This is a genomic window from Ensifer sp. Root954, assembly GCF_001429005.1.
In the GTDB taxonomy this organism is placed as follows: domain Bacteria; phylum Pseudomonadota; class Alphaproteobacteria; order Rhizobiales; family Rhizobiaceae; genus Ensifer; species Ensifer adhaerens.
On the sequence record NZ_LMJM01000003.1, the window covers coordinates 1,114 to 58,784 of the forward strand.

Sequence of the window (57,671 nt, forward strand, 5' to 3'; positions counted from 1 at the left end):
CACCGTCACAAGTATTTTCATGGCAAACCTTTCTCCCGCGCTCGGTCTCGGCCGAACGCCCTTTCGTCAGTGCCTCGGTCGATCAGGCAACAATGCCCAGAATGCAAACAGCGGTTTTTCACCCGACCGCATGGCGTGTTTGACGCCAGGCGGATTGTAGAAGGAACCTCCGATCCCGGGTGAGAACCATTCGGAATCGCCATGCTGAAACTCGCCTTCCGACAGGACGAGGTACGTCTCTTCCGGGGCGTGGTCGTGGTCGGGATAACGCACATACGGCGCCATCAGCGTCGCGCCGAGCCAGAGGTCCCTCCGGTCCTCCAGGCCGCCCGGTCCGGCGATCATCGCATTGGCGTGGCTCATCAAGAAATTTTCGCTGGCCGTATGGTCGTAGACCGCGCGCCACTTCCATTCGAGCATCGGCTCAAGGTCCGAGAAGCGTCTGATTAGCGTATCCAGGGACGATCGGCCGGTTTCTGCAGCCAGCACACTGTCGAGATGTTGGCTGCAGACCGGGAGGCGCTTGCCGATGTCCAGACGTTGCGGTTGCGGCGCTTCAAGCTGGGCAAAAATCTGCATGAGTGACTGGCGCGCCCTCAGATCCTGTGAAAACTGGTTGAACGTGACAAAGGCCGCGTCCAGAAACGCTTGCAAGGCGTCAAACCGCGCCATTCTCAGATGTCCTTGGCAAGACGCAGCGCATCGTAGATGGCCGCATGTGTATTGCGGGCCGCAACGGCATCGCCGATCCGGAAGAGTTGATAGGCGCCCTCCGGGTTGCGTTCGACGGACTGCGGCGTGCCGGCAATAAGCTCGTCGTAGGAGACTTCGCCAAGGTTCCGCGAGCCAGGCTTCAATTCGAAATAGAGGTCGTCCAGCGGGATGGTTCCGTGGTTGACGACGATCTGGTCGAAGGCCTGCTGCTTGGCAACGCCGCCATAGTCACTGCCAACATGGGCGATGATCTGGTTGCCACTCTTTTCAACCGACTCCAGCCGGTACGTGACTGTGAAGGTGACGTCGAGTTTCTGCAGCGAGCGCATGTAAGGAACGAGGTTCATCGCCATGACTTCGGGCGCGAAGGAGCGGTCCGGTGTCATGATTTCCACCTTGGCACCGCCCTTGGCGAGGAACTCGGCAGCCTGGAGGCCCGCATGGTCGCCGGCGTCGTCGAAGATGAGCACGTTGGTTCCAGGCTTCACATCACCGGAGATGATGTCCCAGGAGGAAACGACGAGTTCGTTGCCCTTCGACAGCACCTCTGTGTGCGGCAATCCACCGGTAGCGATAATGACGACATCGGGCTTTTCGGTGAGTACCGTCTCAGCCTCGGCCCAGGTATTGAACCGGAAGGTGACGCCGAGCTTTTCGCACTGGCTCATGCGCCAGTCGATAATGCCGATCATTTCCCGCCGGCGCTCGCTCTGGGCCGTCAGGCGGATTTGACCGCCCGGATTGTTCGCGGCCTCCAAAACAACGACCTCATGACCCCGTTCCGCCGAGACGCGAGCAGCCTCAAGGCCGGCCGGACCGGCACCGACGATGACGACCTTCTTGCGAACGGCAGCCTTCGGGATCCGATGCGGCATCGTTTCTTCGCGACCGGTCGCCGCATTGTGAATGCAGAAAGCCATGCCACCTTGATAGATGCGGTCGAGACAGTAGTTGGCGCCGACGCAGGGGCGAATATCATCCTCGCGCTTTTCCATGATCTTCCGCACGATATGCGGGTCGGTCATGTGGGCGCGGGTCATGCCGATCATGTCGACCTTGCCGGCAGCGATTGCATGACGGGCCGTCGCCACGTCCTGGATCTTGGCGGCATGGAAGGTTGGAAACTTGGTTGCCGCGCGCACATCGCCGGCAAAATCCAGATGTGGTGCGCTCGCCATCCCCTGAATCGGGATGACATCTGTGAGGCCCGGATCCGTATCGATATGACCGCGGATGACATTCAGATAATCGATGAGGCCGCTTTCCTTGAGACGACGGGAAATCTCCAGGCCTTCGGCCTTTCCTGTCCCGCCGGGAAGACATTCGTCTGCCGTATAGCGAACGCCAAGGATAAAGTCGTTGCCGACCCTTTCGCGCATGGCCCTGAAGACGTCGAAACAAAAGCGCAGGCGGTTATCGAGCGAACCTCCATAAGGACCGTCGAGTTCGTTGGTGAGCGGCGAGGTGAACTGGTCAATAAGATGCCCGTAGGCTTCCAGCTCGACACCATCCATACCGCCCGCCTTCATCCGTTCGGCGGCGTCCGCAAAGTCCTTGATAATGCGCTCGATGTCCCAGTCTTCGAGCTTCTTGGGAAAGGCTCGGTGCGCTGCCTCGCGATGATGTGAGGGTGCAACGACCGGGAGCCAATCGCCCTTGTCCCAGCGGGTACGCCTGCCGAGGTGCGTGAGCTGGATCATGATCGCAGCCCCCTCTTCATGCACGGCGTCGGTCATTTGCCGGATCCAAGGCACGATCTCGTCCTTGTATGCGAGCAGGTTGTTGAAGACCGGAGGGCTGTCCTTGGACACTGCCGCCGAGCCGGCGGTCATCGTCAGCGCCACCCCGCCCTTGGCCCGCTCAACGGTATAGGCGCGGTAGCGGTCCTTCGGCATGCCGTCTTCGGGATAGGCAGGCTCGTGAGACGTAACAATGATGCGGTTGCGCAGGGTCAAATGCTTCAACTGAAACGGCTGAAGCAGGGGATCGTTCGACATGCGACGGGCTCCGGTTTATGGGAATTTATCGCAACGGTAAGCGGAAATGTACATAGGTGTCAATAATCAAAAACACCGTGGTTCAGATATTCGACACATATGTACATTTTGCTTGAAACGGCCGTTTGGATTTGTTAGGAGGCAATCATGGAACAGGCGATGACTGACACTGGCTGGCGCGGTTCTCAGGAGGGATGGCTCGAGGCCGCCTATGACTCCCTGCTCGAGTCGGGCGTGGACTCGGTGAAGATCCTGCCGTTGGCCAAACGGCTCAATCTTTCCCGGACCAGCTTCTATTGGTTCTTCAAGGACCGGGAGGAACTGCTGAGTGCCCTCGTCGCGCGCTGGAGGGAGAAGAATACCGGCAATCTGGTCAAACAGTCCGAAGCCTATGCGGAGTCCTTGGCCGAGGCGATGCTGAACGTTTTCGACTGCTGGGTGAACAAGGAACTGTTCGACTCCCAGTTCGAGTTCGCCGTTCGCAGCTGGGCGCTGCAATCGCCCGAGATACAGGCCGAAGTCCATGAGGCCGATCAGGCGAGAATGGAGGCGCTGGGCCGCATGTTCATGCGGTTCGGATATGACGCGGGACCGGCGGACGTTCGCGCACGAACGACCTACCTGGTCCAGATTGGATACATCTCGATGCAGTCCAAGGAAGATCTTGCGCTCCGCATGAAGCGCATTCCGGAATACATCGCGATTTACACCGGACAAACACCACAGCAGAGGGAGCTCGATCGCTTCTTCGCCCGGCATGGCTACAAACCAGAGTGAGAGAAGCATGGAAACGGGCGGGCCTTTGAGGGTTGGCGTAATTGGTGGTGCGGGATGGCTGGGCGGAGCAATCGCCGACGCCATTCTCGACGCCGGCATCGTCGAGCCTCAGAACCTGTCGCTCTCCTATCGCAGCGAGCGCCCCGACCGTTTCAACCGCTCCTTCTGGACATCGGACAATCAGGCACTTGCCGACCGCTCGGACGTCATCGTTCTCTCCGTCCGTCCGGCCGACTGGCTCAGCCTGAACGTTGTTGCCGAGGGCAAGCTTGTCATCTCCGTCATGGCGGGCATCCGCCTCAGCGCCCTTGTTGAGCATCATCGGACGGACCGCGTGGTCCGTACCCTGCCAAATGCGGCGGCCGAAGTCCGCAAGTCCTATACGCCGTGGGTCGCAGCCGCCGGGCTGCAGAACGACGATCGAGACATCATAAGGGCGATCTTCGATGCTTGCGGTTCTCAGGATGAAGTGCATTCAGAAGCGGAAATCGACTATCTGACCGGCCTCACCGGATCCGGGCCTGCCTTTCCGGCGCTGCTCGCCGAAGCGATGATGGCAGACGCCGTCTCGCAAGGACTGGCTCCCGAGATCGCCAAGCGTGCAGTCAATACCCTTATCACGGGTGCCGGTCGGCTGCTTGAGCAGCGTGACGACTGTCCGACCGACATTGTCCAGACCTTCCTCGACTATCGCGGCACCACCGCGGCCGCGATCGAGGAGATGCGCGCGGCCGGATTCGATACCGCCGTCTCACGCGGATTGAGGGCTGCGTTCAGGAAATCGGTTCGCATGGGAGAAGCCTCCTAGCGTCGTTGAGACGGGGTCCGCGGCGCCCCGCCTCAGAAGAAAAGCCGCCAAAAGAGGGAACGATAATGAAAAGCTTGCTAGCATCGACATGCCTGTTCCTTGGGACCGTCGCCGGTTCGTCGCTCGCCAGCGCGGCAGACTGCGGCAGCGTCACCATCGCCAGCATGAACTGGCAAAGTGCCGAGGTCATTTCCAATCTCGACAAGATCATCCTCAATGAAGGTTACGGCTGCAGCGCCGAAATCACCATCGGCGATACCGTACCGACGATCACCTCCATGGCGGAAAAAGGCGAGCCGGATATCGCGCCCGAGGCCTGGATCGATCTGCTTCCCGACGTGGTCAAGAAGGGAACCGAAGAAGGCCGTATCGTAAAGGTCGGGTCTCCGCTGCCCGATGGCGGCGTTCAGGGCTGGTGGATCCCGAAGTATTTCGCCGATGCCCATCCAGACATCAAGAGTATTCCCGATCTCCTGAAGCATCCCGACCTCATCAAGGATCCTGAAGACCCGAGCAAGGGCGCGATCTTCAATGGTCCACAGGGTTGGGGTGGAACGGTCGTGACCGCACAGCTCTACAAGGCCTTCGAAGCAGAGAAGGCCGGCTGGACGCTGGTCGACACCGGCTCGGCAGCAGGCCTCGACGGCTCGATTGCCAAGGCCTATGAGCGCAAGGAAGGCTGGGTCGGCTATTACTGGGCACCGACCGCCCTGCTTGGCAAATACGAGATGGTGCAGCTTGAGGCAGGCGTCCCCTATGACGCAGCCGAGTGGAAGCGTTGCATTACGGTTGCCGAATGCACTGACCCGAAGCCGAGCGCCTGGCCGGTCGATACGATCGTGACACTTGTCGCCAAGCCCTTTTCCGAAAAAGCTGGCCCCGAGGTCATGGAGTACCTCAACAAGCGCTCCTGGAGCAACGAGACAATCGCCAAGTTGATGGCCTGGATGACCGACAACCAGGCGAGCGGCGAGGAAGGTGCAAAGCACTTCCTCGAAGAAAACCCGGATATCTGGAAGAAGTGGGTCTCCCCAGAGGCCGCCGCCAAGATCGAGGCTGCGCTGTAGTCAGCACGGCCGAAAACCCGGTGCGGTGTGCCTTCAGCATATCGCACCGTTCTCGCCGACATAACAACAAGAACGCATCGGCTCTTTCGAGAAGGGGAACCGAATGGACTGGTTTTATCAATTTCCCAGCATGGACGACAACGCGCTTCGAAACCTCAAGAAAGTCATCGACGAAACGTTTCGCGGCTTTACCCGAAACTACGGTGATCTGATCGAGGGCTTCTTCGCGCCGCTCCAGCATTTTCTAATCGCTTCTGAACGGTTCATGACCAAGACGCCCTGGCCGATCATCACGCTCCTCATCCTCGCCATCGCCTGGTCAGCGACCAGAAGCATTCGCATCGCCGCCGGCTGTCTCGTGACGCTGTTGCTCATCGGCTACTTCGACATGTGGGACGATACGATGCGGACGATCTCGATGATCTTCGTCTGCACGATCCTGTCGATCGCGATCGGCCTGCCGATCGGCATTCTCATGTCGCGCTCCGACAGGGTCCAGCGGGTCGTCAACCCGGTGCTCGACGTCATGCAGACCATGCCAAGCTTCGTCTACCTGATCCCCGTCGTCATGCTGCTCGGCATTGGCAAGGTGCCGGGCCTGATCGCCGTCGTCATCTACGCGATCCCGCCGATGATCCGGCTCACCAATCTCGGCATTCGCCTGGTCGACAAGGACGTACTGGAGGCGGCCGATGCCTTCGGCGCCGACAACCGGCAGAAGCTCTTCAAGGTGCAGCTCCCGCTTGCGCTTCCGACCATCATGGCAGGGATCAACCAGACGATCATGATGGCGCTTGCCATGGTCGTCATCGCCTCGATGATCGGTGTTCAGGGTCTTGGCCAACCCGTACTGAAGGCGATCGCCAACCAGTACTTCACGCTCGGTATCTTCAATGGTCTTGCGATCGTCGGCATCGCCATCATGTTCGACCGGGTCAGCCAGGCCTATGGCGAACGATTGCAGAAGCACCGGGAGGTGGTCCATGGCTGAGCACGCTTTCGGCGGCATCGCAATCCGCCATCTCTATAAGATCTTCGGACCGAATGCCCGGGCTCATGTCGAGGCGGTTAGGAACGGCCTCACCAAGACCGAACTGAACGAGCGTCACGGGCACGTGCTCGGCCTTCGCGACATCAACATCGAGATGCCGTCGGGCTCGATCCAGGTGATCATGGGGCTTTCCGGCTCGGGCAAGTCGACGCTCATCCGGCATATCAACCGGCTGATCGATCCGACGGCCGGCGAAGTTCTCGTCGACGGCGTCGATGTGGTGAAGATGCCAGAGGCGGAACTGCGCGAGTTCCGCCGCCACCAGACCGCCATGGTGTTCCAGAAGTTCGCGCTGCTTCCGCATCGAAGCGTGCTCGACAACACGATCTTCGGCCTTGAAATCCAGGGCGTAGCGCGCGCACAAAGCATCGATACTTCCATGCGCTGGCTGGAACGGGTTGGACTTAAGGGCTTCGAGCACAAGTATCCCAATCAGCTCTCCGGCGGCATGCAGCAGCGCGTCGGGCTCGCCCGCGCGCTTGCCAACGACGCACCGGTGCTTTTGATGGATGAGGCCTATTCAGCCCTCGATCCTCTCATCCGCACGGACATGCAGACGGTGCTTCTGGACCTGCAGAAGGAGATTAAAAAGACGATCGTCTTCATCACCCACGACCTCGACGAAGCGCTGAGGCTCGGTGACCAGATTGCCATTTTGCGCGACGGCGAGGTCATCCAGCAGGGCACGAGCCAGGATATCGTGCTGAGGCCTGCCGACGACTATGTCGCCAATTTCGTCAAGGAGGTGAACCGGGGCCGCGTTGTCCATGTGGAGGCGATCATGGCACCGCTTAGCGCAACTGCAGCCGACAGTGGGCAACGGATTGCCGCCGATCTCACAATCGAAGAAGCGGTCCGTACGCTCGCCTCTGCACCCGAAGGTGATATCACCGTCGTCGATCCGTCCGGAATGCCTCTCGGCACTGTCACCTTCCGCCAGCTCGCGGGCGCCATGGTCAATGCGCACGAGACGAACGATCGCGCAATGGCAATCGCGGCCAACGCGGCGTAAGCGCGGATCGGCCGGCGAATGCCATTCCTCCGGGCGGCCGGTCCTCCGCCCGGAAAAGCGCCAAGGGTGGCTCCTCCCTCATTCCATTCCAGTCCCGATCCCCTCCCCGCCAGGAGTTGCGCCATGTCCAAGAAATTTCCTCGGCTGTTTTCCCCTCTCAAACTGCGGTCCCACACGCTGAAGAACAGGATCGTGTTCGGCGCGCACTCGGCGAACATGGCGGTCGAGGGTCTGCCGACCGAACGACATACCGCCTATTACCGGGAACGAGCGATCGGCGGCGCCGCGATGATCGTCGTCGAACCCATGCCCGTCCATGCCGCAGCCGTTTTAACTCGCGGCAATTTTCGCCACTCCGATGACAGTGTCATCCCCCATTTCAAGAAGGTGGTCGAGGCGATCAAAGGGCATGGAGCCATAGCGATCCAGCAGCTCTATCACGTCGGAGCGCATGGGGATTCCGACAATTCGTTCCATCCGCATTGGTCGCCTTCGGGCGGGCCGAGCTATCATGACAGCGACGGCTCGCATCCGATGACCGAAGCGGAAATCCTGGAAACGATCGATGGCTTCGTTGCGGCGGCACGTCGCTGTCGGGACGCCGGCTTTGACGGCGTCGAAGTATGGGCTGCCTATCTCGGTTTGGTCGACCAATTCTGGACGCCATGGTGCAATCGGCGCGACGATCAGTGGGGCGGTTCGCTTGAAAACCGCACGCGGATGTCTCGGGAAATCCTGACGCGGATCAGGGACGTCTGCGGGCCGGATTTCATTGTCGGCCTTGCCGTCAGTGACGAACCGGACGTGAAGGTTGCGCTTCAACGCGACGAGCTTGCCGAAATCATCCGCCTGCACGACGAACTGGGCCTTATCGATTATGTCACCTGCGGCTCTGGCGGCTACCTCGATTTCTACAAGCTGATGCCGACGTTCCTCTATCCGGAGAAACTTGGCGCCGATCTCGCTTCAGTCCTGCGGAGTGTCGTCAAGAACGCGCTTGTGATCGCCGAAAGCCACATCCGCACCCCCGAAAACGCCGAATCGGTGCTCAGCCAGGGAGCAGCCGACCTCGTTTCGATCGTGCGCGGGCAGATCGCTGATCCGCATCTTGCAACGAAGGCGGCCGAAGATCGCCCGGAGGACATTCGCGGCTGCATCTCGTGCAATCAGATGTGCTGGGGACGCCGGTCGCGCGACTACTGGATCAGCTGTCTGATCAACCCGTCCGTCGGCCGCGAGGCCGAATGGAACGGCGACCGCTTTTTGAAGACCAGCGATCCCCAGCGCGTGCTGGTCATCGGTGGCGGCCCAGCCGGACTGGAGGCCGCCCGGGTGGCCGCCGAGCGTGGCCACGAAGTCGCGCTCGCCGAGGCGTCGAACCGGCTCGGCGGTAACTTCCTGCTCGCAGGCATGCAGCCACGAAGGGCCCAGATCCTCGATCTCATCGCCTGGTATGAGCGCCAGCTCGAAAAACTCGGTGTAGAGGTTCGCCTCAACTCCTATGTCGAGGCCGAGGACATCGATCCTTCCGAGTTCGGGCGTGTCATCGTCGCCACCGGCTCCTATTCGCCGGAGACGGTGTTCCAGAAAGCGCTGCCGGCGGTCGAGGCGATGCCGGGCCTGGCGAAGGGTAACGTCTTCACAGTCGAAGCCGTCATGGCGCGGCAGGCAAGGCCGGGCAAGCGCGTTCTGCTTTTGGATGAAGGCGGCGGCTGGCGCGGCTGCGGCACCGCCTGGAAGCTCGCCGAGGAGGGCCACGAGGTGGCGCTCCTGACGCCCGACCCGTTCGTCGGCAAGGAGCTGCAGCGAACCGCAGCCGACGTTCCGATGCGGCAGGCGCTCAGGAAACTCGGCGTCACATGGATCGTCGAAGCCAGCGTCATCGAATGGCACGGCAACGGCGCGACCATCGTCGACCACACCACGGGAGAGTGTCGCTTCATCGACGCGGATGCCTTGGTGACGGCCACCACGAATGCCCCGGCCGACTGGCTGATGCCGGGGCTCGCCGAACGCGGTATCGCTACGCGCCAGATCGGCGATTGCGCCGCACCGCGGCAGGCACCCTATGCGTTTTATGAGGGTAGGAAAGCGGGACTGGAGATCTGAGATGGAAGAGGTCGAACTCAACCAGAGGCAAGCAGAAGATCTGGCGATGAGAGCTTGCCTTGGTGCCGGCGCCAATCCGGCGAGCGCCCGATCGCTCGTGGACGCAACAGTGTCGGCCGCCCGCTTCGGCCCGAGCGCGGTCGGGTTTCCGCACCTCGTCGATTATCTGAACAGTTTTCGCGAGGGGCGCATCAATTGCGATCCCACGCCGGCCGCCACGCGCCCCTTCCCCGCTCACATCACCTGCGATGCCGACCGAGGCATCGCGCAGCTCGGTTTCGACCTTGCCTTCCGCGATTTCGTGGATGCTGCCCGCAACTTCGGGATCGCGCTCTTCACCCAAAAGAACAGCTATACAACGGGCGAGCTCGGTTACTACGTGCGCAGGCTCGCGCTGGAAGGCCTGGGCGGTCTTGCGGCGACCAACGCGAATGCCATGGTCGTAGCGAAGGCAGGAGGACCGGCTGTCTACAGCACGAACCCCATCGCCTTCGGATTTCCGCTCGGCGCCAACGCGCCGCCACTCATCGTCGACCAATCGTCAAGCGCGACTGCCTACGTCAACATTGCCGCCGCCGCCGCCGAGGGGCGAGAAATCCCGGAAGGATGGGCGGTCGACAACGAAGGCGCCGATACCCGGGACGCCGAAAAGGCACTCTTAGGCGCGCTGCTACCCTTCGGTGGCCGCAAGGGTGCGAACGTCGCGCTCCTCGTCGAAATGCTGTCGGCCGGTCTTTCCGGCGGTTCCTGGTCTCTGGACACGCCAAGCTTCAGAACGGGTGAAACCTCTCCCGCTGTCGGGCTGACGGTGTTTGCGATGATGCCGGGCCCGGAAGGGAGCGACCACATCGCCCGCGCACACGACCAAATCCGGCGGCTGGAGAAGCTCGGCGTTCACGTCCCGGGCGTCAGCGGCAGGCCACCTGGCTCGCCGGAGCAACCATTGCGCATGTCCCGCGCTGTCTTCGACGCCATCGATCGTTTCGCGTCGAATGAGCATTAATCGTCCGGCGGGCTACCGTAAGAACACCGGAGGCCCGGATATGTTACACACCAAGAGATATCGCCATCCCTTCCGGGGCGGCATACATCGCCATGTTCTTGCGCGATAGATCGAGGTGTGCGCGGATCAACGCCTCCGCCCGGTCAGGATCGTGGTTCGCTATTGCATCGATGATTTCGTCGTGCTGGCGCGACGCCTCGTGCAGCTCCTCCAACATGCGCGCGTTGCTCGGCCTGTAGAAAATCTTGCCGATACGCGCATGATCGATCAGCAGCCGGCGAAGGCTCGGAAGCACGTACGCATTGTTCGCGATCTCGCCGACCCGAAGGTGAAATTTGTCATTGTAGAAGACGCGCCCGTCGACGTCATTGCTGTGAACCGCGTCGCGAAAGCTGTCCTGTATCTCACGCAGGCCCGCGATATCTGCCTTCGACGCATGTTCGGCGGCCAGCCGCGTGGCCGCGACATAGATCATCGGGGCGATCAAAAAGAAATCACGAAGGGATTGGTAGCTCATTGAGGTCACGCGAGCCGGCCGGTTCGCCTCAAGTTCGATGAACCCTTCCCCCGCGAGCTGCCGCATCGCTTCGCGCACCGGAGGGCGGGACAGTCCAAATTCCTCGCTCAACGCCACTTCGTCCAGAACCGATCCCGGCGCTATCTGCATTGTCAGGATACGGTGGCGCAAGGTGTGGTTCAGCGCAGCCTTTCGATCCGGGCCAACGCCTGCTTCAGGTGAGCTTTGATTGTGCGCCATGATAAACTCCTTTTGAGCGTATCTTGTCTACAAAAGGTAGACCGGTCAACGTATTTCGATTTTCGGCGACTCTGCCCTGTGACCACATGGCTCCTTTTGCCCGCTCTTCAGAAGATGCGCAAGGTCCGGCCGGCTGCCCGCGCGCTCCAATCCTTATCGCATGTTCGGTTATCACCGCTCGCTCCGCAAGCGGCGCCGCCGCGGCTTCACGTGTCTATTGACAGTAGATCAAATGTCTATCTATTGTATTATGCAGACGAAACGAGACAGCCGACAGGAGCGTCGAGCCAGGTCGAGCGCTGCGTATGATCTTCGAATTGATGGGAGCAGACGAATGACGGAACTTCTGACCAGGGCGCAGTACGAGAAAATCGCGTCGAAACTGACCCTCCCTTCAAAGGCTATCATCGACGGCCGCTCGGTCGAGGCGAGATCTGGACGCACGTTTGCGACGACCAATCCTGCCACAGGAGAGAAACTCGCGGACTTGCCCGCCTGCGGCCCCGAGGACGTCGACGCAGCCGTCGCAAGTGCGCGGCAGTCGTTCGCCGACGGCGGCTGGGCGAAGCAGCACCCAGCCGCCCGCAAGCAGGTACTTCTTCGCCTTGCCCAGCTCATCGAGGACAATCTAGTCGAGCTCTCCGTCATGGAGAGCCTGGACAGCGGCAAGACGATCCTCGATTGCCAGACTGTCGACGTGCCCGAGACCGTCAACTGCCTGCGCTGGCATGCGGAAGCGATCGACAAGATCTACGATCAGGTCTCGCCGGCCTCGAACGACCACATCGCGCTTGTCGTTCGCGAGCCCGTGGGTGTTGTCGGGCTGGTTCTGCCGTGGAACTTCCCACTCCTCATGCTCGCCTGGAAGATCGGTCCAGCGCTTGCCGCCGGCTGCAGCCTGGTGGTCAAACCGGCGGCCGAGACGTCGCTGACGGCGCTTCGGGTGGCTGAACTGGCGCTCGAGGCCGGCATTCCGGCCGGCGTCTTCAACGTGGTGACAGGCTCCGGCTCGCAGGTCGGCGAGCCGATCGGCCGGCACATGGATGTCGATGCCGTATCGTTCACGGGTTCGACCGAAACCGGCCGCCGCTTCCTCAAATATTCCTCCGAGTCCAACCTCAAGGAAGTCGTCCTCGAGATGGGCGGAAAGAACCCCTCTATCGTCATGGACGACGCCGACGACCTGGACGCGGTGGCCGCTCATATCGTCAACGGCGCCTACTGGAACATGGGCGAGAATTGTTCGGCCATTTCTCGACTGATCGTCCACTCTGCCATCAAGGGTAAGCTGCTCGACAAGATCGTCTCCGAGGTGAAGAACTGGCACGTCGGTGATCCGCTGGATCCCGACAACCGTGTCGGCCCCCTCGTCTCCGAGGCGCACTACCGGAAAGTTGCAAGCTACCTCGGCGATGGAGTGAAGGTTCTTCACGGCGGCGAAACCAGCAAGGGCCGCTTCGTTCACCCGACCATCGTCGAGGTCGAAAGTAACGCCGCCCGGCATGCGAAGGAAGAAATCTTTGGACCGATACTGACGGTCATCACGGTCGACAACCTGAAAGAGGCGGTCGCGATCGCCAACGAGACGGAGTACGGCCTGACGGCCTCCGTCTTCACCGGAAACGGCAAGCGCGCCATGCGCGCCGCCCGCGCTCTTCGTGCCGGCACCGTCACGGTCAACTCCTTCGGCGAGGGCGATATCACCACACCGTTCGGCGGCTACAGGCAGTCCGGTTTCGGCGGGCGCGACAATTCCGTCCACGCCCATGACCAATACACCCAGCTCAAGACCATCTGGCTCGATCTCAATGACGACGAAACCGCGGACCTCTGATCATGACCAGCTTTCCGTTTCCAGGACTGAACCTCGCAATCGCAACGCCCTTCGACGCGGAAGGCCGCATCGACTACGCCAAGCTCGAGCAGAATATCGAGCGCTACCTCGCGCTCGGCGTGCCCGGCTTTGTGTTGAGTTCAGGCACCGGCATGCATGTGTATCTAACTAAGGAGGAATCGAAGGAACTCGTGCGGCGCGGCTCAAGGATCATCAACGGCCGAGCCAAAGTGATCGCCCAAACCTCGGCTCTGCTGACGGCCGACGTGGTCGAGCGGACGACGTTCGCGGCCGATTGCGGCGTCGACGGCGTCATGGTCCTGCCGCCCTTCTTTGAAGGGCCGACGGACGATGAAGGCATCATTGACTTCTACACAGAGGTGGCAGCCGCCGGCCTTCCGGTCATCGGCTACAACGTCCCGCACGCCGTCGGCGTGACCGTGACGCCTGAACTTCTCAAGGAGCTTTGCGCGATCCCGAACTTCTGCGCTGTCAAGGACTCGAGCGGCGATCTCGGCAAGCAGGCATCGCTCATTCGTACCGGCCTTCCGGTCATGAACGGCGCCGACCACCTGGTCCCCTTCGCGCTCTGGTCAGGAGCGAGCGGTCTCATCTGGGGTGGCGCCAACTTTGCGCCGCGCACCGCCCTCGCGCTGGTCGCAGCCGCAACCGCCGGCGAATGGGCCAAGGCGCGCCAGATTTGGTCCCTGCTTGAACCGGCGATGTCGCTCATCTGGGAAGGCGACTACGTGCAGTCGGTTTATGCCGCCGCCGAACTCACCGGCTTTGGTGCCGGAGCGCCACGCAAGCCGCTCCGTACGCTGCCTGATCACCGAACGGAAACCATCCGCGCTGCTCTCGGCAGCCTGATCGAACGGGAAGCCTGAGCCGTGAGCACCCCCTCGAAAAAGGTCTTTGTCGCATCGAGGCTCCCGAAGAATACGGGCGTTTCCGGGTGGGTGGCCATGCTCCCTCCCCCTCAGGCAAAACCTCGGCTTGAGGGACACACCACTGCCGACGTCGTCATCATCGGCGGCGGGTTCGCGGGTCTCTCCGCTGCACGCAGGATCATGGAGCTCGACCCGACACTTCATGTCGCGGTCCTTGAGGCCGGCACTATCGGAGAGGCCGCGGCGGGTCGAAATTCAGGCTTCATCATCGACTTGCCGCATGAGGTCTCTTCTGAAGATTACGGCGGGGATTCGGCTGCCAAAAGTCGCGGGGCCATCGAAATCAGCCGGACCGCCATCGCTCTTGCCGATGCAGTTGCACAGGAACAAGGCTGGGGGGCAGAAATCTTCGATCGGTGTGGACGCTACAGCGTCGCCATCAGCGATGAGGGAGACCAGCATCTGGTCGACTATGCCAAGGGGCTCGTGAAACTCGACGAAAAGTATCAGCTGCTCAATGCGCGCGAAATCGCCGAAGTGACGGGCACGAACACCTATACGTCAGCGCTCTTTACCCCGGGAACCATCATGGTGCAGCCGGCGGCCTATATTCGCGGCGTAGCTGATAGCCTGCGCGAACCCGCAAGGATCTATGAAAATACCCCCGCCATACTGTTGGAAAACACCGGCCACGGGTGGCACGTCAAGACACCTCAAGGATCGCTCAGCGCAGGCCGGATCATCCTTGCGAACAATGGCCATGCGGCGAGCTTTGGCTTCTTTAAGAGCCAGCTTCTCCACGTGTTCACCTTTGCCTCGATGACGCGGGAGTTCGACCCAGGCCGGTTGCAGGGTCAGCGCAAATGGGCCGCGACGCCGGCACTTCCGATGGGCACAACTGTCCGGCGCATTCAAGGCCGGGGTGGCGACCGCATCCTTGTTCGCTCGCGCTATACCTATCACCACAACATTGAAGCGGGCGCAGGAACTCTGAGGCGCGCGGGCGCCAAGCATGATCAGAAGTACCATGCACGATTTCCCTCTTTGACAGACATACCGATGGAGTTTCGATGGGGGGGAGCAATGGCGCTGACATGGAATTCGGTACCCGCTTTCGGCGAGATCGAACCCGGTATGTTTGCGGCGTGCGGATGCAACGGTGTCGGCGCAACGAAGGCCACGGCGAACGGCATCGCTGCAGCGGAATTGCTGCTTGGCGTCAAGTCACGTCTGGCCGAAATCTTCTCGCGCTTTGACGCGCCAAAAGCGCTGCCACGTCAGCCTTTCCGAACGATCGGGGCCAAAGCCAATCTCGCATTTCGAGAGTGGCGCGCCGGCGGTGAATAAAGCGGTCTTCGCCGCCGGTTGAGGGCTTCAGTCGGCCCTAGGATAACGGAAGTCGGTGGTCGCGGCCCTCCGGCTTTGAGGAAACACGCCGCCAAAAAAGGGAACGGAAGAGATGAAAAAGCTGCTTGCATCGACCTGCTTGATGTTCGGCCTGCTAGGGGGAGCGTCAGCGTCGCATGCCGCCGAGTGCGGAAGCGTAACCATCGCCAGCATGAACTGGCAGAGCGCCGAGGTACTGTCGAACCTCGACAAATTCATCCTCAATGAGGGGTATGGTTGCAGTGCCGAGATCACCATCGGTGACACCGTGCCGACGATCACCTCCATGGCCGAAAAAGGGCAACCGGACATCGCTCCTGAAGCCTGGATTGACCTGCTTCCCGATGTCGTGAAGAGAGGCACGGATGAAGGTCGGATCATCAAGGTCGGATCGCCCTTACCCGATGGCGGCGTCCAAGGCTGGTGGATCCCGAAGTACTTCGCCGACGCCCATCCGGACATCAAGACCATTCCCGATCTTTTGAAACATCCGGATCTCTTTCCCGATCCCGAAGACGCAAGCAAGGGCGCGGTCTTCAACGGTCCGCAGGGCTGGGGCGGCACCGTGGTGACGGCTCAATTCTACAAGGGGTTTGAAGCGCAGAAGGCCGGCTGGGACCTGATCGACACCGGCTCGGCGGCCGGGCTCGATGGTTCGATCGCGAAGGCCTACGAGCGCAAGGAAGGCTGGGTCGGTTACTACTGGGCACCGACCGCGCTGCTTGGCAAGTACGAGATGGTGAAACTCGATTATGGCGTGCCGCACGATGCCGCCGAATGGAAGCGATGCAACACCGTGGCGGAATGCCCGGACCCGAAGCCGAATGCCTGGCCCATCGATACGATCGTCACACTGGTTGCCAAGCCGTTCTCGGAAAAAGTTGGCCCTGAGGTCATGGACTACCTGCAGAAGCGATCCTGGAGCAACGAAACCGTCAACAAGCTGATGGCGTGGATGACGGACAATCAGGCAAGCGGTGAGGAAGGCGCCAAGCACTTCCTCGAAGAAAACGAAGCCATCTGGTCGAAGTGGGTCTCCCCGGAAGCGGCCGAAAAGATCAAATCGGCCCTCTAGTCAGTGTGCGGGCGGCGCCTTTTGGCCGCCGCCCGCAGTCATTTGAAAGACGGAATTGGCTGTTGGAGGAGGAGAGCGCCGTGGAATGGCTCTACAAATTTCCGCATATGGACGATGACGCTCTTCGCGCGTTGAAGAAAGCGATCGACGAAGGTTTTCGCGCGTTCACGCGCGCCTATGGCGATGCCATAGAGGGCTTCTTTTCGCCTCTCCAAAGCTTTCTGATCGCCGCGGAGCGCTTTATGACGCTGACGCCCTGGCCGATCATTCTCATCATCATCCTGTCAATCGCGTGGGGGGCGAGCCGAAACCTCAAGGTCGTGTTTGGTTGTCTCGTGACCCTGCTGGCCATCGGCTACTTCGACATGTGGGACGACACGATGAAGACGGTCTCGATGATCTTCGTCTGCACCGTGCTGTCGATCGCCATCGGCATTCCGATCGGCATCGTCATGTCCCGTTCGGATCGGTTTCAGAACATCGTCAATCCGATCCTCGACGTGATGCAGACCATGCCGAGTTTCGTCTATTTGATCCCGGTCGTCATGCTGCTTGGCATCGGCAAGGTGCCGGGGCTGATTGCCGTCGTCATCTACGCCATCCCGCCAATGATCCGGCTCACCAATCTCGGCATCCGCCTCGTCGACAAGGATGTGCTGGAGGCTGCCGACGCCTTCGGGTCATCGGGATGGCAAAAGCTCAAGAACGTGCAACTGCCGCTCGCCTTGCCGACGATCATGGCCGGCATCAACCAGACGATCATGATGGCGCTCGCCATGGTGGTCATCGCCTCGATGATCGGCGTTCAGGGCCTCGGCCAGCCGGTGCTGAAGGCGATTGCCAACCAGTACTTCACGCTTGGCATCTTCAACGGCCTTGCGATCGTCGGCATTGCTATCATTTTCGATCGGGTCAGTCAGGCCTATGGCGAGAGACTGCAGAAGCATCGGGAGATCGTCCATGGCTGACACCAAGTTCGGCGGCATCAAGATCCGCCACCTCTACAAGATCTTCGGACCGAACGCCGCGACCCATGTCGATGCGGTAAAAAGAGGCCTGACGAAGACAGAACTCAACGAGCGCCACGGACATGTCCTTGGGCTTCGCGATATCAACATCGAAATCCCCTCCGGCTGCATCCAGGTGATTATGGGCCTGTCGGGTTCGGGCAAATCGACACTCATTCGGCACATCAACCGCTTGATCGATCCGACGGCCGGCGAAGTGCTCGTTGACGGCGCCGACGTCGTCAAGATGAACGAAGCCGAACTGCGCGAATTCCGACGCCACCAGACCGCTATGGTGTTCCAGAAGTTTGCGTTGCTCCCCCATCGCAACGTTCTCGACAATACGCTCTATGGCCTTGAGGTTCATGGCCTCGAGCGCGCGAAAGGTGTCGACATCGCCATGCGATGGATCGAGCGTGTGGGGCTCAAGGGCTTTGAAAGCAAATATCCCAATCAGCTCTCCGGCGGCATGCAGCAACGTGTTGGTCTCGCGCGTGCTCTTGCCAACGATGCGCCGGTCCTGCTGATGGACGAGGCCTATTCGGCCCTCGACCCTTTGATCCGCATGGACATGCAGACGGTTCTTCTCGATCTGCAAAAGGAGATCAAGAAAACCATCGTCTTCATAACCCATGACCTCGACGAAGCACTACGATTGGGCGATCAGATCGCCGTCCTGCGCGACGGCGAGGTCATCCAGCAGGGCACCAGTCAGGATATCGTTCTTAGACCCGCTGACGAATACATCGCCAACTTCGTCAAGGAGGTGAACCGTGGCCGGGTCGTTCACGTCGAAGCCGTCATGGCGCCGGTCGATGCAGATCACGCAGTCAATGGCGCGACGCTGAGTGCGGGAAGCACAATTGAAGCCGCCCTCAAGATCCTGGCACACAAGGATGCCAAGGATCTGGTGGTGGTCGATGCTGCCGGGATGCCTGTCGGTGTCGTCGACCTGAAACGGCTGGCCGCGGCGGTCGTAACACCGCACTGAGTGGCGGGAGACCCACCTCATCGAAAACAAAGGAAACCGGGCCAGGCCTCGCCCGCGGCAGAAGCCGCGCGTCCAAACGCCAGCCCTATAGATGGAGTTACGTCATGAAGTTCGAAGGTATTTACACCCCCGCCATCACGCCGATCGGACAGGACGGGCAAATCGACCGAAAGGGTTTTGCAGCTGTGCTCGAAACTCTCATCGAGGCTCGGGTTCACGGCATCATAATCGGCGGGTCGACCGGCGAATACTATGCCCAGAGCGCCCAGGAACGTTTCGACCTCGCCGCCCTCGCCAAGCACGTAATCGGCTCAAGGTTACCGCTCATCGTTGGGACGGGGGCCACGAGAACGGAAGATTCCGTGGCGTTCGCCAAAGCAGCCAAAGAGATCGGCGCTGACGCCATTCTCGTATCATCACCGCCTTACGCATTGCCGACGGAGGAGGAGAACGCGATCCACGCCTTGACGGTGGACCAGGCAGTTAACCTCCCGATCATGCTCTATAACTATCCGGCACGCATGGGCGTGATGATGGGGAACGAGTATTTCTCGCGCGTGTGCGCATCCAGAAACGTCGTGGCCATCAAGGAAAGTTCCGGCGACATGGCCAATCTTCACCTGTTGGCCCGAAAGTATCCTCAAATCGCGCTTTCCTGCGGCTGGGACGATCAGGCGCTCGAGTTCTTCGCCTGGGGCGCCAGGAGCTGGGTCTGCGCCGGCTCCAACTTTCTGCCGAAGGAACACGTCGCCCTCTATGAGGCCTGCGTGGTCGAGAAGAACTTCGACAAGGGGCGAGCGATCATGACGGCGATGTTGCCGCTCATGGATTTTCTTGAATGCGGGAAATTCGTGCAGTCGATCAAGCACGGCTGCGAACTGGCCGGCCTGCCGGCTGGGCCGGTCAGAGCGCCACTCGGCCCGCTCGGCGCTGAAGAAAAACAAGCGCTCGAAACGATCATCGCCACCTTGAAGCATACCATCGCCCAAATCAGCTCGGGAACCAGCCATGCATGAGCGGATGGTCGCAGCCAAGCGCGGGGTTACCACGGCGGGCCTTCAATGGCGCACCGTTGGCTTCGAAGCGAGCAAATTGCGCCTGATGAACGAGACGATCCGATGATTACGCACGCCGTCAAACGTTTGCCCGTGGAAAACGGCATCTCCGGCTGGGAAGCAATCAGTCAACGTTCGTTTCCGGTCCGCTGTCTCGACGGTAACGTGAACGCGGACTGGCTGATCATCGGCGCCGGCTTTGCCGGGCTGTCTGCGGCGCGCCGCCTGCTGGAAATGCATCCCGACGACAAGATCGTCATTCTCGAGGCGAGTGAAGTTGGCAAGGGCACCTCGGGCCGGAACTCCGGCTACATGATCGACGTTCCGCACAACCTGTCATCGAGCGAATATTCGAGCGGGGCCGCTGACATCACGCGCCGAGAAATGGCCCAGAACCGTTACGCCATCGAATTTGCCAAGCGAGCGGCGAAAGCCTACGGAATGTCGCAGGAGACCTTTGATCCCGCCGGCAAGATCAATGCGGCCGCGACGGCGCGCGGCATGAAGCTCAATAGGAGTTTCGGCCAGTCGCTCGGCCAGGCGGGCGAAAAGCACGCGTACCTCGACGCTTCCGACATGCGGGAGATAACCGGGTCGAACTACTACCTCGGTGGCCTCTATACCCCCGGCGCGGTCCTGATCCAGCCGGCGGAATACGTGCGCCAGTTCGCTGCCGGCCTGTCGCACCATGTCGATTTCTTCGAGCGGTCTCCCGTGACATCACTTAGGCGCGACAACGGAATCTGGACGGCGGTGGCGGCACGCGGATCAGTAAGCGCTCCCAAGGTCATTCTGGGGGTCAACGGCCATGTGGAAGATTTCGGGCATTTCGGCAGGCGACTGGTACACATCTTCGCCTACGCCTCGATGACCGCGCCATTTCCAGCTGACGATATCGGGCACAAGGCTTCCGGTCGGGATCGTTGGGCTTTGCTCCCGGCAGATGCGATGGGAGCCACTGTGCGCAAAATCACGACCGATGGTCAGTCGCGCATCGTTATCCGCACCAAATACACCTACGATACCACGGTCGCCCTGTCGCAAAACCGCATCTCGAAAATGGCGCAAGCGCACCGACGCTCGCTGGATGCGAGGTTTCCTGGCCTCAAGGAGGTACCGTTCGAACACAGTTGGGCAGGCCGTCTTTGCCTCAGCCTCAACCATGTGCCGGCGTTTGGCGAGATCGACGATGGGCTCTTTTCCGCCTGCTGCGAAAATGGGCTTGGTACCGTCAAGAGCACCCTTGCCGGCATGATGGCCGCTGATCTTGCGACAGGGACGGGATCACGGGAGCTCGAAGAATACATGGACCACCGGGGCCCAACCCGGCTCCCGCCCGAGCCATTTGCCTGGCTCGGAATAAATTCAGTGATCCGTTTGCAGGAATTGCGCGCTGGACGCGAGGGATGAGAAAGCCGCTGAGGGCACGCGTTTGAGGGATGGCAGGATGAAATTTCAAAGCGTGCCTCTCCACAAGGTCAAACCAGCCAGAATACCGGCAGCGAGGTAGGTATGCGATGACGACCATGAAATCCCCTGCACCGGCAACCGACCGCCTCAAGATCGGCTTCGTGCTCGCCCGGTCGTTCACGCTCTCGGCCTTCGCTCTCTTCGTCGACACGCTCCGGCTTGCAAGCGACGAACTCGACAAATCCGGCCGCGTCCGTGCCGACTGGCAGGTGCTTGGCAACACACGGCATCTCATCACCTCAAGCTGCGGTGTGCAGGTAGCTCCGACATCAGGCCTCATTGACCCAGCGCAGTTCAACTACATCGTCGTGGTCGGCGGTTTGCTAAACGGCGCGCAACCGATCGACGACGACACGATCGGATTTATCAAGAAAGCGGCTGCGCAAAAGGTACCCTTGATCGGCGTGTGTACCGGCACCTTCATCTTGGCTGAAGCCGGCCTGATGATGGGGCACAATGTTTGCGTCAGTTGGCTTCACTATCAAAAATTTCGCGAACGTTTCCCAGATATCAAGGCTCGTTCAGATCGCCTTTTCAACCTGGACCGAACGCGCGGATCATGTGCCGGCGGCAGCAGCGCGGCCGACATGGCCGCCCATATCGTGCGCGTCCACATCAGCAAGGAGGCCGAGCGGAATGCGCTCGAAGTCCTGCAAATCGACAAGGCACGGACGCATCTCCATGTTCAGCCGCGAAGGCCGCTCGCGATCGAGAGCAACGATCCCCGATTGAACGCTGCCCTCATAATCATGGAACAACATACCGAATATACGATCTCGATCCCTGAGCTGGCAGCCTCCGTCGGACTATCTCGGCGCCAGCTTGAGCGCCTGTTCATGGAAGAGACAAAGATGTCGCCTGCCCTCGCCTACAGGAAGTTTCGACTGGAGCGCGCCAAACATCTTCTCACCCAGACGAATGCGTCGCTGATCGAGATCGCGCTGGAAGTTGGCTTCGAGAGCGCCGGGCACTTCTCCAGAATATTCGCGAAGGCCTACGGACAAACACCGAGCCGTCTCAGAACGCAGCAAACGACGTAGGCCATCAAGGGCGCCCTCTCAGCAATCCTCGTGCCGCGCCATCGTCGCAACGCACCAAGGCTCGCTGACCTAAAGTGATGTCAATCCGGCGCTTGACCATCGAGATCAAGAAGGGAGTGCAGATCGGCGCTCCAACCCAGGAACTTCGGATGGCAATTCCGAGCTCTTGAATGGGAACGGAGTGCAACTCCTGTCATTAGGAGAAGCGGCCCAAGCCGCCCCGGGGGGCCTTTGCGGGCGTTCCCGGGGAGGTCACCATCGGTGGACTTCGCCACAAACCGAGTTGGCCTCGATCCCGACGAGGTCTCTTGCTACTCGCCTGCGACCGAATGTCGGGAGAGCTCCGCCAGCTTAACCTGCACAAGTAGTGAAAGCTCGTCGTAGACATTCCATTCGTCGACGATTTTGCCTTCCTTGTAGTGGTAGTGGGTCATCCCCATCACCTGCAGGCGAGCGCCGGTGGGCTCGCCCAATTCCTGCAGGATGCCATAGCCGAGATGGTGGCCTTCCATCAGCCATCGAACGGCAACCTTGACGCCACCTTCTTCGCACGGATTGGAGCAGATATGTTGCGCCGTAAAGGAAGCATCGGGTATCGAGCCGATGAGCCCAAGGTGCTGATGGGTCACGGCGGCGACACCATAGAGCTCCTTCATCAGCGGGCCGTGGTACTGGCAAGTCGGGGCGTAGACATCCCTAATTCGACCGAACATGCGGCCGTTGAACATCTCGTGCAGCCAGCGCAGCGTGTGAGCCTCGATGTCGTTGTGGGCGATCGAGACATCGGCCTCAGCTTCTGGCGGATACTGGCCGAGCAACCGGCGGTTCTCGCCGATGTCCAGCGACAGCAGTCCCTTTTCGAACGACGCCTTCGCCAGCTTTTCGGCAAAAGCGTGCGGGTCGAGGCCGAGCTGCTTGATGATCGCCATCGTATCTGCCACCACCCATTCGCGGTAGATCTTGTTGCGATGGATCATGCAGTCGGCAATCGTGCGTGAAACGAAGGTGCGCCCGGTCGGGGCACCATAATGTCCGTACTGCGTGTGACGGCCCGAACCCGTGACCAAGTGCGAAGTGTAGAAGCCGTCGACGTCGTTGCCGCGCCAGAGCACCTGCGTCGCCATGCCCCGTCGTTCAGGCAGTGAGACCAGTCGCTGGATCGTGTCGCGCACCACGTCCTCGCGATTGTAGATCGTGCCGAGCGTGCCGTAGAGCACGCAGTTGTGGGTGTAGTGCGTATAAATCAGGCCGATATCGCGTTCATCCCAGATCCGGTGCGTGCAGCGAACGATGTAGTCGACGATGTCGGTGTAGATCTCGTCAAAACCGTCCAACGACTGCCCGCGCGGCCGCCCGGTCGGGGCAAGCTCGGGATAGTCACGGCGCTCCACCTGGAGCACTTGTTCCACCGCCTCCTTGCGCTGGTTCTGCACCGCAACCTTGGCCGCCTTCGTATCGTCCTCGCTCATGATGTTTCCTTCCATTCGATCTTATGAGGTTTAGGATTGGGGACCCGAGTGAGCCGTCAGCCAGCGTCCGACGTGGCGCGCGACAGCTTTGGAATTTTCAAGCGGTGCGAAATGGCCGGCGTCCTCGATGAGGTGAAGCACCGCATCTGGAATGCCGTCGGCGATTTCCTGCTGCGCCTCGAGCGGACAAACCTGTTCGCACGCGCCGGCAAGCACAAGTGTGGCTTGAGTGATGGAAGCCAGTCGCGGCCGGCTGTCACGCCTATTTATTGCGACCTCCGTCTGGGCGTGGAGGCGTTCGACACCGCAATCCCGGGCCATCGCAACGATCGTTTCACGCAGCATAGCCGTCTCAAGGTTGATCGGCGCAACCAATCGCGGCCATGCGTTTTGGATGTAGCTTTCCATGCCAAGGTTTCGCGCCTGCTCCACAGCCTGGTAGCGGACCGCGGCATTCGCCGGAGGATCAGGGCGAGCCGTCGTATCTATCAGCACCAGCGTGGCGATGCGCTCAGGCTGCTGAGCCACCATCTCGAGAGCACAAATACCCCCGAGCGAAAAGCCGGCCAAGTGAAAGAACGGCGGCGCAGCTTCAAGCACGGACTCGGCGAGGCCGGGCATCGTTCGTGCCCCGCTCATGTCCCCGATCAAAAACGGATAGCCGCAAAGTCCTTCGATAAGCGGCGCAAAGACCCTTTCGTCGCAGGCCGTACCGGGCAGCAACAGGAGCGGCACGCGCGGATCATTCGTCATCAGGAGAGCCGTCCTCTTGCTTCGTCCGAAGGCTTCGTCACGTCGTCTCCAGGGTCTCCACACCCACCGCAAACAGCGGCAAAGGAGATTGTGAAGTCGTTCTGGAAAAAAGACTGGCAGATTTTGAATACGTATGCAATAGCAATTGTGCTCGATCATTCGAACGCCTCGGGGCGTCTTTTGGCGGCGGAATCCTCCGATTCCGGCGATGGGGAAACTGCGCCCAAAGCCGGTGATCGAAGACAGAAAACAGCTCATTGGAGACACAGGCCATGACCATCAAGGCACCGATGCAGGGCGTCCAGTATGTCAAAGCACCAGAACGGGATTCAATCGGCGACAGTGCGTCCGTGGAAGGGCTGGTCGCACAAATCATCGCGGATGTGCGCAAACGCGGCGATGCCGCCGTGCAGGACTATTCCAAGAAATTCGACTCGGTCGACCTCGCCGTCTTTGAGGTAACCCCGCAGGAGCGCGAGGAGGCGCTGACCGAACTCGATCCGCAAACGCGCGCCGACACCGAATTCGCCATCGAAAACGTGCGCAAATTCGCCGAGGCCCAGCTTGCCACCATCTTGCCGTTGGAAATCGAATTGCGCCCGGGTTTGCACCTTGGCCATAGGGTGATCCCAATCGAGCGGGTCGGCTGCTATGTCCCCGGCGGACGGTATCCACTACTCTCGGCCCCGGTCATGACGATCGTGCCGGCTAAGGTCGCCGGTTGCGACGAGGTCATCGCCTGCCTCCCGCCGAACGCGCACAAGGCGATGATCGCCGGCTGCCACCTTTCGGGCGCTGACCGCATCTTCCGCATCGGTGGCGCTCAAGCGATCGCCGCCATGGCCTATGGCACGCAGACCGTTCCGGCGGTGAACAAGATCGTCGGTCCCGGCAACGCCTTCGTCAACGAGGCCAAGCGTCAGGTCTTCGGCCCGGTCGGCATCGACCAGCTAGCCGGACCGTCCGAGATTTTCATCGTTGCGGACAGTAGCGGTGATGCGGTGATGATTGCCACCGACCTGCTCGCACAGGCAGAACACGACGTGCGGACGCGTGTCGGCCTAATCACGACCGACCGGACGCTCGCAGAAGCGACGCTCAAGGAGGTCGAGCGTCAACTGCAAGACCTTTCAACCGCCGGTGTTGCCGGGCAGGCCTGGCGCGATTATGGCGAAATCGTCGTCTGCAGCGACGAGGCGGCCATGATCGCCTATTCGGATCATATCGCTGCCGAGCATCTGCAGGTTCACACGACCGATCCGCAGGACATGGCAACGAAGCTGCGCAATTACGGTTCGCTCTTCATCGGTGAACTGGCAAGCGTCGTCTACTCCGACAAGTGCTGCGGCACCAACCACACCCTGCCGACGATGGGGGCGGGGCGCTACACCGGCGGGCTCTGGGTCGGCGCCTATGTCAAGGTCGCCACCCATCAGTGGCTGGATGAGCGCGGTGTGCAAGCCGTGGCTCCACCTGCCGCACGCCAAAGCGCGAGCGAGAGCCTGGAGGGCCATCGTCGCGCAGCACAGCTTCGCCTCGACCGGCTGCAAGTGCCTTCGGCCTGACTTTCATGGCTGCCCGTCGCCGGGCAGCCATTCACTCCTTCAGGGCCGTGGCGGCTTGGAAGCGGCAAAATCGCTGGCCAGCTCGTACGCGTGGCCAATCTGGCAAAGGGCCGCCTCGTCCCCTGCTCTCCCGACGAGTTGAAGGCCGAGCGGAAGGCCACCTGAAAATCCACAGGGAACAGAAAGCGCCGGGTGGCCGGTGACGTTGAAAGCAATCGTACGCATAGGTGTCCACCGTGCTGCCTCGCCGACAAAGTCAACAAAGGGGATCGCCGGCGTCAGGGTCGTTGCGGTCAGGATCGCATCGAACTGCGAGAACACCCTGCGATCGAGTGTTGCGCGCAGGCGCAGGGCCGCCTCACGCGCACGGATGAGATCGTCAGGGGTCAGGCAAAGGCCCGAAACGATATTCTGGAAAACCTTGCGGCTATAGCGCTCACCCGAAGCCTTGAGCTGTTGGCGATGCCCCTCGAATGCCTCGGCATGGATGATCACGGCTCCCACGGCCTCGAAATCAGCGGCCTCCGGCAGTGCCACCTCCTCGATCCTGGCTCCGAGAAGCGAGAGTACGGATGCGGCGGCATCGACGGCTTCAAGTACCGCAGGCAGGGTTTCTGCGTCATGGGCAAACCAGTCGCGCGCGTAACCGATACGCAAACCGGACAAGGATTGTCCGAGCCTGGAGGCGGCAGCCGGCCTTGCGTTCGCGTAGGCCGCATCGGCAATTGCGTCGTGGGTGATTGCGGCTTCAGCCACCGACGCACTGATGACGCCCACGTGATCGAGACTGGGCGACAGCGGGAAGACGCCGCGCGTGGAGATGCTTGCAAAACTTGGCTTCAGTCCGACGGCCCCGCAATAGGATGCAGGGCTGCGCACGGAGCCACCCGTATCCGAGCCGATGGTCGTTCGCACCAGCCCACCCGCCACCGCCGCCGCAGAACCCGAGGACGACCCGCCGGTCGTGCAATTGACGTTCCAGGGATTGGCGGCGGGGGGAAATGAGCGGTCGAACACCGGACCGACCATGGCGAATTCATAGGTTTCAAGCTTGCCAAGCAGCACCGCTCCAGCAGCCTTCAAGCGAAGGACCACGTCCGCGTCCTCAGTCGGCCTATGGCCCGCATAAACATCCGAGCCATAGGCCGTTGGCATCTGAGCGGTGTCGACAAGATCCTTGACTGCGATCGGAATACCGTGCAGCGGCCCGAGATCATTGCCGCGCCGGAGCGCGTCGTCTGCGCGCGCGGCCTCTGCGAGTGCGCCATCGGTATCGACATACACGAAGGCACGATAGGCGCGATCCCGTTCGGCCATACGCTCGAGATGCCCTCGTGTCAGATCAAGGCATGAAAGGCTGCCGTCGCGAAGTCGCGCGGCAGCTTCCTGGATGGACAGGTCGGCCAGATGCCCGCTCATGACCGCTTGGGCTCCGCCAGGTCGTCGTTGTTTGCCGCGATGGTGTCGAGACGGCGGGCGGCATCGGCAAGATATTGCGCGCCTACGACGATCGCGTCCTCCCGCTCGATAGCCACCTCGATGCCACAGGCACGTGCTCGTGCCCGGACCTTCTCAGGCATAGGCGTAATCTTGGAATCGGCCATGGCGTGCTCCAGTCAGGTACGCGCAGCCTCGAACGACGCCCAGGCTTCTTCAAATTTGGCAAGATCGAACCCCTCCTGTCTAGCAGGCTCCAGGATCAACCGCTCGGTTGTTTGCAGCTTCGCTATCGAAGCGGCCAGCACGGGGATCACCTCAGGCGGTACGACGACTGCGCCATGGCGATCCGCGTGCACAAGGTCGCCCGGCATCACGGGCATGCCGAAGATCGTGACGGGAACGTCGATCGCCTCGACATGCACGAAGGCGTGGCTTGGGCCGACCGAGCCCGCAATCATCGGAAAGTCCGCCGGCACATCACCAAGATCGCGCATGACACCGTTGGTCAACACGCCCTTGAGACCGAGCCCGCGATGCACGGTCGCGTTGATTTCGCCCCAGAAGGCCCCGACGCAGTGAGGGAAATCCAGATCCTCGATCACGGCGATCGCGGGAGCGCCTCCACCCGCCATATGGCGGTAGTAATCACGGCGCCGCGTCCGGATCACGGCAGGATCCTCGGTCGACGGCACCGCGGCGGCGATCTTCGCCGTGCGCGCATAACCGACCAATGGCGGCGCCGACGGCGCCGAAGCGATGACAGTGCCGCGGGTATAGGCGTTGAAGCCACGCTTCCCCTGCGCCACCTCGATGGCGTTGCAGACAGTGGGCGTGTCGACCTTCAGCAAGAGGGCGAGCAATGCGTCGTTCAAATCTTGTCCTCCGAGGCGTCGGGTCTCAACGGCATTCCGGTTGAGACCTCGCTCAATCATGGTGGCGGCGGCGGCGCGCTTGCCGCCGCGCTAGGCGGCATCAATTGCGCCAGGTGAGACCAGCTTTTTCGCCAGTGGAGACGACACGGTAGAGGCTGGCCTCTCCCGTCATCGAAGGCACCAGGTTATGCTTCAGGCCCGGCGGCACGGCGCAGGTATCGCCGGGCGCAAGCACCGCTTCTCCACCTTCCCAAGCGAGCTTCCAATGGCCGCGCATGACCATCAGGACTTCATGGCGCTCGTTGACATAGGCTTCTTCGCCAATGGAGCCGCGGGTCAGAAGCTCGACCTCGAAGCCCGGCTTGTCACGCAGCAACGCTTTTTCGCCGATCACTTTTGCCGGCGCCTTCTGCGCCAGCGCCATCAGGTCCCAGTAACGGGCGACGTAGTCACGTACGACCTCGGTCACCGGTGTTTCCGGGAAGGCTTTCAGCTCCTCGTCCGTCAAAAGCGGCATCGGATTGATGCCCGCGGGCAGCGACTGACCCTTCTTGCTGTCGTAGAGCTTGCCGTTTTCGCCGAGAACGAGGCCGTGTTCCCTCGCGTCCTCGATGACCTGCGGTGCCCAGATCACGCCGCCTCCGGCATCGTCGCCGCCGAGGATTGCCATGATCATTCCGTAGTCCGTGCCGATGTTCTCGAAGCCACGGAAGATGCCTGTCGGTATGTTGAAGATGTCACCCTCTTCGAGAACAACCTCCCCGGCCTTGCCATGCCGGCCCCAGAAGAAGCGCCACCGGCCCTTGAGCACGAAGAAGACCTCGGCGGTGCGGTGCGAGTGCAACGAGTTGCGGCATTTCGGCGGCTGGCCGGCAGCACCGATGTTGAAGCCAGGCGTATCCTTGATGTGGACGTGCTGGTCTGCGCTTTCGGATACGCCGCCTCCGATGATCGTGAAATTTTCCTTTTGGTTCGAGCCCGGCGTGTGGGCATCGATGAACGCGGTCCTGCAGGGTTTCAGATCGCCGTAGCGAACGATCCTTTTTTCCATTTCCGTCTGGGAGATCTGCATTTTCGTGCCTTTCATACGTATGCAAAATGAATTGCGGTTATGGCTTCGCCGCTCCCGATGGGAACGTCGTGGCTAGCGTGTCTCTTCTGTCGGAGCTGCTTTGCGGGTTGATCCCCGCTGAACGAGGGCGCCGTCGAGGACAACGCGACGAGCGGCCCCCTCGCCTTGCCTGATACTGTGCATGAGCGTGGCCACCGTCTCGGCAACCATGTCGTCGACGTTCTGGCGGATCGTCGTCAGATTGTAGGAAGGCCAGCGCGCAGGCGGTACATCATCGAAACCGACGACCGAGACGTCGTCTGGGATGCGCAGGTTGAGTTCGAAGCGCAGCACGTCCATGACCGCAAAAGCCATGTGGTCGTTGCAAACGAAGACAGCGTCGGGGCGATCCGGCCCGCCGAACATCCGCCTTCCGGCGTCCTGCGCCTCGTCATATCGGAAGTTGCCGACCTCGCGGGCAAACAGCGTCAGGCCTGCGGCCTCCAGCCCATCGCGAAACCCCTGCTCGCGGTCGCGCTGAGTGGAAGCACCTTCGAACCCGGCGATGTAACCGCATCGCCTGTGGCCGAGCGACACGAGCAGCTCAGCAAGCTGGCGTCCCCCGGCGCGGTTGTCGGAGGTAACCGCAGATAGCCGCACGTCGTCCTGGAGACGGTTGAAGAGAACGATCGGTACGCCCGATGCATGGCAGCGTGCAGCAAGTTCCGACGACATGTTTGCCGAAGCAAGCACGATGCCGTCCACCTGATAGTCGAGGATCTCTTGCGTGATCTGGTCGACATTCTCCGACGCGATCGACGATATGAAGACCAGCACATGATAGCCCTGGTCCTGCAACGCCTTTGACAGGCGCTCGACCACTTCCGGATAGAAGTAGTTTTCGAGATAGGCGACGACGAGCCCGATGATGCGACTACGCCCGGTGATCAGCGAGCGGGCAAGCACGTTCGGCCGGTAGCCGAGCTGTTCGGCAGCTTCACGGATCTTCTCCGCCGTCTTCTTGGAGACCGACGTTCCCGGCGTAAAGTAGCGCGAGACCGCCGATTGGCTCACGCCCGCGAGGCGCGCAACATCGTTCGAAGTGATCTTCTCGTTTGCCATCAGTCCGCCGTCCAACCCCCGTCAACCATCAGCGCGGTTCCCGTCACCATCGCCGAGGCATCGCCGGCAAGATAGGTGACAGCGGCCATAATGTCTTCCACGCGACCGATACGACCAAGCTTGATTTTATCCGTTATCCACTGGACCCGCTCTGGTTGCGAGAACGTCTGCTCGGTCAGCGGCGTGCGGATGAAGGTCGGGCAGATCGTATTGACACGGATGCCTTTCGCCCCCCATTCGATCGCCATCGACTTGGTAAACCCTTCGACCGCATGTTTTGTGGCGCTGTAGACGGCACGGTCGACGCCACCCACATGGGCCATCTGGGACGAAACGTTGATGAGCGAGCCGGGTTGCCCTGACTTGATCAGGCCAGCGGCAACCGCGCGGGTCAGGAAATAAGCACCACGCACGTTGAGGGCGAAGACAGCGTCGAAATCCTCAAGGGTCGTGTCGAGGGCGGGTGCGTGCCGGGCGAGGCCGGCGCTGTTGACCAGGATCTGGAATGGCTCCCGGCAAGACAACGCAGCCTCTGTCGCAGTAACATCGGCGACATCGAGGACCATCGCCTCGGCAGACAAACCCTCGGCGCGGATCGCGTCGACCGCGTCTGCAAGCTTGTCTGCGGAGCGCGCCGAAAGCACCACATGCGCGCCCGCTTCCGCCAAGGCGACGGCGCAGCCAAAACCAATGCCCGAGGAGGCGCCGGCAACCAGTGCGCGTTTGCCATCAAGGCGGAAGGAGGGCGTGCGCGGGAGGGTCATCACTCGGCCGCCTCACCGTAAGGGACGTTCAAGCCACCGTAGCGCCGCACCCTGACATTGGCCTGTTCGGCATGGCCGACGAAACCTTCCAAAAGGCACAGACGCGAGCAATAGGCGCCGATCTCGGCCGCCGCCTTGTCGGTCAGCACCTTTTGATAGGAATGGGTCTTCAGGAATTTGCCCACCCAGAGCCCTCCCGTGTAGCGGCCTGCCTTCTTCGTCGGGAGCGTATGGTTCGTGCCGATCACCTTGTCACCATTGGCGACATTGGTGCGCGGACCGAGGAACAAGGCGCCGTAGGAGCGCATGTTCTCCAGGAACCAGTCGTCGCGGTCGGTCATGACCTGGACATGCTCGGACGCGATGTCGTTGGCCACATCCAGCATTTCGTCATAGGTGTCGCAGACGATGACCTCGCCGTAGTCGCGCCAGGAGGCTGTGGCGGTTTCGGTGGTCGGGATGATCGCCAGCAGACGGTCAATCTGCGCAAGCGTTTGCTGAGCGAGCCTGTGTGAGTTGGTGACCAGAACGGCCGGCGAATTATAGCCGTGCTCGGCCTGGCCGATCAGGTCTGTCGCGCACATTTCAGCGTCTACCGTCTCGTCGGCGATCACCATCGTTTCGGTGGGACCGGCGAAGAGGTCGATGCCGACACGACCGTAGAGCTGGCGCTTGGCTTCTGCGACGAAGGCGTTACCGGGCCCGACCAGCATATCGACCGGCTTGATCGTTTCGGTGCCGAGCGCCATCGCGCCGACGGCTTGCATCCCGCCGAGCACATAGATCTCATGGGCACCCGCCTTGTGCATCGCGGCGACGATCGCCGGATGCGGTTCACCCTTTTGCGGTGGCGCCGAGGCGACGATGCGCGGCACACCGGCGACAGACGCCGTCAACACCGACATGTGAGCGGAGGCGACCATCGGAAACTTGCCGCCTGGCACATAGCAGCCGACGGATTGGACGGGGATATTCTTGTGCCCGAGAACGACGCCGGGAATCGTCTCGATTTCTATATCGGTCATCGAGGCGCGCTGGGCTTCGGCAAAACGGCGGATCTGCGTCTGGGCAAAATCGATGTCTGCCATATCGCGCGCCGAGACCTTGGAAATCGCCGCATCGATCTCGGACTGGCTGAGCCTGAAGGACGGTGGCGAAAACTTGTCGAACTTTTGCGAAAGCTCGCGCACTGCCGCATCGCCGCGCGCCTCGATATCCTTCAGCGTGGTTTCGACGATCGCCCGAACCTTCGCATCGTCTTCGGATCGCGCCGCCTCGGGTTTGCCGCGCTTGAGATAGGTGACGGTCATGATGTTCCTTCCCTTAAAGCCTATTGGCAGGCAAAGTCGCCGCCGATCATGCGTTTTCAGTTGCCGGGTGTCCGGGCGATCCGGCCACCAGTCCTGGCATCGAACAGATGACAGATCGAAGCCGGGATCGATGCGTGGACGACGTTGCCGATTTCGGCACGGTACTCCTTGCCGGATTTGATGGAGACGAGCTGATCGCCAATCTTGAAGCTCGCCATGGTCGCTTCGCCGAGGAGTTCCATCGAATAGATTTCCGCGCCGAGTTCACCGCCTTCGGAAACAAGCGTGGCGTCTTCGGCCCGAAACCCAAGCGTTACCGGCCCCCTCACATTGGATTGCAGGCCACCGATCGTCATGCCCGGGCCGCTGAAGACACCATTTTCGATGTCGCCGGAAACAAGGTTCATGGCGGGTGAACCGATGAAGGAGGCAACGAAAGTGTTGGCTGGATTGTCGTAGATTTCGGTTGGCGTTCCGACCTGCTGAATGATGCCCTTATTCATCACCACGACGCGATCGGCGAGCGTCATCGCCTCGATCTGATCGTGGGTCACATAGATCGTCGTGACCTTGAGCGTGTGCTGCAGGTTCTTGATCTGGGCGCGGGTCGACACGCGAAGCTTCGCATCGAGGTTGGACAGCGGCTCGTCCATCAGGAAGACGGAGGGCTGACGCACGATCGCACGGCCGAGCGCGACGCGCTGGCGCTGGCCGCCCGACAGGGCCGCGGGACGGCGATCGAGAAAATCGACGAGCTCCACCATGCGTGCCGCCTGCATGACCTTGTCGTGATGCAGCTCCTTCGGGACTTTCCGCACGCGAAGCGGAAAACGGATGTTTTCGTAGACCGTCATGTTGGGATAAAGGCCGTAGCTCTGGAACACCATCGAGATGTCGCGGTCCTTTGGCTCCAGCCTGTTGACCATGCGGTCGCCAAGCCAGATCTCGCCTTCGCTGATGTCCTCGAGACCGGCAATCATGCGCATGGTCGTCGTCTTGCCGCAGCCCGACGGCCCGAGCAGGACGAGAAACTCCTGGTCTGCGATGTCGAGGTTGAAGTTGTCTACCCCGATGAAATTGTGCCAACGCTTCGACACGTTCTTCAGACGGATTTCAGCCATTACGATTATCCCTTGACTGCGCCGGCGGTAAGCCCGCTGACGATCTGGCGTTGGAAGAACATGACCAGCACGAAAAGCGGTGCGGTCGCTGAGACGACGGCGGCGACGGCAAACATGACGTTGCCCTCCTGCTGGATGGTGCCGAGGAAGCTCGCGATCTTCGGCACCATGGTCTGGTTCTCTTGAGTTAGCAGCATCGCGGTTACAGCAAAGTCGTTGTAGGCGAGCAGGAACGAAAACAGGCCGGTAGTGATGACGCCCGGCCACATCACCGGTATCACCACCATGCGGAAAGCCTGGAACCGCGAGCAGCCGTCGACCATCGCGCTTTCGTCCAGATCCTTCGGGATCGACAGGAAGAACGAATGGAGCATCCACAAGGTGAACGGCTGATTGATCGCGACCAGAACGATGATCGCGGTCGGCATGTAGCCCCAGATGTTCAACTGGAAGAACGGCAGCAGATAGCCCGAAACCAGGGTGATGTGCGGCATGGCACGGAACACCAGCGCAAGCATGAGCAGCCAGAAGGTGTAGCGGTGACCGGAGCGCGCCAGCGCGTAACCACCGAGCGTGCCGAAGGTCAGCGAGACGACGACTACCGAAACCGTGACGATCATCGTGTTGGCGACAGAGGAGAAGAAGTCGCGCAGGACCCAGGCGCCGTAATAGCCGTCACCGGTGAAGGCCGACCCGGTCTGCGCGATAGTGCGCGTTCCCTCGATGGCAAACCACCAGCTTTCCCGCGAGAAGAAGTCCTGCTCGACCTTGAACGACCCCCAGACAGTCCAGATGAACGGGAAGGCGGCCATGAAGACCCACAACAGGACAAAGCCGGTCGACAGGAGCGTGAGCGCGAGCGGAAGTCTGCGTTTTGTCTCAATCATCGTGGACGCCCCTCATCGACGGTTGAATTCGCGCCAGGTGCGAACCAGCACCGGCGACAGCAGGATGACGACGCCGGCAATGGTCAGCATCGAGGTGGCGGCCGCGGAGCCGAAGAGCTGATCGACCTGGCCGCGCAGGTCATTGAAGATCGACCAGGAGAGCGAGGTCGCGTTGGCCTCGGCGCTGAACCCGACGATGGGCTCGAAGACGCGGAAATTGTCCATGAGCTGCACCAGCCCGACGAAGGTGGCGAGCGGCATCAGATGCGGGATGACGACGAAACGGATCCTCTCCCAGCGGTTGGCGCCGTCGATCATGGCGGACTCGATGGTGTCATGCGGCACCGTCTGAAGTCCCGCATAAAAGACGACGAACGAAAACGGCGCATTGTGCCAGATGCCGTAGACCAGAAGCGTGATCCAGGTGAGCACGGCCGATGATTTCAGCGACAGGGTTGGATCGTTGAAGATCGACTGAAGCGTCGCCCCGAGGATCCCTTGCGAAGACGCCATCCAGTAGACGATGAGCGCCCCGACGAGGGGTGTTACGATCATGGGCAGCAGCGAGAAGAAGATGACCGGCCCCTTGTAGAACGGGGGGATGGCGTTCACACCGAGCGCAATGCAGAACCCGAGTACCATCGCGAGCGGAGTGACCACGAAGGTGTAGGTCAGCGTGAAGGCCAGCGCTCTATAGAATGGCAGGTTGTAGATGCGCGAGACGGCGTCGGTAAAACCTGCATTTTCGGACAGGATCGCACCGACTTCGCTGATGGCCAGATGATTGCGATCGAGATAGGTCCCGAAGCCGTTGAAACGGCCGAGCGGCTCATCATGGCGCAGCTTGGTCGTCGCCTCCGCATCGACCCGCATTTCCTTGGTGCAACCACCAAAGGGCACGCAGGTCTCGACCTCCGTCACGACCCGTTCATGCTGGACGTAGAGCGACTGCACCGCGACCGAAATGATCGGCAAGGCGATGAAGAGCAGCATCGCCAACAGCGACGGCATGATGAAGGCAAAGAAAGCCCTGTGGGGCATGCCCCCTCCTCCTTGCTTGAGATTGGATGTTCCGTTCGCCTCGCCAGAGGCAGAGACATTGAATATCGATCGATGAGAGCGCCGGACCACCGGCGCTCTCATTGTGCTCAGTTCAGGAAGCCGCCCTCTTTGGCAGCCGCGACGTAAGATGCCTCGACATCCTTCAGCGCCTCCTCGGCGCTTTCCCGTCCCTGCATGAATTCCGCCAGCTCCGAACCGAGAGCAGAATGCAACAGACCCATGTAAGGCAGCATCGGATAGGGCTTTGCACCTCCATTGGCCGTATCGAGCACACCGACGGCAACCGGGCCGGGCTGATAGCCCTTGGTCAGCCAGGTCGCGAGATCCGGGTTCTCCTGGCCGACCTGCGGGCGGATGCCGTAGACCATGGCCCGGAAGGACGCCTCGGCGTCCTCGTCGGAAATGTTCTTGGCGATGGTAAAGCCGTCCCACCACAACGCAGCTGCAGGTGTCGTGCCGCCGCCAACGGCGGGTGCAGCGGCAAGAACCGTGTTGCCAGCAACCTCTGCAGGCGCCTTTTTCGGGTCGATCGCACTGGCAGCAAGCGAACCCCAGCCGTTGACGATGGCAGCCTTGCCGGCGACGTAGACCTTGATGACCTCGTCGGCATTGTAGGTCATGTAGTCAGGGTTCATATATTCGGTCATCGCCTTCATCGTCTTGAGGGTGGCGAGACCCTTTTCGTTGTTAATGGCCGGCTCGGCCGTACCGGCGGCAAAGAGTTCGCCGCCATAACCCAGATACATGTTGACGAACTCGGCGGCGAGATCCCAGCCGGCCTTGTCGGCGGCGGCCAGCGGATAGGCCATGAGCCCCTTCTCCTTGATGGCCTTGGCCGCGGCCAGAACATCCTCATAGGTCTTCGGCTGGGTGACCCCCGCCTTCTCCAGAATATCCTTGCGGAAGAAGAGATGCTGCGAATTGCCCATGAAGGCGATCGCCATGATCTTTCCGTCGAGCTTGATGAGCTGGGTCGGCTGGAGATCCTGCCCGTATTTGGCGACGAGATCATCCAGCGGCCGCACCAGGCCCTCGTTCAGCAACGGAACGATCGAATTGTTGGCGATAACGGCGACCGTATATTGCGCCGGATTGACCTTGAGTGCCGGTACCTGGAGGTTTTTGTGCTCGGTCGTCTGGTTCTTCGTGACCTTCACTGTCGGCGATGCGCATTTGTCCACTTCGGCGCCGACCACACGCAAGGCTTCGAAGTCGTTGGACAGAAGGCGCACGGAGCCCTTTTCAATGCCGCATTCGGCCAGGGCGGGCGCCGCGACGAAGCTCGCCAGCACGAGCGCAGCGGTGGATGCGTAGAGTGTCGATTTTCTCATGTTCCCACTTTCTTCGTTGGCGGGCCCCGCAAGACAGGGCGCCGCATTTGCTCCCGCGCCGCTTGACGGCGGCGTCATTTTGCAGACAGCATAGGCATTTTGCATACGTATGCAAGTAGCTTTCGCAAACGTATGCAAATTTCTGGAAATAGCCCCTTATCTCAGGACCTGAATGAGGACGCCGAATTCGTTGAACGTCGTCCATTCCTTGGTCACGCGATTGCCCTCGATCAGCCAGTGGGTGATGCCCCAGATGTTGACCTCGCGGCCCGTGGGTTCACCGTAACGACCAAGGCCGCGATGCGTACCGGTCATCGACCAGCGGAAGGCTGCGACAAAGCCCTCCTGGGCGTTGCCCATCCAATAGAGATCATCGACCGAGTAAAGGACATCGGGGAACATCGCGAGCTGCGACAGCATGAAGGAGCGCAACTGCCCGGTTCCCCGGAAAATGCGGCTGCCGGTCTGCTGCGAGACGATGCCGGGATGATAGACCTGATCGAGCGCACCGAGGTTTCGCCGGTTCCACATAGTCTGGAGTGCAGCGCGGACGAATTCCTCCGGATTGTCGCGAATTTCCGTCGGGATCGCCACCTTCTCCGGCTTGCCCTGACCAACGGTGCGCTTCGGCTCGCCGCCGAGGAAATCGCGCGGAAGGCCGGCACTCACGCCGGCCGAGACAGCACGCCTGGCGGTCTCGACCACATCGAAGCCGAGCTGCTTGACGACTTCGGCAGTGTCATAGACGACATGCTCGTAGAAGATCTCGTTATCGCGAGCGACGCAATTGGCCATGCAGAGAAACTGCACCCGGCGCCCGGTCGGCGCTCCGTAGCGGCTGAAACCGGTATTGGTGCCGATGATCTGCGAACGATGCGACGTGTGAAAGCCGATCGCGTCGTCCCCCGCCCAGACCACGTCCTCAGCGACGATGCGGATGTCAGGAAAGGCATTGTTCAGCGAGGTGGTGTCAGCGACGATCTTGTCGCGACCGACCTGGAGCGCCAGGTCATCCCAAACCAGGCAGTCATGGCTATAGGTGTCGTAGATATAGCCGATGTCCTTCTCTTCCCAGATCTGATGCGTAATGCGGATGATGTAGTCGATGATGTTGGCATATTGCGGCTCGAAGCCCGTCAACCGCTGCTTCACCAAGTGATCGGGCGAACGGCCGATGAAAGCATCCGTCCCGCCGCGACGATAGGCGTCGAGCGAGATCGAATAGTCTCGCGGCATATGCTCGGCCGAAAGCGGACGGAAGCGCGACCGGCCTTGCTTTGTCTCCGCTTTCCCCTTGGCCGCCGGCGCCTCCTCGTTGGCAGCAACCTGTTTTCCGACAACCTTTGCGGATTGCTCGTTCATTGCCTTCTCCTCATTTTGCATTCGTATGCACAAATAAGCATGAGATGAGCGATCGGTCAACACGAAATGACTGTTCGGTCAAATTTCTCCTGCTTCCACATTCACCATGAAAACCAACACCGGTAGCAAAGACCAGCTCAAGCTTTCGCATACACCAAGTACGCGCGAAGGGGGCAAGTGGCCTTACGCCAGCCAGGAAAACCGCCTTCATCTGCCCCAAAGAGCCCTTTGATGCACAGAGTCAAACCTACCACAGCAGGGTGCGGAAGCCGCATACTGTCACGAAGCCATAGCTATGCATTGGATTGTGGCGGCGAAGACGGTCGGCCGCCAGGATAGGGGCGCTGTGCCCCACGCGGACGGCGCGCCTAGGCGATGACGATTTCGGTACCGGCCGCTTTCAGCGCCTCTTCGATGGCCGCCGGCGGGACCGCATCCGTGACGAGCCTGTCGATCTTGCCCAACGTCGCCACCTCGAAAATCCCGCGCTTGTCGAACTTCGAAGAGTCCGCCAAAACCGTGACGGACTCGACCCGCTCGATCATCGCCTGCGCCACCTCGGTTACCTGCGCGTCGAAATCCATGACCGCATTCGCGTCAATCGCACCGACGGTGAGAAAGGCATGGCGGGCACGAAACTTGCGGATCTGCTCGACCGCAAACTGGCCAAGGGATTCGCCGGCATCGGCGCCGTAGGAGCCTCCGATCAGGAAGATCTTGTGATCGGGGTTCGCCGACAGCGTGGCAGCGATACGCCAGGAGTTGGTCACGACGACGAGGGCCGGAAGATCTACCAGAGCCTCGGCAAGGATCAGGGTCGTCGTTCCAGTGTCGATGAAGACCGCATCGCCCGGCGCAAGCAGGCTCGCCGCTGCATGGGCGATCTTGCGCTTCACCGGCAGATTTTCCGCCATACGCAACGCAAACGGCCCCTCCACCGCCGGCTCGACGGAGGTGTTGGAGCGCACCCTCGCCCCGCCATGAAACTTCTTCAGCCGCCCCATCGCATCGAGGTTTGCAAGGTCGCGCCGGATCGTTTCGCGAGAGGCCCCAAGCGTCTGTGCAAGGTCGTCGACGCTGACCTCGCCCGCCTTATGGACGAGTTTCACAATTGTTTCGTGGCGATCCGCGGGCCTCACGACGCCTCCTTACACTGACGATTTCGCGCAGAAATCCAGTCGATTTCCAGATATTCTTCCGTTGTAACGCGACATTCGGTCAAGTCAATGACTGATATTTGCCCGTTCAGTCATATTGGCGCACGCCTTGATCGACGGGCGACGCCGAAACGATGGCTGTATAATCCAGTTGCCTGCTGACCTGCCGAGCCGAAACGCTTTACATTCGGGCATTTACTTTATACCGTTCAGTCAATTATTGACCGAACGGGAGAATACATCTTGCCCACCCAGCCGCCGAACGATCGCGCTTTCGACGTCGCCGTCATCGGGGCAGGCGTCGTCGGCTGCGCAGTTGCCCGTCGGTTTGCGCTTGCAGGGGCAAGGGTCGTGCTAATGGAAAAGGGTCACGACATCCTGTCGGGAGCGTCTAAGGCCAACAGCGCCATTCTGCACACCGGCTTCGACGCACCTCCCGGCAGCCTGGAGTTGGAACTGGTTCGCGCCGGCCGGCAGGAGTATCTCGAAATCAAGGACAGCCTGAACCTGCCGCTGGTGACGACGGGCGCCTTTGTCTGCGCCTGGAACACGCTCGAGGCTGACAAGCTGGAGGCAATCGCCAGACAGGCACGCGACAACGGCACGACCGATATCAAGCTGATGACCGGAGTGAAGGCGCGCAGCACGATGCCGTCGCTGTCGGAAAGCCTCGCAGCCGCGCTGGAGGTTCCTGGCGAACATGTCATTGATCCGTGGTCGGCCCCGCTTGCCTATCTTACCCAGGCAGTCGCGCTCGGAGCGATCTTCCTGCGCGGTTGCGAACTGATGGCGGGCAGCTTCGATGGCACCTGGCGACTGGAGACATCTGCGGGCCCAATCATTGCCGACACGGTGATAAACACGGCCGGACTTTATGGTGATGTCGTCGACGACCGTCTCGGACTCGGCTCCGAATTTCGCATCAAGCCGCGCAAGGGGCAGTTCGTCGTCCTCGACAAGGCGGCCTACCGTCATGTTCCCCGCATCATCCTGCCCGTGCCGACGGAGATCACCAAGGGCATCGTCGTCTGCCCGACGGCGTTCGGCAATGTGCTGGTCGGCCCGACGGCGGAAGAACAGGAAGACAGGGTGCGTGCCACTGTCGAGACCGAGACGCTCGAAGCTCTCGTCAATCGGGCAGCGGAGATCGTTCCCGCCCTTGCCGGCATTCCGGTTACCGCTGTCTATGCGGGGCTTCGTCCTGCAAGCGAAGAAAAGGCCTACCGCGTTTTCGTTCGACCCGACCGACGCGCGATCACGCTTGGCGGCATCCGCTCCACCGGCCTGAGCTCGGCACTTGGCCTTGCACGGCACGCATTGAAGCTTCACGCCGACTTTGCCACGGGTTACCCGCCACCGGAAACTGTACCGACGATCGCGATGCCAAATCTCGCCGAATGCCGCGAACGCGACTGGCAACGCGCCGATCACGGCGAAATCGTCTGTCACTGCGAACTCGTCACGCGCCGCGAAGTCGAGGCAACGTTCGAAAGCGCCGTACCGCCCGGCGATTTTGGCGGCCTTCGTCGGCGCACGCGCGCCGGTATGGGCCGCTGCCAGGGATTTTACTGCAATGCGCGTCTGGCCGAGATGACGAAAGGCCGGCTTGCCACGCCGTTGGCGGTCGACCCGGAGACTGAACGATGAGCGCTTTCGATACAGATGTTCTCGTCATTGGCGGCGGGCCATCCGGCGTGGCGGCAGCCATCGAGCTGCGCAGACAGGGTGCAAAGCGCGTCGTGCTGCTCGACCGCGAGCCGGCTCTCGGCGGCGCCACTCGCCACTGCAGCCATTCCCCCTTCGGGATGCTGGAATTCGGAAGGGTTTATTTCGGCGCCGCGTACGGGCGCAAACTCACGCTGGAGGCCGAAAAGGCTGGTATCGACATCCGGATCGGTCACTCGGTGGTGGAGCTGGCAGATAACGGCTCCGTCCTTGTCGCATCCGCCCATGGTGCTGAACGTATTGCTGCCCAGCGCGTGATCGTCACCACCGGCGCGCGAGAAAAACCACGTTCAGCCCGGCTGATCTCGGGTGACCGCCCGCTCGGCGTCGTCACCACGGGCACGCTCCAATCCTATCTCGCCTTTCATGGTCTGCTGCCGTTCCGGCGACCGTTGATCGTCGGTTCCGAACTTGTCTCTCTCTCCGCAGTGCTGACCTGCCTGACCCATGGCGCAAGGCCGGTTGCGATGATCGAGCCTCGTACCCATGCGCTCGCCCGTGCGCCACTTACCTGGTTCCCGACGATGATGGGCATCCCCTTTCATCGCGGCACCGACCTCGTCGAAATCGTCGGGCGTGACCGCGTCGAGGCCGTGAAGATCCGCCGCGGCGGAGCGGTCGAGACGATTGCTTGTGACGGCGTGCTCCTCACCGGCCAGTTCACACCAGAGTCGGCCCTCTTCCTGCAATCGCCGATAGGTGTCGACCGGGCCAGCGCCGGTCCGGCCGTGGATCAGCATGGACGCTCTCACAATCCACTCTACTTCGCCGCCGGCAACGTGTTGCGCGCGGTCGAAACCGGCGGCTGGGCCTATCGCGAGGGTCGCTCCATCGGCAGGGCCGTCGCGGACGATCTGCAACGCGAGCCCGACGCCGGCGCGCCGGTTCCCGTCAGCTTCGATGCGCCGATCAAACTTGTCGTACCGAACATTCTGCGCCGGACGTCGAGCATTTCGACGGCCTTTCGAGAATTTCAGTTGCGCGTCTTGAGGCGCGTTCGCGGCCGGCTCTCTCTGGAGATCGATGGCCAGCAAATCTGGCAGGCGAGCGGAACCTGGTCGCCCGAACGACGGATACTCGTGCCTATTCCGCCGAAGGCGCCCGATGCCCGGCAAGTTCATTTTCGTTTCAGGGAGGAAGAATAGATGCGGGTCGCCGCCATAGATCAGGGAACGACGTCCACCCGTTGTCTCGTCATCGAGGACGGAGGCGGATGGGAGGTGGCCGGGACCCGCCGCCACGCACAGCATCATCCCGCCCCCGGCTGGGTCGAGCACGATCCCGAAGAGTTGCTGCGCAACATCCAGTCCGTGCTGGCGAGCGCGGGCGCCGTTGATGCCATCGGGATTTCGAACCAGGGCGAAAGCTGCCTGGCCTGGGATGGCGAGACCGGCAAGCCACTTTCGCCTGTCATCGTTTGGCAGGATGCGCGCACGGCCACCGACCTTTCCGCATTGCCGCCTGCAGCCGAGGCCCGATCAAAGGCGGTCTGCGGCTTGCCGCTCGATCCCTATTTTTCCGCAAGCAAGCTCGCCTGGCTCGTCAAGCACGTTCCGGCCGTCAACGCTGCACTTGAAGCCGGCCGCCTGCGGCTTGGCACGACGGATGCCTTCTTCCTCGATCGTCTGTGCGGCACCTTCCGCACCGACCTTGCGACCGCTTCGCGCACCGGCTTGCTCGATCTTTCAACGGGTACTTGGAGCGAGGAGATGTGTTCGTTGCACGGTGTCCCGCGCCAGTGCTTGCCGGAGATCGAGCCCGTCGATGCCGGCTTCGGGACGATCGACGGTACGCCCGTCAAGGTGTCGATCGTCGACCAGCAAGCGGCCCTATTCGGCCACAACTGCCGCGAGCCCGGCGACTGCAAAATCACCTTCGGAACCGGAGCCTTCCTGCTGGCGATTGCCGGCACCGGGCGGCCACCAGAATCCGATCTGCTGCCGACCATCGCCTGGCAGCGCCAGGGCGAAACGCCGACATTCGCGCTCGAAGGCGGCGTCTATGACGCCGGTTCGGCGCTCGAATGGGCACGAAACATCGGCCTGTTCTCGGCCATGGAGGAGCTCGGCAGTTTCGAAGGACCTTCGGCGCTTGCGCGCGGGATCGTCTTCGTGCCCGCGCTTTCCGGCCTTGCAGCGCCCTACTGGGACAGACAAGCCGCACCGCTAGTCATCGGCATGGATCATGCCACCGATCGGCGCGATCTCGTGCGTGCGGTGCTGGAAGGCATCGCCATGCTGACGGTCGGACTCATCGAGGCGGCGGCAATAGTAGGCGAGCTCGGATCAAGCATCTCGATCGACGGCGGCCTTTCCCAAAGTGCCTACTTCGCGCAGTTTCTTGCCTCGGCTAGCAAGCGTTCAATCACTGTCGCCCCCATGCACGAACTGACGGCGCTCGGGCTTGCGGAGCTTTGCGGGGTCGATGTCAACGGCGCACGCAGTCGGGCGATCACCTTCCATCCGGATGATACGGTCAACGCCGATGATCATCTGCGCTTTGCCCGAGCAATCGAACGGGCCCGGGCCTGGCGGCAGTAAACGCGGCCGCCCCACCACACAACACACGGAGTTTTACATGCGAAAGATCTTTCTCGCGTGCCCCTACGGGCATGCGGACAAAGCAGTCGTGGAACAACGCTTCGACATCTCGAACGAGGTGGCCGCTCGCATCGTTCGTAACGGCGCCGTCGTCTTCAGCCAGGTGTCGATGTCCCATCCGATCAACGGACATCTTGCCCATCTCGACAAGGCCGCGATTGGCACGCTCTGGGCGCCCGTCGACGCCGTGTTCATGGACGCGATGGAGGAATTGATCGTCATCGACGAGCCCGGCTGGAAGGAAAGCGCCGGTGTCGCGCGCGAGATCGAATTCTTCCGGCAGCGAGATCGCCGCGTCAGCCTCTGGAGCGACGCGAAGGGCGAATTTCCGGCGTGACCTGAAATCTAAATTCGAAACAGGAGGGGAATCATGAGCAGCAATACCCAGGCGCGGCCCGCATCAGGGCCATCGTCCAATCATCAGAGCCAGCACGACCGGTTGAAGCGCGACGTCACGGCCTTCCAGTCCTTTGCCGTCGCATTCGGTTTCGTGTCGATCGCGACCGGCATCTTCACCGCCTATGGCGCGATGCTGTCCACATCCGGGCCGATGGGCATCTGGACCTGGCCCGTCGTCGTCGTCGGCCAGTTGATGGTCGCCTTCATTCTCGGTTCGCTCGCAGCCCGCATTCCCGTGACTGGCTACGTCTACCAATGGGCTTCGCGTATCACCAACCCGGTGTTCGGCTGGATCATGGGCTGGATCAGCTTCACCTTCCTCGCCGTCGTCCTTTGCGCGGTGGATTACACCATTGCCTCGACCGTGCTGCCGGTGCTGTTCGGGTATGAGGGTACGCCCACCAATGCCTGGTGGATTACCAGCCTCGTCATCATCGCCCAGGCCGTCATGATTGCGTTTTCGACCAAGTTCACCCAGCGCTTCAATGCGATCGCGGTCACCATCCAGCTCGTCGGCATGATCGGGCTCGTCGTTCTACTATTCACTGTCGGCTACATCAACAACGCACTCGATTTCGCCAATCTCTTCAGTACGGGCAGCGTCGCCGGCGACGACTACTATGCCTTCGGCGAACTGACAAAGGCAGGTCCCTGGATCATGGGCACGCTCCTCGGCGCATTCACGATCGTCGGCTTCGAGTCCGCCGCCAACCTCGCCGAGGAAACGCACGATCCGGCGCGGGTCGTGCCGCGGGCCATGTGGCAAGCGGTCCTGAGCCTTGGTGTCATCGGCATGCTGTTCCTGATCGCAGTCACCGCTCTGCTTGGCGATCCCGCCGCTGTCGCCGCCTCCGCAACGCCCATCGCCGACGTAATCTCGCGTGTACTTGGACCAATCGTCGGCAACTTCCTGCTTGTGCTGGTGGTGATATCGATCTTCTCGTGTGGCCTCGTTATCCTGTTGAGCGGTACCCGGCTTGTCTGGGCCATGTCGCGAGACGAGCGTTTCCCCGGATGGCAACTGTGGCACAAGATCAGCCCGACACTCCACACGCCGGTCAATGCGACCATCTTCGTCGCCGCGATCGGCCAGATCATCCTTGCCCTGTTTTCACAGCAGACGGATGCGCTGTTCTCCCTGTTCTCGGCCGCCACATTGCTTCCGGCAATCATCTACGCGGTGACGGTGCTGATGTACGCGACCAAGCGTCATCGACTGCCGCCGAGCCAGGGCTTCTCTTTGGGCGTTTGGGAAGTGCCGGTGCTCGTACTGGCGATCGCATGGCTTGCCTTTGAACTCGCGATCTTCCGCGATGCGTCCTTCTCAAAGCCCTGGTCTTATGTCGCCATCATGTTCGCAATTGGTGCGGTGTATCTCGCGTATCTCCTAGTCTCCCGCGGAGGCGCGAGAGGTTTGAAAATGCCTGAACTGATTGCCATCGACGCTATCCTAGATGCAGACCGCGGCGCAGAACTCGCACCCACGCCCGCCGAATAGGCCAAATGGCGTTGGTGATGATGCACCGGTGCCCCGATGCCAAGGGTACACGCGAAACGGCAGGATCCGCTTGATTTCCAGGATCATCGTGCCCGGAGCCTCGTTATGCACGCACCACATCGACGCCTGCGGAGGCCGCTACAAGTTACTGGCAGAAATTTGTAGCGGCGCATTCGCTGGTCACTTTTCTCGGACATAAGTCACTTCGTGGACGACCTCACGCCCGTCGAATGGGCTTGGGGCTGGGGCCGAGGTGTAAGTCAGAGATCGCGGCTAAGCGGCCCACCTTGCGTATTTTCCATTGCCTATCCTCCCTTTCTCGAGCGAGCATTTGGACGGCCCATATGGCCCCGGCTTCGGCGGAACCTCGCCATGATCCCGCGCAGTCGATCGTTGACCCGCGTCCTGGCCACCACGTCTTCTTTCGCTCTGCAGCAGCGTGCCCGCAGGGGCTCCATGGCACACCCCTGCCATGTGCGGAGCTTTATGCTGGAGCAGAATGTAGCCCTTACTAACCCTGCACAATCGACTGAGCCGCGTGTTTTACCGGCGTGGCGCAACGATCGTTGCTGCAAGCGCCAGTCGATCCAAGCTGGCGCCCACGCGTCGCCTGTTCAGTCGTCAATACGAAACCCGACCTTCATGACCACCTGGTAGTGCGCGACTTCGCCATCCTTGATGTGTCCCCTGATCTTGGTCGACCTCGAACCATTCCAGGTTTCTCATGGTCTGCACGCGCGATCGCGGTTTCGATAGCGTCGGTAACAGACGACTTCGAACTGCCGACCAGCTCTACCTTCTTATAGACGTGATCACTCATAACAACCTCCCGTTTGCTTTGAGAAAGGACATCCTACAGGCAAGCTGCAATCCTTGCGCTAACAATCAGCGCAAGGAAGTGTCTGGCTCTATTGTCGCATCAATCTTTTAGCGACCTGTAATTTTTAAATGCCAAATGCATAAATCAAAACTATTGCTTAACACTGGTATGTACCAATTCTGATACGCGCACTTCGGACATTCTTCCTGGCGTGCGGTCTAGAGCTTCTTGTCTGTCGTTGGTTTTCGCAAAGAGAGAGGTTTGCAAGCACATGAACGACTGGAGTACGGACGGGCGTGGCAATGTCAGGTCCTCGACCATCGTCGGCTGGAAAGCCGAGCCGGCAAAAGGCGATGAAACGGGCGACGTTTTCTTGAGGATCGAATTCAGCGTCGACCCTAATCTCACGGATGTGTCGGCGCTGCAGTTCAGATTAACCAGACAACAGGCCGATCACATCAGTGGGACGTTGGGAGGCCTTGCGGATCGGTCTTCATCGCTGCGGGGTGTCTGCCGGGAGGCCGGCGCGCTCGCCCTGCAACGAAAATGACCCAAAGCAAAGGGACGTTCGTGACCACGCGGAAGGAAATCGCCGATCGCGTCGTTGCGAAATGGGCAGAGCGCGGCATGGCGATCGAGCGTGATGCCGAGGTCGAGGTCCTGCTCAAGCTGCGGTTCACCGGCGATGTACCCATCGATTGCATCCGGCGCAGATACCTCAAGTTACTTCAAGAACGCCGGCCAGGGCGCAAGGTCGATTGAAAGCCCTTGGCGGACCAAACCAAATGCGGAACGGGAGGCGACGCTGATGGGATATGACTGGAACGGCCGTCGCGAACGCCGTATGAAGATCGCGAGGTTTGGAACAGCCGTTGCTTTGGCAGCGCTCCTGGTATCGATGGCGGCCAAAGTCGCGAGCGAGGCCCTCTAGGCCACGGTGCTCGCTACGGCTCGTCGGGCGTCGCTTTAAACATCGCATGGAACACGCCTCTGCATCCAGCCTCAATTAAGCATTGTTTGCTCGGAGAGGAGACAGTTCATGCCCTACAATTGGCAAGTCGCCCGCCGGCCTCCGCACACGCATGCTGGCTTTGACCTTCGCCCTCACTGGTAGCGTGGGTACACGTGCTGGCCCTGGCGGCCTGATTTCAAGACCTCGGAAAATCTGAACTGGTTCGATGAAAACCCGGACTGAAATTACGACGGATCTTCGACAACTGGGCGTTCGAACGGGCGATCTTCTGATGGTGCACGCCTCCTTGAAAGCCGTTGGTGCTGTCAAAGGCGGGCCGACGGCCATTGTCGGCGCACTTCTCGATGCGATTGGGTCATCGGGCACCCTCATGGGCTATGCCTCATGGGACCGCTCACCCTACGAGGAAACTTTGAATGGCGTCCGGATGGCTGATGAAGCGCGTCGTACTTGGCCGCCGTTCGATCCCGCAACCGCTCGCACCTATCCGGGTTTCGGCCTGCTCAACCAGTTTCTTGTTGAAGCGCCCGGCGCACGCCGTAGCGCTCATCCCGACGCATCCATGGTTGCGGTTGGGCCACTTTCCCAGACGTTGATCGAGCCTCATCGGCTTGGCCAGGCTTTGGGAAATGGCTCGCCAATCCAACGATTTGTCGAACTTAGGGGAAAAGTACTCTTGCTGGGCGCGCCTTTGAACTCCGTTACCGCTCTCCACTATGCGGAAGCCATCGCCGACATCCCCGGCAAGCGGCGCGTGACTTACGAGATGCCGCTTCTTGGTCCGAATGGTGAAACGGTATGGGAGACCGCCGAAGACTTTGACACCAACGGCATCCTTGATCGTTTTGCGGTCGCGGGCCAGGCCGACGCGGTCGAAACGATTGCGAATGCCTACGTTGCCACTAGCCGGCACCGGAGCGGGACGGTCGGAGATGCGTTCTGCCACCTCTTCGACGCGCGGGACATCGTGTCGTTTGGTGTGACATATCTCGAAAGCCGATTTGGCAAGGGTGCGTAGGCACCAGTCCATAGCGATGCGGGCCGCCCTTTTCGGACGGAAGACTGGACCTTATCCGGTTGGCGCCAATCTCGTGCGCCGCTTTGGCCTCAGGGTCGCTGCCAGCAACCGCGCACACCGATGGGGATGTCGGCGACGCCGTAAGCGCTGCCTGTCGTCCCAGAAGGGCATGGCATCGGCCTGGAGAGCCGCTGAGATACTTCGCGGCCGCACGCCGCAGCGCCCAAGAGCCATCCATCCGGCTTTGAGCCGGCGCGTTGCCTGGAGATGTGGAGATTGGTGACCGCGCTGGCGACGGCGCAAGACACACAGAGAGCAATACAAATTACACCGGCCCAAGGACTTCAGGTGTTACGAACGTAACATCCACGTCGCGACGCGCTTGGTATCATACAATCGGGAAAGTGGTTTCGTGAGCATTCGGTTGTCTTGCAACTTATGCCTTTCGACAACGCGACTTGTTGGCTGATCGCTTCCAGTATCAAAAAGCAAAATCGCAAGGGAGGATGCCATGATGAAGCTATTGCTCGTGCTCATTGCGCTGACGTCATTCGTGCCTGCGACGGCAGCTGCACAATGCAACCCGGCGGTACAGCAGTGCCGTTAAGGCACTGCTCCAAACTGTGATTTACCACCATGCCGAACCTTGTCGCGCTGCTCTTCGGAGCGGCGATAGTCCTGTTTTATTCTTACGGGCGCTTCAACCGTGTCACCTACGAGGGCGGGCGGCAGATGGAGCGGCTTGTCAACCTGTTGTCGCCCGACAAGCTTCGGGCGCGGCGCATCGTCATGCATGCCTACGCATGCTACGCCCTAATCCTTTTGCTCATTTACTTCTTCCTTTGTGCGTATGCCGAACTGCTACCCATGCTCGGCGGACCTGACCTAGCAATCGGAGCAAGCAAGCTTCCCATCCCTGCGAACGATGCCCCGACTGCCGTCATCGCTGGCTTCGCTCCGAGCAATGACGCCGCAGCGATCCCATGGACGCTATCGAGCGCTGTGGATCCAGCGGCGGTGCGCGACTTCGATATCGGGATCAGTGCATCAGTGTCGCTTGCCATAGCACTTATCATGGTTGGCCTGGCCCCCACCTTCCCGCTCCTGGGTAACTTCGAAGACTGGATGCGGGGGGCGGCACATCGGCTGGCGGGAATACCCACGCACGTCATCGGCGCCAGCGAGGACTTGCGCCGTAGGGACCTGGGGTTCTCGGCTGCGGCGGAGGCCGACGCTGCACCCACTGACAAAAACCGCTTTCTCATTCCGCGCAGTAGTTGGGACCGCATGGCTCACTATCAAGCGGCCGCCAAGGACCAGGTTAGCGAACCCGAGGACTTCCGCCTCGATCTGGAATTGATCTTCGCGATTTCAGCCTGGATTTTCGACCGCAAGCTCAAGCTCGCCAATGCCTCTGCGCGCGAACGCTTCCAGCAGCTCGAGGAAGCATTGCACAAGCGCCTGGATCAGTTGATCGTAGAACTGGACGACAGATCGGAATACGGGTCCGGTGGCACGAAAGATGCTGCTGTCGTCGGCACCGGCGACGCAAGCCTCGGCGAGCGTAAGCGCGCCACGTGGGAGCGACTTGCCTCGGATGCTGACGACCTAGCCGACGACCTTTGCATTTTGCTCGCGCTCTACGTCGAGCACGAGATCATTATCGCCTCTTCGACAACCTCCGACGAAGACAACGCACACCAGCAGTTCGTTGCGAAGAAAAAGCTGGATGCTTTCCTCGGCGGATTGCTGCACCCCCATACGGCCGCGGGTTATCGTCGATCGTACGCGACGACCACCGCGCTCTGGGCTCTTGGCGTGGTGCTGTTCGTCAGCCTGTTCTGGAGCCTGTTGCCCGGGCGATATGAAAACGAACTCGTATGGGGCGAGCCGGTCGATGCCTACTCTCGAATGCTGAGTTGCATCTTCTATGCATTCAACAACTATTGCATCCCGATGATCGTGACCCTCGCACTTCGTGACGCAGGCCTGCAATCGCGTCGCTGGCGCAACATGCGGCTGGCGCACTGGACCTTGTGGTTGCCGCAGACCGTGCTTGTCGCTTTCGCTTCCTGGGCCGTCGCCGCGACATTCGTCATGGGGCTGCAGCTGTGGAAGACCGGCTTCGACACCGGCTGGGCTGCCGACAGCCAAAGCATCTGGGTCATTCTGCGGTCTTCGTTTGAATACAATGCCCCCACAGCCGCTCGCGGCGTCGTTCTTTCGCTCGTTGTGGCGTTCCTCCTCGACGCGTGGTCGGCACGGGCACTATCACTAGCCCTGCGACCGACCTATTTCTCAAGTCTAGTCTGGGCGCTGGGCTCCGCCATCATCATGGCGTTCTGCGGCGGACTAACTCGGTATTTCACCGCATGGTCTGCGAAATCCGCAGCGACGCAGAGCCTCGACGCGATCGACCGAGGCCTGATCGTCTACTCGGCGCTCTTTTCGGCGCTCATAGGGTTTTTCGTCGTGTTTTGCGTAACCGCAGTCCTTCTCAACCAGCGCAGTAGCAGTGAGCGTCTCCGTACGGCACAGGTGCCTGGCCGGGCAGCGCCAAAGCCAGCGCCCGCGGAGTAGCCAATGCGCCCGCTATTCAAAAAACTCGTCCTTGCCGTACTCGTCCCCGCCCACGCACTGACCTATGCGGCACGCGCCGATGCCAGCGACACTGAAGAGATCATCGTAGGTGTTCGCAGCGATGCACGGCCCTTCATCTGGCAGGATCCAAACACCAATGGGTACAACGGCCTCTTCTGGGATATCTGCACGGAGGTAGTCCAACGCGCCGGCTATCGCTTCAAGACGGTGAACGTCGATACAAAAAAGCGGGCCGAGTTCCTAAGCACGGGTGCTGGGGACTTCGACCTTCTTTGCGATCCGACGACGATCAACCTCCAGCGGATGCATAACTTCGCTTACGACGGTACCGTTTCCCACCTCGAATTCTCGCCAATCATCTTCGTCGCAAACGGTTCCTACATTCAGCAGCAGCGCCGCTCGATTGCACCAAAGGCAGCGGGCAACCTTCCCGAAGATGCGCCCGCTAAACCCACCTGCACCCAAGTGGCTACATGGGTGGCCAAGGTTCAAGGCGGGAAACCAGACGAGTGGAAATGGTGGCCGGCGCCAAGCCCTCAAACGACCGACGTCAAGAACACACCGCCCGCCGCACAGGGCTTGTGGGATTGGCTTAGCAGCACTTTCGATATCACGCTCCGCCATGTGCCCCAGGGTGGCGACGAAAAGATGAAGACCTTCGAGATCTGGGGATATGTCGAAGGGTCGACTTCCCAGGAGGCGGCCGAGCAGCAGGCCCTGGCCCGGTCAAAGGACGGCCTGATGGTCTGCACGCGGGCGATGCCCTCGCACGAAGATGCCGCCAGAGAATTTTGCGCTGGAAACCTGAGTCGCTACTACGGGGACATCGATATGATCAGGGCTGCGCTTGCCGGCTTCAACGAAGAGGCGGGTACACGTTGTGCCGCCGACTTTACCCCCGCCGCGGCGGGAAGCTATGAGCCTTACGCCTTCGTGGTTTCGACGCTACATTTCCCAGATTTTCCCGAACGCCTGACTCTCGCGCTTTACGGCATGTTCGAAGACGGTACCGTCGAAAGATTGTTCACCGGCCATTTCCCCGAAACGCAGAAGTCACCGTTTCTTGGCACACTGTTCCGAATCAACAGAATTCCTACCGGAAGCGACGCCTCCAAGACGAAAGACAAACCGGATGCGACGTTGGTGCGCGTTGGGGCCGCGTACAACCCCCTTTGAGATTCTGCCAAGCGATGTGACGCTATATTGAGGCGTCCACATTGGTGAGGGGCAAGCGAGCATAAAATCTGAACACGTCCGACGCCGGCCTTCCCTTGAGCCGAGTTCGATAATTTTGCTTTGGACTGAAGGATCGTTCGACAGTCGCCGCGAATTCGACCGGCGCAAAGTCACCCTCATTCGAGCCCACTTGACGCGCGACCATCACCAGCAGTGAGGGCGCCGGCCGTTCAAGCGTGCACAACAGCGGCATGCAGAAGACCAACGTATCAAGCCACGGCAACGGTTCGCCGCCGACGCGGCGACACCTTCTACTTCCTGAAACACTTATCGGCCGACGGTGGAGTATCGTGTGCAACGGCTCCTGCGGATGGAGACGAAGGGCTAGATCTGCTCCGGACGGGAGCGCCTCCATCGGCAATCTAGATCCAAGGCACGCGAATATGGACCGCTCCCCGGCTAGCGCTTCGATCCCTCTCGCGTCATCGGCAATTCCTTTCGGCTTCAGCATCAGCCTGATCAAAAAGTACCAGGCAAAACCTTCCGGTCTTGCCTGGCACATTCAGCCCCCATGAACTGGATCGATAGAACTCAGGAGGCCCCAAGACCGATTGGCTGCACAGTTCCGACGGAGTTCGGCACCAAGGGGCGCCGTCTCAAGACCGGGGTCGGGAACAGTGGGCCCAGATTTCGTGGTCTGTAGAGCTGCTGCATGCGCGCCGTCGGGTCGTCGTTGGGAGAAAAGAGGGCCATCCGCCCATAGCGGTCGATAACGCTTTGATGGAGAGACTCGTTGATCGTACGCAGAAAGCCTCCTTCATCGCGCGGCCGGTAGAGCGTCTCGTAGTAGTCCACCTTGAACGGCTTTTCGCAGATCTGCCGAAAAGTCGGCGTCAGCCGATCTTTGAAAGACCAGCCTGCGCGCGAATCGTGGTGGGGAGCATATATGTCGAGCTCTTTCGGCAACATATCCCAGTCGATGACCAATCCGCAGGCCTGCGCTTTTTCGGCCATCCAGACCAGCGGAATGTCGGCCAGCGAACGATCAACATAGCCGCCGCCAACGTCGCCATGACTGCCTGCGAACCAGACCTGTTCAACGGTCCGGCCCGACTCTTTTTCTGGGGCGTCGCCGGTCCAAAGCGTCGGCACGAACTCGTCCCTCGCCTCGTCGATGGCCATTGCGTGATAGGCGTGACGCGTTATCCGAGATGCCGTGGTGTTGTGAAAGCCGTATTCCCTTCGGTTGAAGGCACTGAACATGTGGCTGGGCACCCCGAGCGCTCCGACCGTGTCCCAGACCCCCAACATCGTGATTTCAACATCGACATGCGCGTCCGTCGAATACTTCTCCACGAAATCCTCGGGCGACCGTTTCTCGTAATTCCGGTAGTAGTGCCAGGCGTTGCGCAGATCCCCAAGCCGTTGACGCTTGAGAAGCCCGCATGAAGCGACCAGTCCTGCAAGGCTGCGGGCGGAAAAGGCCCCGCGCGAGAAGCCAAAGAGATAGATCTCGTCGCCCGCAACGTAATTTTGGGCCAGGAACATGTATCCAGAGCGAATGTTCTCATCGACGCCGGTGCCGATTGCGCCATCCAGGATGCGTTGAATCTGCAGGCCGGACGATCCCACGCCGCGCAGGTAGAGGACCGACTGCGGAATACCACCTGTATCCTGCTGGCATGCGCGAATGGAGCGTGCGATCAGCGCGACATTCGTTTCGGAACGGGCACTGTCGGCGTCGTTCCAGGTTCCGTCGAAACAAACAACCAAGCGTTTCATCTCTTTTTTCCTTTATGGCCCTGATGTGCGTTTCCCTGTTGTCTTGGCGTGAGCAGCCGCGGTTCTCACGCGGCCGGCGCTTCAAGCCCGCCCCGAAGGGCGCGGACCCATTTTTCAACCTTGCCCATCACGCCCCAGCCGCTGATCGCGGCAAAGACAGGGAAGGCGGCCGTTACAAGCTCGCTGCCGAGCCCTCCGCCAGCATGCGTCGCCGCCGCTGTGGCGCCCGCGTTCGCCGCACCCTCGATCAAGGGTGCAGCGATCGCCGTGACCGGCGCCAGCTGCGGGAAGAAGATTGGCAGAAGGGTCGTGGCGAGCATGCCGATGGCACCTATCGCGGTCTTGCGGCCGTCGAGCGCATTCCCGAGCGTCTTTCCGAGCGCACCGTTGACCGGCGTCAGGTCAGGGTCGCTGACCGATGCGAGCGGGTCCGGTTTCGCGCCATTCAGGACAACGCCATTGATCGTCGGTTGGGTGACAAGTGCCCGCAAGACATCGACCAGCCAGGTCATGTCGCCCTGGTTCGCGGGCTTGTGTCCGCGCGACATCGCAGCGAGCGCGAGGATCTGTTGCAGCAATTGTGCGGGGTTCGCCTCGGTCGTCGCCGGAGCCGGTGCCGGCTGCGTGATAACAGGCATGGTCGTTTCCTCCTGTGGGACATCGTCCTGATCGACGAGCAAGTAGTAAAAAGTCTCCTGTCCATGCTTCTTCAACAGACCGTCTACGAGGGTCTTGAATTCGTTCCACTGATGCGGTGGGACCGTCTGGCAACCGAGGCTGGAGGTGGACGTGACGCCGCCGCGGTGGAGATTGATCCAGAAGCGGCCATCCTGCGAATCCGTATCCTCACCGGTTTCATCACGAATGACCGTGCAGTCGCTGTCCTGCCGGAAGGCGGGATAGGGTCCGTTCTTGCGCCCAAAACCGTGTAGACCGGGTCTGTACCGGATCGCCTGGCGTGGCTTCAGCCGCGCGATACCACGACCGAAACGGCTGGGGTCCGTATTGGCGTTGAAGTTGTGGACACCGCTCGGCTCGACGATGAAGATCGCGTCGTCGTAGACGCCGCGATCGTTTGCGCTCTCCTTGCCCATCGAGTTGAGGTAGTAGCCGCGCACGGCGACCAACGTCACAGCGTCATCACGCCCCTCTTGCGGGATGAGGTTTCTAAACTCCTGAAGCACGGTGTTCGTGAGCGCGGCGGATTGCTTGGGCCGGTTGAGCGGGAGAAGCTGCGAGATCGGATTGGCCAGCAGTTCTTCGGTGGTCTGTTCTTCTTCCGAGTTCGGGGCACCCCCGAGGAGCGTCTCGATCTGGTCGGCGGTGAAGATTTCGTCCGGGCCGCCCCTGCTCTCCAGAACGCGGATCTTCGGGCTGCCATACTCTCCCTTTGCGAACATGGCTGCTTCACGCTCGCGACGCGCAACCAAGCCGTCGAGCACCTTGCCGTTGCTCTTGTTCCAGCGCGCAAATTCGGCGGCCGCGCCAACAGCGTCTCCGGCATTGAGCTTCTGCGTCAAGCCTGCCTTCGATATCGCGCCCGTATTGAAGTGCCACGACACAAGGGCATCGAACTGATGCTGCGCCAGCGGGGTCCTGACGGCTGCCTGAACCTGCGCCTCGAACTTGGCAAGATCGGTGCGGAAGATGTTGATCGCCTCCGTCAGGGTGATCGTCAGGCCGGAGCGGGGAACAGGTGGACCGGCCGCCGCCGTATGTCCGGCGCCGATCGTCATGGTTCCTGTGCCATCGTTGTAGGCTGATAGGACGATTGCCTCTTCGGCGAGCATGGCGCATATGCCGCGTACACTTGTCTTCACGGAAGCCTCCCATCGTTTTTGTAGCGCGCTGTTGCCCGCTAGTTCTGCCGCGGCTGATGGTCGGTTTACTGTGCGTTCAAGTTGGCACGGTCACGCCACGCGGGACCTGCCAATCGCCCAGACCAACGCCAGGGCATGTCCAACCGCCGTCGGGCTCTGCTTCACATTGGGACAGGGCCGTCAGATGGTCATCGGGTTTCGTATGCAACACTATGGAAAAGATCCACCTCGTTGAAAATTCAACGAGAAACGTTCACTTTGGCGATAAAACAAGGATATCCGTCGGATTTTCGGACGAAAATCCCTGACATTTATTATCGGACATAGCCTTTGACTGAATTTATTCAGCCAGCCTTCCGATACTTTACATGACGATTGGTGACGAACCTGTTCCACATGTAACAGTTAATGCCAAAATGGCTGGTTATAATGTTCAAGGATATACGCGATAGCTCGATTTTAGAGCGGGGCAGCCATGAGCGCCATAGTATATGCCATCGCAAGCATCCCACTGGCTGTGCTGCTTGCCCTGATCCTCAAACATCTGAAGATTGGCGAGAGCACCACCTTCATCGCGCTGCTTCTGCTCCCGCTCGGGGTCTGGGGCATCGCGTCTGGGACGATCAGCGAGTTGTCCGCGGGCGGTGTCGCACTGACGTTTCGCGAGGCCGCTAAATCCGAAGTCAAGCTATTGCCCCTTACGGATGTCGTCGAAAATTTCCAATCGATTGAGAAGGAGGGCGTCGCAGCGATCGAAGGCTTGACGCGCACCCTCACGCCGGGGCGACCGGTAGCGCTTGTCCTCCATCTTGGCCGCCCGGGTTACTACGCCCCGTCGGCCGTCGTCCTCTACCTTCAGGCACTGTCGAGCTTTGATCCGGAATTGACGTTGGTGGTCACGGACGCGGATGGGAAATTCGCCGCGGCCGCCGACGGCCGAGCGGTGATCAATTACCTGTCGGGCCAGAACGGTTCTGAGACCCAGGCACGATTCCGCGAGGCGCTCGACGCGCCCGACGCCGGCAAACTTCTTGAGCTACCAGGGTTTACGAAGGAAGCGATCGCAGCCGACGCGACGAACGCCGAAGCGCTCACAAAAATGGATCAGCTGGCACGCAAAACGCTGGTTGCCCTGGACCCCGAGGGCCGCCCCAAGGGGTTGGCCAAGCGGGATGCAATCGTCACGTATCTTCTGGTTCAACTGACGACCGATACCGCCAAGACCCCTTGAAGTCACCTACGACCAGCCGGCTCAAAAGATCGGAGATCAGCGTCCTGCTGTCCCGGTGCATCGCCGTGATCTCGCTCGACGTTCCGATCGTCACCTCGGACTGCCCCGGACGTAACTTCTGAGGGTCCGGATCACGTCGTCGAAGCTGGAAAACGGGCAGTCTGGACGGACCCGGCACACAGGTTTTGCATGCCCAAAAATGCGGGAAGCGGACCGGTGTCCCGCTCCGCTTCGCTTACCTGACAGGGACTCGAACCCGGTGGCACCACAAAATCATTGCCATAAGAGCCAGGAAACACAATCATACAACGAAAATCGGCGTCAGGCCATCCTTAGACGCTACGCGTCAGATTGTTCTGGTCGACGAGCGGCCAGGACGGCGTCACCTTCCAGCCACGGATCCCCGGTCCCTCGATCAGGTTTTCGCGGAACACCCAAAGGTGCGGATCCTCGTCGCCGAACGCGACGACCGAAACCAGGCGGATGCCCATCGTGGCCATCGAAATCCGGTTCTCCGCCACCAGCACCTGGTGACCGATGAAGCCCCAGATGCGGATGCCCTGCGCAAAATACCTGCTGAAATTCGGCCGGGTCGACAGCGCCATCTCGTTGCCCCGGATGCGCAGGGTATCGACATTCCCGACAAGCACACCGTAACCGGCATAGGCTTGCGCGTAGGGCGCCATCAACTCCATGCGGTTGTCGTCGATCGACACCGA

At 60.8% G+C, this 57,671-nt stretch carries 50 protein-coding genes and 1 pseudogene (1 of these 51 running past the window's edge); 28 read left to right on the forward strand and 23 right to left on the reverse strand.

The features are described from left to right. Nucleotides 1-66: 66 nt before the first annotated feature. Both ASE71_RS03940 and ASE71_RS03945 read right to left on the reverse strand, forming a co-directional pair. The gene (locus ASE71_RS03940; protein WP_060519186.1) at nucleotides 67-672 is read right to left on the reverse strand and encodes a dimethylsulfonioproprionate lyase family protein; all 606 of its coding nucleotides are present in this window, start codon (nucleotides 670-672) and stop codon (nucleotides 67-69) included. A 2-nt stretch (nucleotides 673-674) separates the two neighbouring features. Next, the gene (locus ASE71_RS03945; RefSeq protein WP_060519184.1) at nucleotides 675-2,711 is read right to left on the reverse strand and encodes an NADH:flavin oxidoreductase; all 2,037 of its coding nucleotides are present in this window, start codon (nucleotides 2,709-2,711) and stop codon (nucleotides 675-677) included. Nucleotides 2,712-2,858: 147 nt separating this feature from the next. Between ASE71_RS03945 and ASE71_RS03950 the strand changes: the two genes are divergently transcribed. The 7 genes from ASE71_RS03950 (at nucleotide 2,859) to ASE71_RS03980 (ending at nucleotide 10,538) form a co-directional block, all read left to right on the forward strand. Then, entirely contained in the window at nucleotides 2,859-3,488 is a 630-nt protein-coding gene (locus tag ASE71_RS03950) for a TetR/AcrR family transcriptional regulator (protein WP_034799984.1), read from the forward strand. 7 nt (nucleotides 3,489-3,495) lie between these two features. Beyond that, entirely contained in the window at nucleotides 3,496-4,296 is an 801-nt protein-coding gene (locus tag ASE71_RS03955; protein ID WP_060519182.1) for a pyrroline-5-carboxylate reductase family protein, read from the forward strand. Nucleotides 4,297-4,361: 65 nt separating this feature from the next. Then, the gene (locus tag ASE71_RS03960) at nucleotides 4,362-5,363 is read left to right on the forward strand and encodes an ABC transporter substrate-binding protein (RefSeq protein WP_060519180.1); all 1,002 of its coding nucleotides are present in this window, start codon (nucleotides 4,362-4,364) and stop codon (nucleotides 5,361-5,363) included. Nucleotides 5,364-5,466: 103 nt separating this feature from the next. After that, entirely contained in the window at nucleotides 5,467-6,354 is an 888-nt protein-coding gene (locus tag ASE71_RS03965) for an ABC transporter permease (protein WP_060519178.1), read from the forward strand. Then, nucleotides 6,347-7,426 carry a quaternary amine ABC transporter ATP-binding protein gene (locus tag ASE71_RS03970; protein ID WP_060519176.1) on the forward strand — a complete coding sequence of 360 codons (1,080 nt, stop codon included), beginning with the start codon at nucleotides 6,347-6,349 and terminating at the stop codon, nucleotides 7,424-7,426. The genes ASE71_RS03965 and ASE71_RS03970 overlap by 8 nt, the downstream gene beginning before the upstream one ends. Nucleotides 7,427-7,549: 123 nt before the next feature. Then, a complete protein-coding gene (locus ASE71_RS03975; RefSeq protein ID WP_060519174.1) occupies nucleotides 7,550-9,535 on the forward strand; it encodes an FAD-dependent oxidoreductase in 1,986 nt (661 codons plus the stop codon). Nucleotide 9,536: 1 nt separating this feature from the next. Continuing rightward, nucleotides 9,537-10,538, forward strand: coding sequence for an Ldh family oxidoreductase (locus ASE71_RS03980; RefSeq protein ID WP_060519168.1), 1,002 nt, complete (start codon nucleotides 9,537-9,539; stop codon nucleotides 10,536-10,538). A gap of 43 nt (nucleotides 10,539-10,581) precedes the next feature. On the opposite strand, the gene ASE71_RS03985 is transcribed toward ASE71_RS03980, so the two are convergent. Continuing rightward, nucleotides 10,582-11,295 (reverse strand): GntR family transcriptional regulator, encoded by a 714-nt coding sequence (locus tag ASE71_RS03985; protein ID WP_060519166.1) that lies wholly within the window; start codon nucleotides 11,293-11,295, stop codon nucleotides 10,582-10,584. A gap of 334 nt (nucleotides 11,296-11,629) precedes the next feature. On the opposite strand from ASE71_RS03985, the gene ASE71_RS03990 reads away from it, so the two are divergent. The 9 genes from ASE71_RS03990 to ASE71_RS04030 all read left to right on the forward strand — a co-directional run bounded on the left by ASE71_RS03990 (nucleotide 11,630) and on the right by ASE71_RS04030 (nucleotide 22,043). Further along, nucleotides 11,630-13,129, forward strand: a complete 1,500-nt coding sequence (locus ASE71_RS03990; RefSeq protein WP_060519164.1) for an aldehyde dehydrogenase — start codon at nucleotides 11,630-11,632, stop codon at nucleotides 13,127-13,129. 2 nt (nucleotides 13,130-13,131) lie between these two features. Continuing rightward, nucleotides 13,132-14,016, forward strand: coding sequence for a dihydrodipicolinate synthase family protein (locus tag ASE71_RS03995; protein WP_060519162.1), 885 nt, complete (start codon nucleotides 13,132-13,134; stop codon nucleotides 14,014-14,016). Between the two features lie 3 nt (nucleotides 14,017-14,019). Beyond that, on the forward strand, nucleotides 14,020-15,366 hold the full coding sequence (locus tag ASE71_RS04000) for an NAD(P)/FAD-dependent oxidoreductase (protein WP_060519160.1): 1,347 nt from the start codon (nucleotides 14,020-14,022) through the stop codon (nucleotides 15,364-15,366). A gap of 112 nt (nucleotides 15,367-15,478) precedes the next feature. Beyond that, entirely contained in the window at nucleotides 15,479-16,480 is a 1,002-nt protein-coding gene (locus ASE71_RS04005) for an ABC transporter substrate-binding protein (protein ID WP_060519158.1), read from the forward strand. A gap of 80 nt (nucleotides 16,481-16,560) precedes the next feature. Further along, nucleotides 16,561-17,448 (forward strand): ABC transporter permease, encoded by an 888-nt coding sequence (locus ASE71_RS04010; protein WP_060519200.1) that lies wholly within the window; start codon nucleotides 16,561-16,563, stop codon nucleotides 17,446-17,448. Continuing rightward, nucleotides 17,441-18,478, forward strand: a complete 1,038-nt coding sequence (locus ASE71_RS04015) for a quaternary amine ABC transporter ATP-binding protein (protein ID WP_060519157.1) — start codon at nucleotides 17,441-17,443, stop codon at nucleotides 18,476-18,478. Before ASE71_RS04010 ends, ASE71_RS04015 begins: the two co-directional genes overlap by 8 nt. A 104-nt stretch (nucleotides 18,479-18,582) precedes the next feature. Further along, nucleotides 18,583-19,494, forward strand: coding sequence for a dihydrodipicolinate synthase family protein (locus ASE71_RS04020; protein WP_060519156.1), 912 nt, complete (start codon nucleotides 18,583-18,585; stop codon nucleotides 19,492-19,494). 102 nt (nucleotides 19,495-19,596) lie between these two features. Beyond that, nucleotides 19,597-20,943, forward strand: coding sequence for an NAD(P)/FAD-dependent oxidoreductase (locus ASE71_RS04025; RefSeq protein WP_060519155.1), 1,347 nt, complete (start codon nucleotides 19,597-19,599; stop codon nucleotides 20,941-20,943). Between the two features lie 116 nt (nucleotides 20,944-21,059). Next, nucleotides 21,060-22,043: a GlxA family transcriptional regulator gene (locus ASE71_RS04030; protein ID WP_082566342.1), complete on the forward strand. Its 984-nt coding sequence runs from the start codon at nucleotides 21,060-21,062 to the stop codon at nucleotides 22,041-22,043. A gap of 311 nt (nucleotides 22,044-22,354) precedes the next feature. On the opposite strand, the gene ASE71_RS04035 is transcribed toward ASE71_RS04030, so the two are convergent. Both ASE71_RS04035 and ASE71_RS04040 read right to left on the reverse strand, forming a co-directional pair. After that, complete coding sequence (locus ASE71_RS04035; RefSeq protein WP_060519150.1) at nucleotides 22,355-23,512, reverse strand: ester cyclase; 1,158 nt, start codon at nucleotides 23,510-23,512, stop codon at nucleotides 22,355-22,357. A 30-nt stretch (nucleotides 23,513-23,542) separates the two neighbouring features. After that, on the reverse strand, nucleotides 23,543-24,424 hold the full coding sequence (locus ASE71_RS04040) for an alpha/beta fold hydrolase (protein ID WP_234852822.1): 882 nt from the start codon (nucleotides 24,422-24,424) through the stop codon (nucleotides 23,543-23,545). A gap of 113 nt (nucleotides 24,425-24,537) precedes the next feature. Here ASE71_RS04040 and hisD (ASE71_RS04045) point away from each other — a divergent pair, with 113 nt between their 5' ends. Next, the gene (hisD, locus tag ASE71_RS04045; protein WP_060519198.1) at nucleotides 24,538-25,830 is read left to right on the forward strand and encodes a histidinol dehydrogenase; all 1,293 of its coding nucleotides are present in this window, start codon (nucleotides 24,538-24,540) and stop codon (nucleotides 25,828-25,830) included. Between the two features lie 39 nt (nucleotides 25,831-25,869). Here the strand turns inward: hisD (ASE71_RS04045) and ASE71_RS04050 are convergent, their stop codons facing one another. From ASE71_RS04050 to ASE71_RS04110, 13 genes are all read right to left on the reverse strand, one after another. Then, entirely contained in the window at nucleotides 25,870-27,249 is a 1,380-nt protein-coding gene (locus ASE71_RS04050; protein ID WP_060519148.1) for an amidase, read from the reverse strand. Continuing rightward, nucleotides 27,246-27,434 carry a hypothetical protein gene (locus ASE71_RS04055; RefSeq protein WP_060519146.1) on the reverse strand — a complete coding sequence of 63 codons (189 nt, stop codon included), beginning with the start codon at nucleotides 27,432-27,434 and terminating at the stop codon, nucleotides 27,246-27,248. The genes ASE71_RS04050 and ASE71_RS04055 overlap by 4 nt, the downstream gene beginning before the upstream one ends. Before the next feature lie 12 nt (nucleotides 27,435-27,446). Further along, complete coding sequence (locus ASE71_RS04060; protein ID WP_244497349.1) at nucleotides 27,447-28,118, reverse strand: RraA family protein; 672 nt, start codon at nucleotides 28,116-28,118, stop codon at nucleotides 27,447-27,449. Between the two features lie 124 nt (nucleotides 28,119-28,242). Beyond that, the gene (locus tag ASE71_RS04065; RefSeq protein WP_060519196.1) at nucleotides 28,243-29,214 is read right to left on the reverse strand and encodes a cupin domain-containing protein; all 972 of its coding nucleotides are present in this window, start codon (nucleotides 29,212-29,214) and stop codon (nucleotides 28,243-28,245) included. Between the two features lie 72 nt (nucleotides 29,215-29,286). Next, nucleotides 29,287-30,315, reverse strand: coding sequence for a LacI family DNA-binding transcriptional regulator (locus ASE71_RS04070; protein WP_060519142.1), 1,029 nt, complete (start codon nucleotides 30,313-30,315; stop codon nucleotides 29,287-29,289). After that, entirely contained in the window at nucleotides 30,315-31,079 is a 765-nt protein-coding gene (locus tag ASE71_RS04075) for an SDR family NAD(P)-dependent oxidoreductase (protein ID WP_060519138.1), read from the reverse strand. The genes ASE71_RS04070 and ASE71_RS04075 overlap by 1 nt, the downstream gene beginning before the upstream one ends. Further along, nucleotides 31,079-32,389: a histidinol dehydrogenase gene (hisD, locus tag ASE71_RS04080; RefSeq protein ID WP_060519136.1), complete on the reverse strand. Its 1,311-nt coding sequence runs from the start codon at nucleotides 32,387-32,389 to the stop codon at nucleotides 31,079-31,081. The genes ASE71_RS04075 and hisD (ASE71_RS04080) overlap by 1 nt, the downstream gene beginning before the upstream one ends. 56 nt (nucleotides 32,390-32,445) lie before the next feature. Next, nucleotides 32,446-33,510, reverse strand: a complete 1,065-nt coding sequence (locus ASE71_RS04085) for an ABC transporter ATP-binding protein (RefSeq protein ID WP_060519133.1) — start codon at nucleotides 33,508-33,510, stop codon at nucleotides 32,446-32,448. 5 nt (nucleotides 33,511-33,515) lie between these two features. Further along, complete coding sequence (locus ASE71_RS04090; protein WP_060519131.1) at nucleotides 33,516-34,397, reverse strand: carbohydrate ABC transporter permease; 882 nt, start codon at nucleotides 34,395-34,397, stop codon at nucleotides 33,516-33,518. A 12-nt stretch (nucleotides 34,398-34,409) separates the two neighbouring features. Beyond that, on the reverse strand, nucleotides 34,410-35,438 hold the full coding sequence (locus tag ASE71_RS04095; RefSeq protein ID WP_060519128.1) for a carbohydrate ABC transporter permease: 1,029 nt from the start codon (nucleotides 35,436-35,438) through the stop codon (nucleotides 34,410-34,412). Between the two features lie 107 nt (nucleotides 35,439-35,545). Then, nucleotides 35,546-36,790, reverse strand: a complete 1,245-nt coding sequence (locus tag ASE71_RS04100) for an ABC transporter substrate-binding protein (protein ID WP_060519126.1) — start codon at nucleotides 36,788-36,790, stop codon at nucleotides 35,546-35,548. Nucleotides 36,791-36,946: 156 nt separating this feature from the next. After that, entirely contained in the window at nucleotides 36,947-38,152 is a 1,206-nt protein-coding gene (locus ASE71_RS04105; RefSeq protein WP_159416191.1) for an ester cyclase, read from the reverse strand. 368 nt (nucleotides 38,153-38,520) lie between these two features. After that, complete coding sequence (locus ASE71_RS04110) at nucleotides 38,521-39,291, reverse strand: DeoR/GlpR family DNA-binding transcription regulator (protein ID WP_060519125.1); 771 nt, start codon at nucleotides 39,289-39,291, stop codon at nucleotides 38,521-38,523. 261 nt (nucleotides 39,292-39,552) lie between these two features. Between ASE71_RS04110 and ASE71_RS04115 the strand changes: the two genes are divergently transcribed. The 5 genes from ASE71_RS04115 to ASE71_RS04135 are packed head-to-tail and all read left to right on the forward strand — an operon-like array spanning nucleotide 39,553 to nucleotide 45,531. Further along, nucleotides 39,553-40,956, forward strand: coding sequence for an NAD(P)/FAD-dependent oxidoreductase (locus ASE71_RS04115; protein WP_234852820.1), 1,404 nt, complete (start codon nucleotides 39,553-39,555; stop codon nucleotides 40,954-40,956). Further along, nucleotides 40,953-42,179: an NAD(P)/FAD-dependent oxidoreductase gene (locus ASE71_RS04120; protein WP_060519121.1), complete on the forward strand. Its 1,227-nt coding sequence runs from the start codon at nucleotides 40,953-40,955 to the stop codon at nucleotides 42,177-42,179. The genes ASE71_RS04115 and ASE71_RS04120 overlap by 4 nt, the downstream gene beginning before the upstream one ends. Next, nucleotides 42,180-43,574: an FGGY family carbohydrate kinase gene (locus ASE71_RS04125; RefSeq protein ID WP_060519119.1), complete on the forward strand. Its 1,395-nt coding sequence runs from the start codon at nucleotides 42,180-42,182 to the stop codon at nucleotides 43,572-43,574. A 37-nt stretch (nucleotides 43,575-43,611) separates the two neighbouring features. Next, nucleotides 43,612-43,971, forward strand: coding sequence for a DUF1937 family protein (locus ASE71_RS04130; RefSeq protein ID WP_060519117.1), 360 nt, complete (start codon nucleotides 43,612-43,614; stop codon nucleotides 43,969-43,971). Between the two features lie 33 nt (nucleotides 43,972-44,004). Continuing rightward, nucleotides 44,005-45,531, forward strand: a complete 1,527-nt coding sequence (locus tag ASE71_RS04135; protein ID WP_060519115.1) for an amino acid permease — start codon at nucleotides 44,005-44,007, stop codon at nucleotides 45,529-45,531. A gap of 614 nt (nucleotides 45,532-46,145) precedes the next feature. Here ASE71_RS04135 and ASE71_RS34775 read toward each other — a convergent pair. Then, a pseudogene (locus tag ASE71_RS34775) lies at nucleotides 46,146-46,351 on the reverse strand (dodecin). 271 nt (nucleotides 46,352-46,622) lie between these two features. Here ASE71_RS34775 and ASE71_RS04140 point away from each other — a divergent pair. The 5 genes from ASE71_RS04140 to ASE71_RS04160 all read left to right on the forward strand — a co-directional run bounded on the left by ASE71_RS04140 (nucleotide 46,623) and on the right by ASE71_RS04160 (nucleotide 52,119). Next, on the forward strand, nucleotides 46,623-46,901 hold the full coding sequence (locus ASE71_RS04140) for a hypothetical protein (RefSeq protein WP_034799974.1): 279 nt from the start codon (nucleotides 46,623-46,625) through the stop codon (nucleotides 46,899-46,901). 20 nt (nucleotides 46,902-46,921) lie between these two features. Next, on the forward strand, nucleotides 46,922-47,113 hold the full coding sequence (locus ASE71_RS04145; RefSeq protein ID WP_127890351.1) for a hypothetical protein: 192 nt from the start codon (nucleotides 46,922-46,924) through the stop codon (nucleotides 47,111-47,113). 416 nt (nucleotides 47,114-47,529) lie between these two features. Beyond that, on the forward strand, nucleotides 47,530-48,342 hold the full coding sequence (aac(3), locus tag ASE71_RS04150) for an aminoglycoside 3-N-acetyltransferase (protein WP_060519111.1): 813 nt from the start codon (nucleotides 47,530-47,532) through the stop codon (nucleotides 48,340-48,342). Between the two features lie 636 nt (nucleotides 48,343-48,978). After that, nucleotides 48,979-50,922, forward strand: a complete 1,944-nt coding sequence (locus tag ASE71_RS04155) for a hypothetical protein (RefSeq protein WP_060519110.1) — start codon at nucleotides 48,979-48,981, stop codon at nucleotides 50,920-50,922. 3 nt (nucleotides 50,923-50,925) lie between these two features. Then, complete coding sequence (locus tag ASE71_RS04160) at nucleotides 50,926-52,119, forward strand: transporter substrate-binding domain-containing protein (RefSeq protein WP_060519109.1); 1,194 nt, start codon at nucleotides 50,926-50,928, stop codon at nucleotides 52,117-52,119. 591 nt (nucleotides 52,120-52,710) lie between these two features. On the opposite strand, the gene ASE71_RS04165 is transcribed toward ASE71_RS04160, so the two are convergent. Further along, a complete protein-coding gene (locus tag ASE71_RS04165) occupies nucleotides 52,711-53,901 on the reverse strand; it encodes a DUF2235 domain-containing protein (RefSeq protein WP_060519108.1) in 1,191 nt (396 codons plus the stop codon). A gap of 65 nt (nucleotides 53,902-53,966) precedes the next feature. Next, complete coding sequence (locus tag ASE71_RS04170; RefSeq protein ID WP_060519107.1) at nucleotides 53,967-55,721, reverse strand: lysozyme; 1,755 nt, start codon at nucleotides 55,719-55,721, stop codon at nucleotides 53,967-53,969. Nucleotides 55,722-56,196: 475 nt separating this feature from the next. Between ASE71_RS04170 and ASE71_RS04175 the strand changes: the two genes are divergently transcribed. Beyond that, nucleotides 56,197-56,952, forward strand: a complete 756-nt coding sequence (locus ASE71_RS04175; protein WP_060519105.1) for a hypothetical protein — start codon at nucleotides 56,197-56,199, stop codon at nucleotides 56,950-56,952. Here ASE71_RS04175 and ASE71_RS37560 read toward each other — a convergent pair. Both ASE71_RS37560 and ASE71_RS04180 read right to left on the reverse strand, forming a co-directional pair. After that, complete coding sequence (locus ASE71_RS37560; protein WP_082566337.1) at nucleotides 56,903-57,130, reverse strand: enoyl-acyl carrier protein reductase FabMG; 228 nt, start codon at nucleotides 57,128-57,130, stop codon at nucleotides 56,903-56,905. The two genes, ASE71_RS04175 and ASE71_RS37560, sit on opposite strands and share 50 nt — an antisense overlap. A 154-nt stretch (nucleotides 57,131-57,284) precedes the next feature. Beyond that, nucleotides 57,285-57,671, reverse strand: the final stretch of a protein-coding gene (locus tag ASE71_RS04180; protein ID WP_060519103.1) for a DUF6519 domain-containing protein. It continues 3,345 nt past the right edge of the window; the window shows 387 of its 3,732 coding nt (coding positions 3,346-3,732); the start codon falls outside the window, past its right edge; it ends in the stop codon at nucleotides 57,285-57,287.

What these genes read in the sequence shown, in the direction of transcription:
- ASE71_RS03985 (WP_060519166.1), bottom strand. Translation starts at nt 11,295, where the DNA reads ATGGCGCACAATCAAAGCTCACCTGAAGCAGGCGTTGGCCCGGATCGA.
- ASE71_RS03995 (WP_060519162.1), top strand. Translation starts at nt 13,132, where the DNA reads ATGACCAGCTTTCCGTTTCCAGGACTGAACCTCGCAATCGCAACGCCC.
- ASE71_RS04055 (WP_060519146.1), bottom strand. Translation starts at nt 27,434, where the DNA reads ATGGCCGATTCCAAGATTACGCCTATGCCTGAGAAGGTCCGGGCACGA.
- ASE71_RS04075 (WP_060519138.1), bottom strand. Translation starts at nt 31,079, where the DNA reads ATGACCCTCCCGCGCACGCCCTCCTTCCGCCTTGATGGCAAACGCGCA.
- ASE71_RS04175 (WP_060519105.1), top strand. Translation starts at nt 56,197, where the DNA reads ATGAGCGCCATAGTATATGCCATCGCAAGCATCCCACTGGCTGTGCTG.
- ASE71_RS04065 (WP_060519196.1), bottom strand. Translation starts at nt 29,214, where the DNA reads ATGCAGATCTCCCAGACGGAAATGGAAAAAAGGATCGTTCGCTACGGC.
- ASE71_RS03950 (WP_034799984.1), top strand. Translation starts at nt 2,859, where the DNA reads ATGGAACAGGCGATGACTGACACTGGCTGGCGCGGTTCTCAGGAGGGA.
- ASE71_RS04040 (WP_234852822.1), bottom strand. Translation starts at nt 24,424, where the DNA reads ATGATCGAGCACAATTGCTATTGCATACGTATTCAAAATCTGCCAGTC.
- ASE71_RS03990 (WP_060519164.1), top strand. Translation starts at nt 11,630, where the DNA reads ATGACGGAACTTCTGACCAGGGCGCAGTACGAGAAAATCGCGTCGAAA.
- ASE71_RS04130 (WP_060519117.1), top strand. Translation starts at nt 43,612, where the DNA reads ATGCGAAAGATCTTTCTCGCGTGCCCCTACGGGCATGCGGACAAAGCA.
- ASE71_RS03980 (WP_060519168.1), top strand. Translation starts at nt 9,537, where the DNA reads ATGGAAGAGGTCGAACTCAACCAGAGGCAAGCAGAAGATCTGGCGATG.
- ASE71_RS04140 (WP_034799974.1), top strand. Translation starts at nt 46,623, where the DNA reads ATGAACGACTGGAGTACGGACGGGCGTGGCAATGTCAGGTCCTCGACC.
- ASE71_RS04050 (WP_060519148.1), bottom strand. Translation starts at nt 27,249, where the DNA reads ATGAGCGGGCATCTGGCCGACCTGTCCATCCAGGAAGCTGCCGCGCGA.
- hisD (WP_060519136.1), bottom strand. Translation starts at nt 32,389, where the DNA reads ATGACCGTCACCTATCTCAAGCGCGGCAAACCCGAGGCGGCGCGATCC.
- ASE71_RS04070 (WP_060519142.1), bottom strand. Translation starts at nt 30,315, where the DNA reads ATGGCAAACGAGAAGATCACTTCGAACGATGTTGCGCGCCTCGCGGGC.
- ASE71_RS03975 (WP_060519174.1), top strand. Translation starts at nt 7,550, where the DNA reads ATGTCCAAGAAATTTCCTCGGCTGTTTTCCCCTCTCAAACTGCGGTCC.
- ASE71_RS04155 (WP_060519110.1), top strand. Translation starts at nt 48,979, where the DNA reads ATGCCGAACCTTGTCGCGCTGCTCTTCGGAGCGGCGATAGTCCTGTTT.
- ASE71_RS04125 (WP_060519119.1), top strand. Translation starts at nt 42,180, where the DNA reads ATGCGGGTCGCCGCCATAGATCAGGGAACGACGTCCACCCGTTGTCTC.
- ASE71_RS04085 (WP_060519133.1), bottom strand. Translation starts at nt 33,510, where the DNA reads ATGGCTGAAATCCGTCTGAAGAACGTGTCGAAGCGTTGGCACAATTTC.
- ASE71_RS03940 (WP_060519186.1), bottom strand. Translation starts at nt 672, where the DNA reads ATGGCGCGGTTTGACGCCTTGCAAGCGTTTCTGGACGCGGCCTTTGTC.
- ASE71_RS03945 (WP_060519184.1), bottom strand. Translation starts at nt 2,711, where the DNA reads ATGTCGAACGATCCCCTGCTTCAGCCGTTTCAGTTGAAGCATTTGACC.
- ASE71_RS03965 (WP_060519178.1), top strand. Translation starts at nt 5,467, where the DNA reads ATGGACTGGTTTTATCAATTTCCCAGCATGGACGACAACGCGCTTCGA.
- ASE71_RS04135 (WP_060519115.1), top strand. Translation starts at nt 44,005, where the DNA reads ATGAGCAGCAATACCCAGGCGCGGCCCGCATCAGGGCCATCGTCCAAT.
- ASE71_RS03970 (WP_060519176.1), top strand. Translation starts at nt 6,347, where the DNA reads ATGGCTGAGCACGCTTTCGGCGGCATCGCAATCCGCCATCTCTATAAG.
- ASE71_RS04090 (WP_060519131.1), bottom strand. Translation starts at nt 34,397, where the DNA reads ATGATTGAGACAAAACGCAGACTTCCGCTCGCGCTCACGCTCCTGTCG.
- ASE71_RS04035 (WP_060519150.1), bottom strand. Translation starts at nt 23,512, where the DNA reads ATGAGCGAGGACGATACGAAGGCGGCCAAGGTTGCGGTGCAGAACCAG.
- ASE71_RS03960 (WP_060519180.1), top strand. Translation starts at nt 4,362, where the DNA reads ATGAAAAGCTTGCTAGCATCGACATGCCTGTTCCTTGGGACCGTCGCC.
- ASE71_RS04095 (WP_060519128.1), bottom strand. Translation starts at nt 35,438, where the DNA reads ATGCCCCACAGGGCTTTCTTTGCCTTCATCATGCCGTCGCTGTTGGCG.
- ASE71_RS04160 (WP_060519109.1), top strand. Translation starts at nt 50,926, where the DNA reads ATGCGCCCGCTATTCAAAAAACTCGTCCTTGCCGTACTCGTCCCCGCC.
- hisD (WP_060519198.1), top strand. Translation starts at nt 24,538, where the DNA reads ATGACCATCAAGGCACCGATGCAGGGCGTCCAGTATGTCAAAGCACCA.
- ASE71_RS04120 (WP_060519121.1), top strand. Translation starts at nt 40,953, where the DNA reads ATGAGCGCTTTCGATACAGATGTTCTCGTCATTGGCGGCGGGCCATCC.
- ASE71_RS03955 (WP_060519182.1), top strand. Translation starts at nt 3,496, where the DNA reads ATGGAAACGGGCGGGCCTTTGAGGGTTGGCGTAATTGGTGGTGCGGGA.
- ASE71_RS04015 (WP_060519157.1), top strand. Translation starts at nt 17,441, where the DNA reads ATGGCTGACACCAAGTTCGGCGGCATCAAGATCCGCCACCTCTACAAG.
- ASE71_RS04165 (WP_060519108.1), bottom strand. Translation starts at nt 53,901, where the DNA reads ATGAAACGCTTGGTTGTTTGTTTCGACGGAACCTGGAACGACGCCGAC.
- ASE71_RS04025 (WP_060519155.1), top strand. Translation starts at nt 19,597, where the DNA reads ATGATTACGCACGCCGTCAAACGTTTGCCCGTGGAAAACGGCATCTCC.
- ASE71_RS04020 (WP_060519156.1), top strand. Translation starts at nt 18,583, where the DNA reads ATGAAGTTCGAAGGTATTTACACCCCCGCCATCACGCCGATCGGACAG.
- ASE71_RS04030 (WP_082566342.1), top strand. Translation starts at nt 21,060, where the DNA reads ATGAAATCCCCTGCACCGGCAACCGACCGCCTCAAGATCGGCTTCGTG.
- ASE71_RS04100 (WP_060519126.1), bottom strand. Translation starts at nt 36,790, where the DNA reads ATGAGAAAATCGACACTCTACGCATCCACCGCTGCGCTCGTGCTGGCG.
- ASE71_RS04105 (WP_159416191.1), bottom strand. Translation starts at nt 38,152, where the DNA reads ATGAACGAGCAATCCGCAAAGGTTGTCGGAAAACAGGTTGCTGCCAAC.
- ASE71_RS04005 (WP_060519158.1), top strand. Translation starts at nt 15,479, where the DNA reads ATGAAAAAGCTGCTTGCATCGACCTGCTTGATGTTCGGCCTGCTAGGG.